At 34.5% G+C, this 57,671-nt stretch carries 53 protein-coding genes, 1 pseudogene and 1 riboswitch (2 of these 55 running past the window's edge); of the genes and pseudogenes, 50 read left to right on the forward strand and 4 right to left on the reverse strand.

Going from position 1 to position 57,671, the window contains the following annotated elements:
* Together ACRYLU_RS05420 and ACRYLU_RS05425 are read left to right on the forward strand one after the other, a co-directional pair.
* Positions 1 to 2,496 carry the 3' portion of a phosphatidylglycerol lysyltransferase domain-containing protein gene (locus ACRYLU_RS05420; protein ID WP_098403291.1) on the forward strand. The gene continues 270 nt to the left of window position 1, outside the view, so the window shows 2,496 of its 2,766 coding nt (coding positions 271-2,766); its start codon lies off the left edge, out of view; its stop codon occupies positions 2,494 to 2,496.
* Complete coding sequence (locus tag ACRYLU_RS05425) at positions 2,483 to 3,112, forward strand: DUF998 domain-containing protein (protein ID WP_098403292.1); 630 nt, start codon at positions 2,483 to 2,485, stop codon at positions 3,110 to 3,112. Before ACRYLU_RS05420 ends, ACRYLU_RS05425 begins: the two co-directional genes overlap by 14 nt.
* On the opposite strand, the gene ACRYLU_RS05430 is transcribed toward ACRYLU_RS05425, so the two are convergent.
* The gene (locus tag ACRYLU_RS05430) at positions 3,057 to 3,833 is read right to left on the reverse strand and encodes a rhomboid-like protein (protein ID WP_038601164.1); all 777 of its coding nucleotides are present in this window, start codon (positions 3,831 to 3,833) and stop codon (positions 3,057 to 3,059) included. The genes ACRYLU_RS05425 and ACRYLU_RS05430 overlap by 56 nt on opposite strands.
* Before the next feature lie 153 nt (positions 3,834 to 3,986).
* On the opposite strand from ACRYLU_RS05430, the gene pcrA reads away from it, so the two are divergent.
* From pcrA to ACRYLU_RS05565, 27 genes and pseudogenes are all read left to right on the forward strand, one after another.
* Positions 3,987 to 6,263: a DNA helicase PcrA gene (pcrA, locus tag ACRYLU_RS05435; protein ID WP_445081340.1), complete on the forward strand. Its 2,277-nt coding sequence runs from the start codon at positions 3,987 to 3,989 to the stop codon at positions 6,261 to 6,263.
* Positions 6,264 to 6,281: 18 nt separating this feature from the next.
* Positions 6,282 to 6,749, forward strand: coding sequence for an 8-oxo-dGTP diphosphatase (locus ACRYLU_RS05440; protein ID WP_195362421.1), 468 nt, complete (start codon positions 6,282 to 6,284; stop codon positions 6,747 to 6,749).
* A 46-nt stretch (positions 6,750 to 6,795) separates the two neighbouring features.
* The gene (locus ACRYLU_RS05445; RefSeq protein ID WP_033899458.1) at positions 6,796 to 7,368 is read left to right on the forward strand and encodes a DNA-3-methyladenine glycosylase I; all 573 of its coding nucleotides are present in this window, start codon (positions 6,796 to 6,798) and stop codon (positions 7,366 to 7,368) included.
* A gap of 77 nt (positions 7,369 to 7,445) precedes the next feature.
* A complete protein-coding gene (locus ACRYLU_RS05450) occupies positions 7,446 to 7,904 on the forward strand; it encodes a VOC family protein (protein WP_445081341.1) in 459 nt (152 codons plus the stop codon).
* A 164-nt stretch (positions 7,905 to 8,068) separates the two neighbouring features.
* Positions 8,069 to 9,577 (forward strand): flavocytochrome c, encoded by a 1,509-nt coding sequence (locus ACRYLU_RS05455; protein WP_445081342.1) that lies wholly within the window; start codon positions 8,069 to 8,071, stop codon positions 9,575 to 9,577.
* A 162-nt stretch (positions 9,578 to 9,739) separates the two neighbouring features.
* The gene (locus ACRYLU_RS05460; protein WP_278216146.1) at positions 9,740 to 10,432 is read left to right on the forward strand and encodes a hypothetical protein; all 693 of its coding nucleotides are present in this window, start codon (positions 9,740 to 9,742) and stop codon (positions 10,430 to 10,432) included.
* A gap of 139 nt (positions 10,433 to 10,571) precedes the next feature.
* Complete coding sequence (truB, locus tag ACRYLU_RS05465; protein WP_445081343.1) at positions 10,572 to 11,561, forward strand: tRNA pseudouridine(55) synthase TruB; 990 nt, start codon at positions 10,572 to 10,574, stop codon at positions 11,559 to 11,561.
* A 30-nt stretch (positions 11,562 to 11,591) separates the two neighbouring features.
* A complete protein-coding gene (locus ACRYLU_RS05470; RefSeq protein WP_058205649.1) occupies positions 11,592 to 12,494 on the forward strand; it encodes a bifunctional riboflavin kinase/FAD synthetase in 903 nt (300 codons plus the stop codon).
* 97 nt (positions 12,495 to 12,591) lie between these two features.
* A complete protein-coding gene (locus ACRYLU_RS05475) occupies positions 12,592 to 13,563 on the forward strand; it encodes an L-lactate dehydrogenase (RefSeq protein ID WP_278216143.1) in 972 nt (323 codons plus the stop codon).
* Between the two features lie 158 nt (positions 13,564 to 13,721).
* On the forward strand, positions 13,722 to 14,783 hold the full coding sequence (locus ACRYLU_RS05480; RefSeq protein ID WP_058205650.1) for a DUF871 domain-containing protein: 1,062 nt from the start codon (positions 13,722 to 13,724) through the stop codon (positions 14,781 to 14,783).
* Positions 14,776 to 15,669 (forward strand): N-acetylmuramic acid 6-phosphate etherase, encoded by an 894-nt coding sequence (gene murQ, locus ACRYLU_RS05485; protein WP_038601138.1) that lies wholly within the window; start codon positions 14,776 to 14,778, stop codon positions 15,667 to 15,669. The genes ACRYLU_RS05480 and murQ overlap by 8 nt, the downstream gene beginning before the upstream one ends.
* A 34-nt stretch (positions 15,670 to 15,703) precedes the next feature.
* Positions 15,704 to 17,656 carry a glucose PTS transporter subunit IIA gene (locus tag ACRYLU_RS05490; RefSeq protein ID WP_445081344.1) on the forward strand — a complete coding sequence of 651 codons (1,953 nt, stop codon included), beginning with the start codon at positions 15,704 to 15,706 and terminating at the stop codon, positions 17,654 to 17,656.
* Positions 17,657 to 17,717: 61 nt separating this feature from the next.
* Positions 17,718 to 18,569, forward strand: coding sequence for a MurR/RpiR family transcriptional regulator (locus tag ACRYLU_RS05495; protein ID WP_195927940.1), 852 nt, complete (start codon positions 17,718 to 17,720; stop codon positions 18,567 to 18,569).
* Between the two features lie 130 nt (positions 18,570 to 18,699).
* A complete protein-coding gene (tpiA, locus tag ACRYLU_RS05500) occupies positions 18,700 to 19,458 on the forward strand; it encodes a triose-phosphate isomerase (RefSeq protein ID WP_029343862.1) in 759 nt (252 codons plus the stop codon).
* A 219-nt stretch (positions 19,459 to 19,677) separates the two neighbouring features.
* The gene (locus ACRYLU_RS05505; protein WP_445081345.1) at positions 19,678 to 20,649 is read left to right on the forward strand and encodes a choloylglycine hydrolase family protein; all 972 of its coding nucleotides are present in this window, start codon (positions 19,678 to 19,680) and stop codon (positions 20,647 to 20,649) included.
* Between the two features lie 48 nt (positions 20,650 to 20,697).
* Entirely contained in the window at positions 20,698 to 21,270 is a 573-nt protein-coding gene (locus tag ACRYLU_RS05510; protein ID WP_038601124.1) for a hypothetical protein, read from the forward strand.
* Positions 21,271 to 21,516: 246 nt separating this feature from the next.
* On the forward strand, positions 21,517 to 22,836 hold the full coding sequence (locus ACRYLU_RS05515; protein ID WP_445081346.1) for a DUF3440 domain-containing protein: 1,320 nt from the start codon (positions 21,517 to 21,519) through the stop codon (positions 22,834 to 22,836).
* A pseudogene (locus tag ACRYLU_RS05520) lies at positions 22,818 to 23,342 on the forward strand (IbrB-like domain-containing protein); the annotation flags it as partial. The gene ACRYLU_RS05515 and the pseudogene ACRYLU_RS05520, both read left to right, overlap by 19 nt.
* Positions 23,343 to 23,524: 182 nt before the next feature.
* Positions 23,525 to 24,664 carry a radical SAM family heme chaperone HemW gene (gene hemW, locus ACRYLU_RS05525; protein ID WP_098403301.1) on the forward strand — a complete coding sequence of 380 codons (1,140 nt, stop codon included), beginning with the start codon at positions 23,525 to 23,527 and terminating at the stop codon, positions 24,662 to 24,664.
* Between the two features lie 58 nt (positions 24,665 to 24,722).
* Positions 24,723 to 25,523, forward strand: coding sequence for a glycoside hydrolase family 25 protein (locus ACRYLU_RS05530; protein ID WP_240733661.1), 801 nt, complete (start codon positions 24,723 to 24,725; stop codon positions 25,521 to 25,523).
* 106 nt (positions 25,524 to 25,629) lie between these two features.
* Complete coding sequence (locus ACRYLU_RS05535; protein WP_021721810.1) at positions 25,630 to 26,070, forward strand: deoxycytidylate deaminase; 441 nt, start codon at positions 25,630 to 25,632, stop codon at positions 26,068 to 26,070.
* 96 nt (positions 26,071 to 26,166) lie between these two features.
* On the forward strand, positions 26,167 to 26,895 hold the full coding sequence (locus ACRYLU_RS05540) for an acyl-[acyl-carrier-protein] thioesterase (RefSeq protein ID WP_038601104.1): 729 nt from the start codon (positions 26,167 to 26,169) through the stop codon (positions 26,893 to 26,895).
* Positions 26,896 to 26,944: 49 nt separating this feature from the next.
* Complete coding sequence (locus ACRYLU_RS05545; protein WP_012897745.1) at positions 26,945 to 27,718, forward strand: TIGR01457 family HAD-type hydrolase; 774 nt, start codon at positions 26,945 to 26,947, stop codon at positions 27,716 to 27,718.
* Between the two features lie 52 nt (positions 27,719 to 27,770).
* Positions 27,771 to 28,388: a TIGR01906 family membrane protein gene (locus ACRYLU_RS05550; RefSeq protein ID WP_098403304.1), complete on the forward strand. Its 618-nt coding sequence runs from the start codon at positions 27,771 to 27,773 to the stop codon at positions 28,386 to 28,388.
* A 257-nt stretch (positions 28,389 to 28,645) separates the two neighbouring features.
* On the forward strand, positions 28,646 to 29,635 hold the full coding sequence (gene guaC, locus ACRYLU_RS05555) for a GMP reductase (RefSeq protein ID WP_445081347.1): 990 nt from the start codon (positions 28,646 to 28,648) through the stop codon (positions 29,633 to 29,635).
* A 62-nt stretch (positions 29,636 to 29,697) separates the two neighbouring features.
* Positions 29,698 to 29,795: riboswitch (purine riboswitch) on the forward strand.
* Positions 29,796 to 29,905: 110 nt separating this feature from the next.
* Positions 29,906 to 30,499: a xanthine phosphoribosyltransferase gene (locus ACRYLU_RS05560; protein WP_029343871.1), complete on the forward strand. Its 594-nt coding sequence runs from the start codon at positions 29,906 to 29,908 to the stop codon at positions 30,497 to 30,499.
* A gap of 48 nt (positions 30,500 to 30,547) precedes the next feature.
* Positions 30,548 to 31,852: a nucleobase:cation symporter-2 family protein gene (locus ACRYLU_RS05565; protein WP_003132095.1), complete on the forward strand. Its 1,305-nt coding sequence runs from the start codon at positions 30,548 to 30,550 to the stop codon at positions 31,850 to 31,852.
* Positions 31,853 to 31,880: 28 nt separating this feature from the next.
* On the opposite strand, the gene ACRYLU_RS05570 is transcribed toward ACRYLU_RS05565, so the two are convergent.
* Both ACRYLU_RS05570 and ACRYLU_RS05575 read right to left on the reverse strand, forming a co-directional pair.
* Positions 31,881 to 32,294 carry a hypothetical protein gene (locus ACRYLU_RS05570; RefSeq protein WP_038601095.1) on the reverse strand — a complete coding sequence of 138 codons (414 nt, stop codon included), beginning with the start codon at positions 32,292 to 32,294 and terminating at the stop codon, positions 31,881 to 31,883.
* Between the two features lie 119 nt (positions 32,295 to 32,413).
* Positions 32,414 to 32,923 (reverse strand): tRNA (cytidine(34)-2'-O)-methyltransferase, encoded by a 510-nt coding sequence (locus ACRYLU_RS05575; RefSeq protein WP_038601092.1) that lies wholly within the window; start codon positions 32,921 to 32,923, stop codon positions 32,414 to 32,416.
* Between the two features lie 397 nt (positions 32,924 to 33,320).
* Between ACRYLU_RS05575 and ACRYLU_RS05580 the strand changes: the two genes are divergently transcribed.
* From ACRYLU_RS05580 to ACRYLU_RS05670, 19 genes are all read left to right on the forward strand, one after another.
* The gene (locus ACRYLU_RS05580) at positions 33,321 to 33,827 is read left to right on the forward strand and encodes a dihydrofolate reductase (protein WP_038601089.1); all 507 of its coding nucleotides are present in this window, start codon (positions 33,321 to 33,323) and stop codon (positions 33,825 to 33,827) included.
* Between the two features lie 243 nt (positions 33,828 to 34,070).
* Entirely contained in the window at positions 34,071 to 35,306 is a 1,236-nt protein-coding gene (clpX, locus tag ACRYLU_RS05585) for an ATP-dependent Clp protease ATP-binding subunit ClpX (protein WP_012897750.1), read from the forward strand.
* Positions 35,303 to 35,890, forward strand: a complete 588-nt coding sequence (yihA, locus tag ACRYLU_RS05590; RefSeq protein ID WP_010905788.1) for a ribosome biogenesis GTP-binding protein YihA/YsxC — start codon at positions 35,303 to 35,305, stop codon at positions 35,888 to 35,890. The genes clpX and yihA overlap by 4 nt, the downstream gene beginning before the upstream one ends.
* 53 nt (positions 35,891 to 35,943) lie before the next feature.
* Complete coding sequence (gene folB / locus ACRYLU_RS05595) at positions 35,944 to 36,294, forward strand: dihydroneopterin aldolase (protein WP_098393867.1); 351 nt, start codon at positions 35,944 to 35,946, stop codon at positions 36,292 to 36,294.
* 79 nt (positions 36,295 to 36,373) lie between these two features.
* Complete coding sequence (gene folE, locus ACRYLU_RS05600) at positions 36,374 to 37,423, forward strand: GTP cyclohydrolase I FolE (RefSeq protein WP_058205659.1); 1,050 nt, start codon at positions 36,374 to 36,376, stop codon at positions 37,421 to 37,423.
* Positions 37,420 to 38,493 carry a dihydropteroate synthase gene (gene folP, locus ACRYLU_RS05605; RefSeq protein ID WP_445081348.1) on the forward strand — a complete coding sequence of 358 codons (1,074 nt, stop codon included), beginning with the start codon at positions 37,420 to 37,422 and terminating at the stop codon, positions 38,491 to 38,493. The genes folE and folP overlap by 4 nt, the downstream gene beginning before the upstream one ends.
* Positions 38,494 to 38,495: 2 nt before the next feature.
* Complete coding sequence (locus ACRYLU_RS05610; RefSeq protein ID WP_098393864.1) at positions 38,496 to 38,993, forward strand: NUDIX domain-containing protein; 498 nt, start codon at positions 38,496 to 38,498, stop codon at positions 38,991 to 38,993.
* A gap of 18 nt (positions 38,994 to 39,011) precedes the next feature.
* A complete protein-coding gene (locus tag ACRYLU_RS05615) occupies positions 39,012 to 40,295 on the forward strand; it encodes a bifunctional folylpolyglutamate synthase/dihydrofolate synthase (RefSeq protein ID WP_445081349.1) in 1,284 nt (427 codons plus the stop codon).
* Positions 40,296 to 40,421: 126 nt separating this feature from the next.
* Entirely contained in the window at positions 40,422 to 41,063 is a 642-nt protein-coding gene (locus ACRYLU_RS05620) for a deoxynucleoside kinase (protein WP_032398530.1), read from the forward strand.
* A 177-nt stretch (positions 41,064 to 41,240) separates the two neighbouring features.
* Positions 41,241 to 42,527 (forward strand): homoserine dehydrogenase, encoded by a 1,287-nt coding sequence (locus ACRYLU_RS05625; RefSeq protein WP_445081350.1) that lies wholly within the window; start codon positions 41,241 to 41,243, stop codon positions 42,525 to 42,527.
* Between the two features lie 4 nt (positions 42,528 to 42,531).
* Positions 42,532 to 43,422, forward strand: coding sequence for a homoserine kinase (thrB, locus tag ACRYLU_RS05630; protein WP_445081351.1), 891 nt, complete (start codon positions 42,532 to 42,534; stop codon positions 43,420 to 43,422).
* Between the two features lie 253 nt (positions 43,423 to 43,675).
* On the forward strand, positions 43,676 to 44,275 hold the full coding sequence (niaX, locus tag ACRYLU_RS05635) for a niacin ECF transporter S component NiaX (protein ID WP_003132120.1): 600 nt from the start codon (positions 43,676 to 43,678) through the stop codon (positions 44,273 to 44,275).
* Positions 44,276 to 44,317: 42 nt separating this feature from the next.
* Positions 44,318 to 45,217, forward strand: coding sequence for a UDP-N-acetylmuramate dehydrogenase (gene murB / locus ACRYLU_RS05640; protein WP_058205665.1), 900 nt, complete (start codon positions 44,318 to 44,320; stop codon positions 45,215 to 45,217).
* Between the two features lie 651 nt (positions 45,218 to 45,868).
* Positions 45,869 to 47,155, forward strand: a complete 1,287-nt coding sequence (locus tag ACRYLU_RS05645) for an ABC transporter ATP-binding protein (RefSeq protein WP_003132123.1) — start codon at positions 45,869 to 45,871, stop codon at positions 47,153 to 47,155.
* Positions 47,152 to 47,940 (forward strand): ABC transporter permease, encoded by a 789-nt coding sequence (locus tag ACRYLU_RS05650; RefSeq protein ID WP_029343879.1) that lies wholly within the window; start codon positions 47,152 to 47,154, stop codon positions 47,938 to 47,940. The genes ACRYLU_RS05645 and ACRYLU_RS05650 overlap by 4 nt, the downstream gene beginning before the upstream one ends.
* 1 nt (position 47,941) lies before the next feature.
* Complete coding sequence (locus tag ACRYLU_RS05655; protein ID WP_029343880.1) at positions 47,942 to 48,742, forward strand: ABC transporter permease; 801 nt, start codon at positions 47,942 to 47,944, stop codon at positions 48,740 to 48,742.
* A gap of 47 nt (positions 48,743 to 48,789) precedes the next feature.
* Positions 48,790 to 49,857 carry an ABC transporter substrate-binding protein gene (locus ACRYLU_RS05660; protein WP_038601051.1) on the forward strand — a complete coding sequence of 356 codons (1,068 nt, stop codon included), beginning with the start codon at positions 48,790 to 48,792 and terminating at the stop codon, positions 49,855 to 49,857.
* 657 nt (positions 49,858 to 50,514) lie between these two features.
* Positions 50,515 to 51,963 (forward strand): cardiolipin synthase, encoded by a 1,449-nt coding sequence (cls, locus tag ACRYLU_RS05665; protein ID WP_445081352.1) that lies wholly within the window; start codon positions 50,515 to 50,517, stop codon positions 51,961 to 51,963.
* Positions 51,964 to 52,475: 512 nt separating this feature from the next.
* A complete protein-coding gene (locus tag ACRYLU_RS05670; protein WP_081043228.1) occupies positions 52,476 to 54,983 on the forward strand; it encodes an HAD-IC family P-type ATPase in 2,508 nt (835 codons plus the stop codon).
* Between the two features lie 61 nt (positions 54,984 to 55,044).
* Here ACRYLU_RS05670 and ACRYLU_RS05675 read toward each other — a convergent pair whose 3' ends face one another.
* Complete coding sequence (locus ACRYLU_RS05675) at positions 55,045 to 55,740, reverse strand: N-acetylmannosamine-6-phosphate 2-epimerase (protein ID WP_445081353.1); 696 nt, start codon at positions 55,738 to 55,740, stop codon at positions 55,045 to 55,047.
* Positions 55,741 to 55,941: 201 nt separating this feature from the next.
* Between ACRYLU_RS05675 and ACRYLU_RS05680 the strand changes: the two genes are divergently transcribed.
* Both ACRYLU_RS05680 and rlmD read left to right on the forward strand, forming a co-directional pair.
* Positions 55,942 to 56,187 carry a hypothetical protein gene (locus ACRYLU_RS05680; RefSeq protein WP_058223541.1) on the forward strand — a complete coding sequence of 82 codons (246 nt, stop codon included), beginning with the start codon at positions 55,942 to 55,944 and terminating at the stop codon, positions 56,185 to 56,187.
* Positions 56,188 to 56,393: 206 nt separating this feature from the next.
* Positions 56,394 to 57,671, forward strand: the 5' portion of a protein-coding gene (gene rlmD / locus ACRYLU_RS05685) for a 23S rRNA (uracil(1939)-C(5))-methyltransferase RlmD (protein ID WP_445081376.1). Its footprint extends 93 nt past the window's final position; the window shows 1,278 of its 1,371 coding nt (coding positions 1-1,278); its start codon is at positions 56,394 to 56,396; the stop codon falls past the right edge of the window.

Here is a 57,671-nt window from a genome sequence, read left to right on the forward strand (position 1 = left end):
CGGAGAAGATTGGCCCTTTGGATAGAAATTATCTATTTCCAATTAGCTTTTGTTGCATTTGGTCTTATTTTCTTATTGGCCTATTTCTTTGGACTTGTGACCAAAGAAGCACTTGATATGTCACAATTTTCTATCTTCTCACTGTTATTTGTTATTCTGGGGGTAGTTGTTTCTCTTGCGACAGCGATATTAATGATTCTATCTCGTAATGCTTTTCCAACAAAAATTGTGAATGGTACTTGGTGGAAAGGTATAATTATTGCAGCTGTAGGATTTGTCTGCTCTATCATTGGTGGAGTGATCGTTTCATTTTTAACTTTCCATGGTTCTGTATCTTTAGCTCAAAGAATTGCTTACGTTTTTAGAGAATCTGTCAGTGATTTCCGTTATCTTCTTCCTTTTGGTCAGGAAATTTTCCCATATAGTTCAGGGAATAATATTTGGGTAAGTAGTACAATTTCAGTCATTATGCTTCTTGGTTTTATTAGTGCATTTCTCAGTTTTACGCGCTCTACTCAAAAAGAACTTTCGGCAAATGCGAAACAAGAACTAGCAATCCGTCAGCTAATTCTAGATTATGGTGATAATGACTCGCTTGCTTACTTTGCGACTCGCAGAGATAAAAAAGCTATCTTTTCTAAAAATAAAAAAGCTGCCATCACTTATCATCTTTTTGGAGATGTTTTGTTAGCCAGCGGCGACCCAATCGGAGATGAAAAATCATGGAAAAGTGCGGGAGAAGCATTTCTCAACCTTGCACGAGCACAGGGCTGGACACCAGGCGTTATCGGCTCCTCTGAAGCAGGAGCAAAAATGTATGCTCAATTAGGGCTGAACGCAACTGTATTCGGGGATGAAGCGGTCGTTATCGTTCGTGACTTTTCTATTGAAAATCCAGCCATGCATGATGTGGCACAAGTTATGCGTCGTGCAAAAAGAGAAAACTATCAAGTCAAGATTCGTCGCCAGGCTGAAATTCCTACTCCAGAACTTAGTAATTTAACCAAATTAACAGAACAATGGCGAAATGGTGATGAACGTGGTTATTCAATGGCTTCAAGTCGATTTGGTGATCCAACAGACCAACAATTAATGATTGTAACAGCATCCGATGCTGCTGGAAAAGTTCAAGGAATTTTATCCTTCGTTCCAGTGGGGTCAGATAAACTGTCACTTGATACGATGAGACGTTCCCCTGAGGCAATGAATGGAGCTGTCACTTTCATGATTAGTAGTTTGATAGAAGCAGCTAAAGAAAAAGAGATAAGTGAAATTAGTTTAAATTTCGCGGCAGCACGGCAATTCTTCATTAACGGAGAAACATTGCAAGCCAATGCCTTAGATAAAGCGGCACGAACAGTAATGAAATTCTTTTCGCGTTGGTACCAATTGGAATCACTTTATCGTTCAAATGATATTTACTTGCCAGAATGGCGAACGCGTTATATTTGTTATGATAATGGCGGTTCTCTTACTTCAGTTCTTTTTGCAATTGGCCAAGCTGAAGGATTTGTTCCGACGAATATCTTTTCTAAAATCAAAAGTTTCTTTTCACGAGATTATGACCCTAGAACAGAAAATGGCTGGTGGAAAAAATCAGATTTCATCAAAAAGGTTCATCGGCTTGAAGAAAATAAACGATTGGAATTATTGAATGAAACTGGTCATGATGACAGTTATCTAAAAAAATTAAATGATCTTAGAGAAAATGGCATTCCGCCATTTAGTCTTCCCGATAGCGAAACAGAATCAGTAGAAACTCTTAGAAATAAATTTGAATCAGTTGACGAATTTGATGAAAAAGAATATAGCATTCATGGGAAATTAATTAGTTTGCGTGGCCGAGGCGCAATGCAATTTGCAGATTTGGTAGATAATCAAGCAAAAATTCAATTGGTTATAAAACGTGACACTCTTAATGAATATGCTGAATTAGAAAATCGTTTAGAAAATTTTGCAATATGGAAAAAAGATGTGACCGTTGGTGATAGAGTATTGGTTAAAGGAAATCTGATGCGCACGCAAACAGGTGAATTGAGTTTACGGGTTAACTCATGGAAAATGCTTTCAAAAACCCTAAGAGAACTGACAGATATCGAAAAAATAGACCATACAAAATTTATTGAACGGACAGAATATTTATCAAGAATTAGAAGAGATTTGCTATCAAACAGATTTGTTGAAGTAGATAAGCAGGATTATTTGGCATTGGCTGCGGGATATGATAAGGTATTTTCTATTCAGAATTCAAAAGTAACAGTTTTATGGGCTTATCAATCAATTGAATCCTTAAAGAACCTTCTTAGTAATCTACTTGAAGATGAAATTCTAATGGATTTATCAGAAGTTTTTCCAGACCCTGAAGCTAATGAAGATGCTTTGCCAGAGTTAAAAAGAGCGCTCAGTTATGGTTTGCCTGCTTTTGCAATGGCAGAGTTCTATTTACCAACTGAAGCAGCTGATTTAGGAGTAGATTCAGAAAATGAAAAAAAGTAATTACTTAATCATTATTGCTATTTGTGCTGCCTTATTGTACAATGCTTGGATTCTTGCATTTTGGTTAAATCCAACAGTAGTTAACTCAAGTCTATTGAGTGGACTTTCTGCACTTAATCAACCTTATCATCAATTATTCACCTTAACAGATATTCTTTTCGCTTGTTTTTCTTTGATACTTGCGTGGGGACTTTTTAAACAAAATGAAAGAGAAGACAAACGTCTTCTCATAATTTTTCTTTCAATTGCGGGATTTGGTGCAGCAACAGGCTTAGCTACACTTTTTCCTTATGCTGATATTGCTCACAGTGAGGGAATTCCCAATCCCCTTAAAGCACCTGAACTCTTTTTACATGACGGATTGAGCGTTTTAGCCTTATTATTTATTCTTACAGGAGTGATTTTTTCACTTTCAGTTTATCGAAATAAATTTGTTTTGCTTTTGGTCATTGCTTTTGTAATTACAACTTTACTTTCTTTCATTGCGGGTGCAATCCCTCAGTTAGTAGGCCCTCTGGGTCAGCAGATTAATGGGGTACTTGCTGGTGTATGGTTAGTCTTTATTTGTTGGAGAGTTCTGAACGGCACTTCAAAAGAAGTTCGTAAGGAGAACTGACCGTACGCACAGGTGATAATTTAAGGAGTAATCTAGCAGAGATAAAGCCAAAGATAGTTGCGAATAAATGTCCTGTGTCCCAAATGCTGTGATCAATAAATAAAGGAAGTAAAATGAAAAGACCAATGGCTACTAAACCAATATAGTGTAGCCATTTTTTCATCAAGAGAATAGCAGCAGCACATCCAGCAACCATAATATATGAAACACCAACATCAGTTGCCATTGCTAAAGAACTGGGAGCACGTCCGCTATTTATTGCCCAAAGTTCAAGAAAAATAGTAGTGAGACTGGCTAAAATATGACCGGATAATGTAATGACAATCATTCTTGGTGAACCATATTTTCGTTCTGCCCAAGCAATAATCGTCCAAAAAATGGCTACATAAATGAGGAGACCTGCTCCATTATCCGCAACCCAAAAAGCACTATCAAAAAAAGTAGAAATTGGCTTATCAGATACCCGAGCTATACTTGTTGAAGAATGATTCGTTAAAATATTAATCAGGTGTTCTGGTGCAGTTCTTTGAACTAGTGTAAAAGCGCAAAAAATGGCGGTATAGGTAAATGTTGCAGGTGCTGACTGAAGCCATTTTGAAAGAAAATGAGTATAGACAGATAATTTTCGAACCTCATCATGAATTTTAGGAGAAAAATGGGCTAAAAACTTAAAAAAATACCAAAGACAGCATAAAATTAGTACAGTTGATAAAAAAATCATTTAATTTTTTCCTTTTCCTTTTATTATATCATTAATGTTTTATGAGTGGGGGCTATTTTGATACTTTATAAGCACGGTTAAGAAAAAAGGAAACTCGCATTAAGTGATTTACTTATGATATAATTAATAATGATTTGCAGCTAGGAGAATAAAATGAATCCACTATTACAAGGAATGAACGAAAAACAAGCAGAAGCGGTCCAAACTACGGAAGGGCCTTTATTGATTATGGCAGGAGCTGGTTCGGGTAAGACTCGTGTCTTAACTCATCGAATTGCTTACTTAATTGATGAAAAAATGGTTAATCCTTGGAATATTTTAGCGATTACCTTTACAAATAAAGCGGCAAAAGAAATGCGGGAGCGTGCTTTATCACTTACTCCAAGAGCACAAGATACATTAATTGCGACCTTTCACTCAATGTGTGTAAGAATTTTGAGACGTGATGCCGACCATATTGGTTATAATCGTAATTTTACAATTATAGATCCAGGGGACCAAAAATCGTTGATGAAACGAATTTTGAAAGAAGCTAATTTAGATCCAAAAAAATGGGAACCCAAAGGGCTTTTAAATGCGATTTCAAATGCTAAAAATGATTTATTAGATGAATCAGCTTATGAAGCTCAAACAAGCGCTAGACATCCATATGAAATGGTTGTTGCGCGTGTTTATAAGATTTACCAAAAAGAATTACGAAAAGCAGAATCAATGGATTTTGATGATTTAATCATGCAGACGTTGCGCCTTTTTGATGAAAATCCGGATGTCCTTTCTTACTATCAAGGAAAATTTCAATATATTCATGTTGATGAGTATCAAGATACCAACCATGCACAATATCAGTTGGTTAAACTTTTAGCCAGTCGTTTTCAAAATATCTGTGTCGTTGGGGATGCTGACCAATCAATCTATGGTTGGCGCGGAGCAGATATGCAAAATATCTTAGACTTTGAAAAGGATTATCCAAAAGCTAAAGTTGTTTTGCTTGAAGAAAATTACCGCTCAACAAAAACAATTCTTGATGCGGCAAACAATGTCATAAAAAATAATTTAAAACGTCGACCAAAAGAACTCTGGACGCAAAATGATGCTGGAGATAAGATTGTTTATTTCCGCGCTGGAAATGAACAAGAAGAAGCAAATAAGGTTTCTGAAATTATCACATCAGGCATTCGTTCCGGACGTTCTTACGCTGACTATGCTGTGCTTTATCGGACTAATGCTCAGTCTCGGACAATTGAAGATTCTTTTGTTAAATCTAATATTCCCTATACAATGGTTGCGGGAACTAAATTCTACTCACGTAAGGAAATTCGAGATGTTATTGCTTATTTAAATGTAGTAGCAAATCCAGCAGATAATATGAGTTTTGAACGAATTGTTAATGAACCTAAACGAGGAGTCGGTCCGGGGGCATTAGAAAAATTACGTCGTTTTGCTGACAGTCGTGGACTTTCTTTAGCAGATTCAAGTTTTGATATTATGTTATCCGATATTCGTGGAAAAGCGGCTGGTGAGATTTATAATTTGGCAATGGTCTTTGATTTGTTGAGAACCCATAGTGAAAGTTCAACAATCACAGAATTAGTTGAAGAAATGTTAGAGCGTACTGGCTATGTCAAAGCTTTGCAAATGATGCCAAGTATCGAAAATCAAGCACGAATTGAAAATATTGAAGAATTCTTGTCAGTAACTAAAGGGTTTGATGAAAAATCAGAAATTCCTCTAGATGAAGAAACGGGAGAGCCAATTATTGAAACTGGTTTAGATAAGTTGAGCCGTTTCCTTAACGAAGTTAGTTTGCTTTCTGAAACAGATGCTTATGAGGAAGAATCTGACCAAGTAACAATGATGACCCTGCATGCAGCAAAAGGTTTGGAATTTCCAATCGTTTTCTTAATTGGAATGGAAGAAAACATTTTTCCTTTATCACGGGTAAATGAAGATATTGATGAGTTGGAAGAAGAACGTCGTTTGGCTTATGTTGGAATTACACGAGCAGAAGAAACGCTCTACTTAATGAATGCCAATCAACGTGTGCTTTATGGTAAAACGAATTATAATCGTCCCAGCCGTTTTATTTCGGAAATTGCTGATGAATTACTAGAATATGCTGGGATTGCTCGTAAAGCAAATTCAAGCTTCAATGCTTCTTATAAATCTGGTGGTTTTGCCAGTGGGATTTCGATGTCAGATGCGCTTCATCAAAGAAAAGCAGTCATTAATCCAACTGTAGCTCAAGCGACGATTAATAATTCTGAAACAGAAGATTGGCAAATTGGCGATACAGCGATTCACCGTAAATGGGGCGAAGGTATGGTATTAGGAATTTCTGGTTCTGGTAAAAATATGGAACTCAAGATTAATTTCCCAGAAGTTGGAATGAAACGTTTATTAGCAGCAATGGCTCCAATTGAGAAAAAATAGAAAAAGTAGTGAAAAACAATGACTTATCATGAGTTAGAACAAGTTGAATTGACAAATATGTGTGCCATTATTGACGAAAAAAACCATAAAGTTCTTGTTCAAGAGCGGAAAAAATCATGGACTGGAATTGCTTTTCCCGGAGGACATTTGGAAAAAGGTGAAGCTCTTATTCCGTCAACAATAAGAGAGATTAAGGAAGAAACCGGTCTTAATATCACAAATTTAAAACTTTGTGGAGTTAAGGATTGGTTTGAACCTAAGAAGAACAGAAGATATATGGTTTTTCTTTATTCAACAACAGAATTCTCTGGTCAATTGATTAATGAAACGGATGAAGGGAAAGTTTTCTGGCAAGATATTAATCAATTAGCAAATTTGAATCTTGCAAGTAGTTTTCTTGAAATGGCAGACATGATGCTTCACTCAACTTACTCAGAATTTGTTTATGAGATTGATGGAGAGCATTGGGAAAAGAAATTTTATTGATTTTGCATAATAACTATTATGTAAAGTGATTGGATTGAGGTAGGAAATGACTGAATTAAGAAGATGTAATTGGTGTTTGTCAACTGATAAAATGATTCATTATCATGATACTTATTGGGGAGTCCCTTTACATAATGATCAGGAACTTTTTGCAAAATTGGTCCTTGATTTAAATCAAGCAGGTCTTTCTTGGGCAACAATATTAAATAAACAAGAAAATTTTTATGAAGCTTTTGATAATTTTGAAATTGAAAAAGTAGCAGTATATGACGAGAATAAAGAACAAGAACTTTTACAAAATGCGGGAATTATCAGAAATAAATTAAAGGTTAAAGCTGCGATTGTTAATGCTCAAAAAGTTTTAGAAATTCAAAAAGAATTTGGCTCCTTTAATAAGTACATCTGGTCATTTACTGACGGAAAAGTTTTACAGCATCAAGTTAATGATGAGTCAGAAATTCCAGCAACAAATGAACTTTCTGACAAAATGAGTAAAGATATGAAGAAACGTGGTTTTAAATTTACAGGTTCAACGGTTATCTATGCTTTCTTGCAAGCTGTAGGAGTGATTAATGACCACGCAGATTATTGTTATAGACAAGCAGAATTAATGGATTGAAGCGCTTTCTTGTGGTAAACTGGTTATAATATTAAAGTTGTAATTACTATAAAATTTTATCAGAAAAGGAGCTTACTATGGCTAATATTCACCCTTATCTTGCTTTTAATAATACGAAGGAAGCATTGGATTATTATAAAGATGTTCTTGGAGCGACAAATATTTCACGACTGCCTCTGGCTGAAGAACAAGCTGAACAATTTGGAGTTCCAATCGAGAAGGCTTCCGATTTAACAATGCATTCTCAATTTGACATTCTAGGTTCAACCATTATGGCTGCGGACAATTTTATGAAAGTTGATCCTCTTGTTTATGATTCCATTTCAATTTTAATTGATTTAGATTCGGAAGACGGACAAGCGGTCTCACAAGCAGATGCTTTTTGGAACAAGGCTGTTGAATCGGGGGCAGTCACTGTTAATTTACCTTTTGAAAATCAATTCTGGGGTGGAAAAATGGGTGATTTTACTGACAAGTACGGAGTGCGTTGGATGCTACATGCTCAGCCTTATTCTAAGTTACAATCGAACTCATAAATCTTTATAAGTAAAAATGGAAAGTACTGACGATTCTGTCAGTACTTTTTGTGATTTATTCTGAAAATATTTTTAATGACAGCTAAAAATTTTATAGATATTTGGAAAGTTGCTATAAATTTGTTATAATAACTATGTGAATTTTAACACAAAAGGAGTAATTTATGAAAATTTGGACTAAACTAGGCTTGCTAACGCTTGTGGGCCTCTCTTTGACTTCTTGTGGGAGTAATACAAAGAATACAAAAGGACAATCAAGTTCGTCTCAGAAAGTTGAAACCTCGGCTGGTGCAAGTAAATCAAACATCTATGCTGACCCTTCTACTTTAAGTGATAAATACGATGTGATTATTGTTGGTTCTGGTGGAGCTGGAATGACTGCTGCAATTGAAGCAAAAGATGCTGGAATGAATCCAGTCATTTTAGAAAAAATGCCAATCGCTGGCGGAAATACTTCAAAAGCCTCAGCTGGTTTGAACGCATCAGAAACATCAGTTGAAAAAGCACAAGGTGTCGCTGATTCAAATGATAAATTTTATGAAGAAACGCTCAAAGGTGGCGGCGGTACGAATGACAAGGCACTCCTTCGTTATTTTGTTGACCACTCGGCTGGTGCTGTTGATTGGTTAAATACAAATGGAATTGTTTTAGATAATTTAACTACGACAGGGGGAATGTCAGTTTCAAGAACTCACCGACCACATGATGGTTCAGCAGTTGGTGGTTATTTGGTAAAAGGTCTTGAAGAAAATATAACCAAACGAAATATTCCCTTATTTATAAACAGTGATATTACCAAAATTACTGAAAAAGATGGTAAAGTATCTGGAGTTAAAGTTAAGATTGAGGGAGAAACTAAAGATATTTCTTCTAAAGCAGTCGTTGTTACAACAGGTGGATTCGGTGCCAATAAGAAAATGATTGCAAAATATCGTCCTGACCTTAAAGATTATGTGACAACAAATGCCGCTGGTTCAACTGGTGACGGAATTACTATGATTTCAGAACTTGGTGGGCAATTAGTTGACATGGATAAAATTCAAATTCATCCAACTGTATTCCAAAAAACAGGTTATCTTGTTTCAGAATCAATTCGTGGTGAAGGGGCGATTCTTGTAAATCAAAAAGGAAAACGTTTCTTTAACGAAATGGATACTCGTGATAAAGTTTCTGCTGCTGAACTTAAACAACCAGGAAAATATTCTTATGTTATTTTTGGAGAAGGAACTAAAGATAAAGTAAAAGCGGTTGAACAGTATATGTCTAAAGATATGGTCGTTGAAGCTGACAGTATCAAAGGACTTGCTGACAAGCTCGATATTAATGAAAAAACATTGACTTCAACAATTGATGGTTGGAACAAAGCTGTATCAACTAAAAAAGATGAAGACTTTGGTCGTACAACAGGAATGACTACTGAAATATCAGGTAAGTATTATGCCATTAAAGTGGCTCCAGGAATTCACCATACAATGGCTGGGGTAAAAATTAATACAAATACTCAAGTCTTGAAAAAAGATGGTAGTCCAATTCAAGGATTATATGCTGCTGGAGAAGTTACAGGTGGCCTCCATGGTGGTAACCGCATTGGTGGTAACGCTGTTGCTGATATTGTTATCTTTGGACGACAAGCTGGAACTCAATCTGCGGCCTATGCTAAAACAATCGATTAATTATATAAATGACTAATCAGAAAAGTTACTGACGGAGTATTTGTCAGTAACTTTTTGTATTATTAAGATTGATTAAAGGTAAATTCTTTGAAATAGATAAGAAATTTAAGTATAATTTAATTATAAAAAAAGTATTTTTCAAGCTTATTAAGGAGGCTTTTTATGGCAAAACATTCAAAACCGAGTTCAAAAAACAGCAAAAAAGTCATTGCAATTGCCAGTTTGTCAGTCATTTTAGTAGTTGCTCTCGGAATCATTGCTTATCAAGTTTTTTATCCTCATAAAACTTCTGATAAGTCAGCCTCTTTTGCGCAAACAAGCTCGACAAAAGTAAGTAAGAGTACAAGTAGTAAGTTACAAAGCGCTAGTACAACGAGTGATTCAACTCAAGAATCAACTTCCGCTTCAAGTAGTTCAAAAACTTCAGCGTCTTCAAGTGCTGACTCTCCAAAAAGTTGGTCAGCTCTAACTGGAAAGCAGCAAGATGCGGTTTATGCTCAATGGGTTAATAATGCTCAAGGTAAATTTGATGTTTATACTGGAGAATCTTACTTAACTTATCTTGTTAATGTAGGTTCAAATGGTGTATCAACATATTCTGATCCTGTCAATGTTATCCAAAATACAGCACGTATTCAACAAAATGCTGATGGAACCTATTATTTACAAGTTCCTGATCCAACCCAGACAGGTTTAAGAATGGCACAGGATCCATGGCCAATGGTTAAATGGCAAACTAAAGAAACACTGACAGGTGCGCAACTTATAGCTAAATATGGTTCTGACGCTTCGCTCAATAGTGGTAGTACACAAATCAAATCAATAAATGCCACAAAAGTTCCAACAGGAAATTAGGTATAATAAAAGATTGACTTTGGTCAGTCTTTTTTAGTCAGAGAAATTATTGACATTCTGTCAGTAATTTTTTTATGGAAAGGACCAATCATAAAGACTGTAAGTGATTTTTTAGTCAAAAAATGCTATAATTTTCAGGATGAATGAAAATTTAAATGGCATTTTAAATGTCTATAAAGAAGCGGGTTGGACATCTTTTGATGTTGTTTCCAAACTTCGTGGTATTTTAAAAACAAAAAAAATTGGACATGGTGGAACTTTAGACCCTTCTGTGACAGGCGTTTTACCAGTGGCCGTTGGAAAATCGACGCGGTTATTAGAATACATGGAAGCGGCAGGTAAAATTTACGAAGGTGAAGTTACGATTGGTTTTTCAACGGAAACCGAAGATGCTGACGGGGAAGTTGTCAGTAAAACGCCAGTGGAACGAGAGCTGACAGAGTCTGAAATTGACTCAGTAATGAAAAATTTTATTGGAAAAATAAAGCAAATTCCTCCAATGTATTCAGCCGTAAAAATTAACGGAAAAAAATTGTATGAATATGCCAGAGCTGGTCAGACAGTTGACCGTCCGGCAAGAGAGATTACAATCAAATCATTTGTCAGAACAAGTCCCGTGATGACTGATGAAGCGGCAGGTTTGGTAAGATTTTCTTTCAAAGTTGAGTGCAGCAAAGGAACCTATGTCCGAACATTAGCAGTAGATTTAGCAAAGCAACTTGGTTATGCAGGACATATGTCAAAATTGCAAAGAACAGCAAGTAATGGACTGATGATTAAAGATGCCGTCAAACTCTCAGAAATTGAAGCAGCAATGGAGGCAGGAGTGCTTTCTAGCTTAATGTACCCAGCAGAATATGCTGTCAGTGATTTGCCAAGAGTAATTTTGACTGCTGACCAGTTTGAAATGGCACGAGTTGGAAAAAAATTTGCTGAGGATGATTGGGTTACAGATGAAACTACTGACAGCCCTGTCAGTAAGTCTAATAAAAGTGAATTTTTACTGACAGACTTGTCAGAACTGACAAGAGATAAATTTGCAGCCTTTTATGATGATAAATTAGTTGCTGTTTACATGAAACATCCAGAAAAAGCAGGAATTTGGAAACCAAATAAAGTATTGGTTTAATTCTTAGCAATATGAGCCAAAGTGAGAAAAATGGAAATATTAGAATTTAATGATGAACTAAAATTTGATGAAGAACTTATCCTTGTCCTCGGTTATTTTGATGGATTACACCGAGGACATCAAAGTCTTTTTACAGAAGCTAAAAAAATTGCGGCGGTATTGAATTTAAAAATAGCTGTTTTTACCTTTCCGGAAAAACCAACATTAACCTTCAACAAATTTGAGCCTGAAATGCTTTTGAAATTAACTTCAGATGAAAAACGAGCAGAGCTTTTTGCTGAAAATGGAGTAGATTACCTTGTATTTAAAGATTTCACTTCTAATTTTGCTCATCAAACTTCAACTGAATTCGCAAAAAGTGTCGTCAAAAGATTTAATCCCAAAGTGGTGATTACAGGATTTGATTATACGACAGGTTCTGATATGAAAAATCTTGAATCAACGGAAGACTACCGTGTGGTCATCATGCCGGAAAAAGCGGATGAACATGGAAAAATTTCATCGACACGGATTAGAAAAGCAGTTGAAGAAGGTGATATTGCACAAGCAAATGAACTTTTAGGTTATTCTTATGAAACAAGTGGCCTTGTTGTTCATGGTTTTGCTCGCGGAAGACAATTGGGCTATCCAACAGCAAATCTAGTAATTAAAGATTACGTTCATTTGCCAGCTGTTGGAGTTTATACCTGTGATGTCATTTTTGCTGGAGAACGTCATCGTGGCTTTGCTTCAATTGGATATAATGATACTTTTAACGGGACTGAAAAAACAGTTGAAGTTCATATTTTTGATTTTAATGGAGATATTTATGGTGAAAAATTGACTGTTTTATGGCTAGATAAAATTCGCGATATGATTAAATTTGATGGGATAGATCAGTTAATTAAACAAATGAAAGAAGATGAGCAAATTGCTCGTGATTTCAAAGCGTAAATAGACTGTAAGTAAATTAGGAAAAGAGATTTGGAAGGGGAGTAGAAAAACAACGCGAGTCAAAATGACATTCGCTGTTTTTTTATGATGAAAAGAGATGAAAATTAATAACAAAAAAGTTGTAATTGTTGGAGCTGGAGCCGTAGGGAGTACTTATGCTCATAATTTAGTGGTTGATGATTTAGCAGACGAAATTGCAATAATAAATACCAACAAAAGTAAAGCTTCAGCCAACAGTTTGGACTTGCTTCATGCGCTTCCTTATTTAAATGCAGCTCCTAAAAATATTTATGCTGCTGATTATTCAGATGTTTCTGATGCAGATATTGTTGTTTTGTCTGCCAATGCTCCGTCAGCAACTTTCGGAAAAAATCCAGATCGCCTACAGTTATTAGAAAATAATGTCGAAATGATTCGTGATATAACTCGTAAAACAATGGATGCAGGTTTTGATGGTATTTTCTTGGTCGCATCAAATCCAGTTGATGTCCTTGCCCAAGTTGTTGCAGAAGTATCTGGCTTGCCTAAACATCGTGTGATAGGAACAGGAACGCTTTTAGAAACTAGTCGGATGCGCCAAATCGTTGCTGAAAAACTCCAAATTAATCCTAAAAGTATTCATGGATATGTTTTAGCTGAGCATGGGAAATCAAGTTTTGCCGCTTGGTCAAATGCGACAGTCGGTGCGATTCCATTAACAACGTGGCTCAAAAAATATCCTAATCCAGAGTTTCCAACCTTCGATGAAATTGACCAAGAAATTCGTGAAGTAGGTTTGGATATCTTTATGCAAAAGGGAAATACCTCTTACGGAATCGCTGCTTCATTAGCTCGTTTGACAAGAGCAATTTTTAGAAATGAAAGCGTGATTCTACCAGTTTCTGCCTATTTGACAGGAGAGTATGGCCAGTCCGATTTATATACAGGAAGTCCTGCAATCATTGATAGAACAGGTGTTCGAGCGGTCCTAGAGTTAGAATTATCTCAAGAAGAGCAAGAAAAATTTAAAGCTTCAACGGTTCTTCTTAAAGAGAATTTTGATTCAATTAAAGAAAAATGTACTTTGTAAATATAATAAAAAGAATAAATTCCTTTATTCTTTTTATTATACAAAACAATGAAATAATATTTCAAAATAAAAAAAGATTAAATTAATACTTGAAACAATAATTCTTTTAGGTTATAATGAATACGTTATCAGGAAATAATATTTCGGAAGGATAAAAAATGTACGGTTTTTCAATTTTTATGAATAGGGACTTAAATGAAAAGGACTATTTATATATTGACAAGATGACTAATCATGGTTTTAAAGGGATTTTCACATCGATGCATATTCCCGAGGATGAAGCAAGTCTATATAAAAAAAGACTAAGAGACTTAGGAACGGCTGCTAAAAAGAATCATTTGAAACTTATGGTTGATATTTCAGGTCAAGCTTTAGAAAAAGCTGGATTTTCTATTGATAGAGTAGAAGAACTTCAAGAACTTGGAGTAACTGGTCTCAGAATGGATTATCATATCAGCAATGAGACAATTGCGAAAGTCAGTCAAAAAATGACAGTCAGTCTAAATGCCAGTACGATTAGGCAAGAAGATATTGACGAGTTAAAAGAATACAAGGCAAACTTTAACCAGCTTGAAGCCTGGCACAACTATTACCCAAGACCAGAAACAGGTCTTTCTCGGGAGAGCTTTCTTAGAAAAAATGAATTTTTGAAAAGAAATTCATTTAAAGTTATGGCCTTTATTCCGGGAGACGATTCTCTACGTCATCCTTTATATGAAGGATTACCAACCCTTGAAGCGCACCGCTATCAATATCCACTCTCTTCCTTACTTGATATGGAGTCTATAAATATAGATCATATTTATGTTGGGGATGGAGGCTTAAAAGAAAGAACAGCTTGGCAGATTAACCAATATCTTCAAGAGAGGGAACTTGTATTGCAAGCAACCCAAGTAACTAATGATTTTGCTAAAGTCCTCGGTGAGCATGAAAATAGACACGATGATGCTAGAGATGTCGTCCGCAGCGCTCAGGCCCGCTTCAATGAAATTTCTGAAATAAATCCAGAAAATACAATTGAGAGAAAAAAAGGCTCGATTACTATTGATAATTGTGAATATGGTCGTTATATGGGCGAAATTCAAATTACTAAAAGGAATTTGCCAGCAGATAAAAAAGTAAATGTTGTGGGAAATATTATTAAAGAAGATTTAGAACTTATTTCTTTTATTGGCCCAGGACAAAAATTTAAAATAGAAAAAGAGAAAAATAATGATTGATTTATCAACACTAACAACAGAACGACGAAATAACGAAACTTTTAACCTTGACCAAATGACTGTCGCAGAAGCGCTTGTTAAAATGAATAATGAAGATAAAAAAGTTGCTTTTGCAGTTGAAGATGCACTTCCAAGTATTGAACCAGTTATTTCATCAGCGATTGAAGCTTTTAACAAAGGGGGGCGTTTGATTTATATGGGTGCTGGAACAAGTGGTCGTTTAGGTGTGCTTGATGCCGCTGAATGTGTTCCAACCTTTGGCGTACCAGCTACACAAGTAATTGGTCTAATTGCTGGTGGTGACAAAGCAATGACGGTTGCTGTCGAAGGGGCTGAGGATAGTCTTGAACTTGGAAGACAAGATTTGATTGATTTGAATTTGAATGAGAACGATCTTGTTTTAGGAATCGCTGCTAGTGGTCGGACTCCTTATGTAATTGGAGCTTTAGATTACGCTAAAGAAATTGGTGCTAAAACGGCAAGTCTTTCTTGTAATCTTAATGCTGAAATTTCAAAACATGCTGAATTTCCAATTGAAGTTGATTGTGGACCAGAATTTTTAACAGGCTCAACAAGATTAAAATCGGGAACAGCTCAAAAATTAATTTTGAATATGATTTCAACAATTTCAATGATTGGGATTGGTAAAGTTTATAATAACTTGATGGTCGATGTTAAACCAACAAATGAAAAATTAGTTGAGCGTAGTAAACGCATCATTATGCAAGCGACAGATTGTAGTTATGAAGAAGCCGAAGAAAAATTCATTGAAGCCAATCAAGATGTTAAACTTGCAATTGTCATGTTATTAACTAATTGTGCAGCAGAAGAAGGAAAAACCAAGCTTGTTAGAGCAAATGGTTTTGTGAAAAATACTCTGAATTAAGAATTTACCTTTTAAGGTGGGAGAAGGAGCAAAAATGGCAGAAGAAAAAATAGCTCGTATTGCACGAGAGATTTATGAAAATGTTGGTGGAACACAAAATGTAAAAAAATTGATTCATTGCATGACTCGTGTTCGGATGACCATTATTGATGATTCAAAAGTTAACTTAGCTGGTTTAAAGGCAATTGATGGAGTGATGGGTGTCGTTGAAGATGAAACACTACAAGTTGTCATCGGACCTGGAACTGTAAATAAAGTTGCTCAAGCAATGGTTGAGACAGTTGGGGTAAGGTTAGGAGAAACTTTCCCAAGTGCTGAAGGTAAATCAATTGATGATTTAATGGCAAAAACAAAATCGGAAGCTAAAGAAAAGTATAATAAGCCTTCAAAATTTAAAGCGGTTCTTAATACGATTTCTAAAATATTCGTTCCATTGATTCCTGCTTTTGTTGGTGCCGGTTTGATTGGTGGGCTGGCCTCTGTTTTAGGTAACTTAGTCACTGCTGGTACCTTAGATGCCGCAACGTGGACCCAGTTTATTACCGTCTTAAAAATTATTCAATCTGGAATTTTTTCTTACTTAGCCATCTATGTCGGAATTAATTCAGCTCAAGAATTTGGAGCGACACCTTCGCTTGGTGGTGTTATTGGTGCGGTTTCCTTGCTCACAGGAATGAACCCAGAAGCACCATTAAAAAATATCTTTAATGGAAGTGCACTTTCGGCAGGACAAGGCGGGATTATTGGCGTAATTTTCGCTGTTTGGTTACTATCGATTTTAGAAAAACAACTACGTAAATTTATTCCTGACTCAATTGATATTATTGTGACACCAACCATTGGTTTATTGGTCATTGGTTTTGCGGAGATTTTTGCCATTATGCCGGTAGCGGGAGTTATTTCTTCAAGTTTAGTCGGGGCAATTAACTTTATTCTTCAAGTTGGTGGTGGTTTCTCTGGCTTTGTTTTGGGTGTACTTTTCCTACCAATGGTTATGTTTGGTTTACATCAAATTTTAACCCCTATTCATTTAGAAATGATTGCTAAAACGGGTTCAACACAATTATTACCAATCCTTGCAATGGCTGGAGCTGGTCAAGTTGGTGCTGCGATTGCGCTTTGGCTTCGTTTGAGAAAAGATAAAGAATTTGTCGAACTTGTTAAAGGTGCTCTTCCAGTAGGGATTTTAGGAATTGGAGAACCTTTAATTTATGGGATTACCCTACCACTTGGTCGTCCATTCATCACTGCCTGTATTGGTGGTGGGATCGGTGGTGCAATCATTGGTTCATTAGGTCAAGCTGGAGCTATTGCTATTGGTCCTTCAGGACTTGCTCTCCTTCCACTTATTGCTAATGGCAAATGGTGGGTTTATCTTCTTGGACTATTGGGTGCTTATATTGGTGGTTTTATTGCTACTTATCTTTTCGGTATTCCTAAAGATGCAAAAGAAAAAGCAGATAATTACGGAAAATCAGTCCAAATGGAAACTATTCAACCTACTTTACGTGTTGTGACAACTCCAGAATTTTCTAGTTCAACAATCGCATCACCACTTGAGGGGAATGTGAAAGAACTTTCTACAATTGAGGATGAAGTTTTCTCAAGCGGAATGTTGGGTAAAGGAGTAGCCATTGAACCAGATAATGGAGATGTCGTTTCGCCCGTCAATGGACTTGTTACTACAGTTTTCCCAACTAAGCACGCGATTGGTTTGACTAGTGATGACGGTGTTGAAATTCTTATTCATATTGGAATGGATACTGTTGGCTTAAATGGTGAAGCTTTTGAAAGTTTCGTTAAGCAAAATGACCGTGTCAAAAAAGGAGATTTACTGGTAAGAGCAGATCTTTCAAAAATAAAAGCAGCAGGTTTATCTATAATTACACCTGTGGTTATCACAAATTCAGATACTTATCGAGAAATTGTTATCAGCCATGATGGAAAAATAAGTAAAGGTCAAGAGATTATAACAGTAAAAGCATAAAAGTTAGAGGTTGGTTTATACCAACCTCTTTGTTATAATTAAAGAAGAACGGAGAGGTTAAATGGATACTTTACTTATCATTAGGCAAAATTATTCTAGCTTTACGACAGTTGAGAAAAAAATAGCTGACTATATTTTTGAAGTCGGAGAGAAAATGCTAGAAAAAAGTGCGCAAGAAGTGGCTGGAGAAATTGGTAGCTCCTCTGCAGCTTTAGTAAGATTTTCCAGAAAGTTAGGTTATGATGGATTCTCCCAGTTTAAACAAAAATTGAGTGCCTCATATGCTGCTCATGTAGACGATGAAGAATACTACAAGGAAGTAAATGATTCAGAAACGCCTACTTCAATCAAGAATAAACTCAAAGTCCGGGTAAATCACATGGTAGAAACGACAAACTCTGCTCTATTGGATGATGAAATTATGGAAGCTGTGTCTTCAATTGATGATGCTGAGAATATCTTTGTTTTTGGAATTGGAGCATCTTCAATGGTTGCTCAGGATATTTTTCAAAAGTTTAGTCGAATTGGCAAGCAAGTTATCTTTATTCAAGATGCCCATTTATTTGTTTCCTCTCTTTCTGTTTCTAATAAAAAAACAATCTTCATTGGAATTTCAATGAAGGGGGAAACAAAAGAAGTTCTGGAACTTGCAAGCGTGGTGAAAAATATGAAAATCCCCATTATTGCAATTACTTCTCGGGAAAATTCAAGCTTAGGACAAATGGCTGATTGTATTCTTCATTCTGTTTCTGGTGAAGATTATCAAATGAGGACTGCTGCAACAATGAGTTTGATGGCGCAACTTTATGTTGTTGACATTCTTTTTTATATGTATGTTTCAGAGCATTTTACAGAAAGTTATGACAAGTTGGAAAAAACACGTGATGCTATAAAATTATTGGAAAAAAAGTGACAGGATTGAAATTTATTAATGATGAGTTGATTTCTGCAATTTTTTTCACAATGTGATAAAATAGACCATGTAAAAGATGGACTGAAGTCCAAAATTTAAGAGGCTTAAACGCCCTATAAGGAGAATTAGAATGTCACGTAAACCAATTATCGCTGGTAACTGGAAAATGAACAAAACTTTGTCAGAAGCGCAAGCTTTTGTTGAAGCTGTAAAAAATAACTTGCCTTCATCTGATAAAGTTGAATCAGTTATCGGTGCACCTGCACTTTTCCTCGCTCCTATGGCTTACCTTCGTCAAGGTTCAGAATTGAAACTTGCTGCTGAAAATAGCTACTTTGAAAATGCTGGAGCCTTCACTGGTGAAAATAGTCCAGCTGCTATCGTTGATTTAGGTGTTGAATACATCATTATCGGTCACAGCGAACGTCGTGAATATTTCCACGAAACTGACGAAGACATCAACAAAAAAGCAAAAGCAATCTTCGCTGCTGGAGCAACTCCAATCCTTTGTTGTGGTGAAACTTTGGAAACTTTTGAAGCTGGAAAAACAGCTGAATGGGTTTCAGGTCAAATCGAAGCTGGTCTTGCTGGCTTGAGTGCTGAACAAGTTTCAAACTTGGTTATTGCTTATGAACCAATCTGGGCAATCGGAACTGGTAAAACTGCAACAAACGAAATCGCTGACGAAACTTGTGGTGTTGTCCGTTCAACAGTTGAAAAACTTTACGGAAAAGAAGTTTCAGAAGCTGTACGTATCCAATACGGTGGTTCAGTTAAACCTGAAACAATCGAAGGATTGATGGCTAAAGAAAACATCGATGGTGCCCTCGTTGGTGGAGCTTCACTTGAAGCTGATAGCTTCCTTGCATTGCTTGAAATGTACAAATAATTTTATAATTATGGGTTGAATGAAAGTACTGACAATTGCGTCATAGGATAACCGTTGCGAGTTCACTTGCTTACGGATATGCTAGCAGTTTCTGTCAGTACTTTTTTTGTACATTTTTTAGTTTCTGTCATAGGATTGAAGTTTACAGATCTGCTAGTATCTCTATCAGTAAAACTTTTGATAAAATAAGGAGATGACAAATTAATTAAGGGGAGAAAAATGTGTACCAGTTTTCAACTAAAGTCAAGTGATGGTGGATTAGTCTTTGCTAGAACAATGGATTGGCATACTTTTAATGCTACTGCCCTTGTTCTACCAAGAAATTATGAATGGACAAGCGTTTATAACAATCAAAAAATGATTAATCCATATGCTATCCTTGGCGTCGGAAATAGCGAAATGAGATTACATGCTGATATTTCAGATGGTGTAAATGAATATGGCTTGGCGGCGCAAAAACTAACTTTTTCAAATCAGTCAGACTACGCTAAAGAAGCCGAGAAGGGAAAAGTTCAACTTGCGGCTTTTGAGTTTTTGCTTTGGTTGTTGGGGAATTGCCGTTCAATTGAAGAAGTTCGTCAGAATATTGATAATGTACAGTTGATGACTGATGAAAATGCAATCTATAAATTTGGGCGTAATGATTTACATTTTTCTGCGACAGATCCAAGCGGCCAAATGATTAATATTGAACCGCATGGTGGACGATTGGTCATTTCAGATAATCCAATTGGTGTGGTTACAAATGCTCCTAAATTTGAGAAAGAAGTTGAGAAATTAAGGACTTATATGGATATCAATTTACTGACAGAAAGTGAAAATACTTCTGTCAGTAAAAATGAGGACAATCATTCATCATCAGGAAATCTGTCAGTAAAAAATGATAATCCTAACCAAATTTCGACAGGAAGTTTCAATGGGAAACCAGTTTTTCCTGGAGGATTCACACCAACAGCTCGATTTATTCGAGCAGCTATTTACAAAGAAAGAGCGGTGTATCCTAAAGATGAACAGCAAAATATTGTTGAGGCATGGCATATTTTAAATGGTGTCACAGTTCCAAAGTCTGAAGGCCGCTCAGGGACTTACACTGTTTATCGCAGTGCTGTGGAAGTGAACAGTCGCAGACTTTACATACAAACGTATGATGATTTAAGTATACAAGTCTATCGTTTCCCAGATGAATTATAATCTTAAGATTTTGTTATAATGAAAACAAAATTATTTTAGGAGAATTTAATGCATCTCATCGTTATTTTAGGCGCACTTATTTCAATATCTTTTACAACTACTTATCTTATCGCTAGTCTGCGTGGTCGAGTTAAACCGAATAGAATTACTTGGTTAATTTGGGGAATTGCTCCATTGATTAGTACAGCAGCATCCTTATCAACTGGTGTTTCTTGGGCAAGTTTACCCGTATTTATGGCTGGCTTTGGGCCAATTTTAGTTTTTATTGTTTCATCATTTAACAAAGCAGCTTATTGGAGAATTGAAAGATTTGATTATATTTGTGGCCTTGTTTCTATTTTGGCCTTAGTAGCTTGGTATTTGACTAAAAATCCTAATGTTGCAATATCTCTTGCGATATTATCAGATGCTTTAGCCGCATTACCTACCATGTTAAAAGGTTGGAAGTATCCCGAAACAGAAAATGGTTTCTTGTTTTTAGGTAGTCTTTTTTCTGCATCAACAAGTTTTACAGAGATTCATCATTGGAATTTCGCAGAAGTTGCTTTTCCAATTTATCTCATCTTGCTTAGTTTAACAATGTTATTCCTTATTGAAGGAAGAAGAAAATACTTGAAATAGAAAAAAGTACTTGTTCAAGTACTTTTTTCTAATTTAAGCCTTAAGATAAGGTGCGATGCTAATGTAAAATTGCAAAATAAAGTAATTTATAATAAAATATAAAAATATAAACGTATTTTATATTTAATTTTTGTATTTTAAAATAATAAATATGGTTTCAATTGGAAGACCTAAACTTTAATAGGATTTAAAAGTTTTAAGTTCAATGAGTGAAATGTTAAAAAAGTTATGCGAAAGGTAACGAATGTGAGGAAATATCAAAAGGAAAATGTTTACGAAGCTTTCAATAAACGACTAGATTATATTTGTAATTATTTCGACCACTTAATTGTCTCCTTTTCTGGCGGGAAAGATTCTGGATTGATGCTAGAACTTGTTCATCGTTATTATGAAGAAAATAAACTTGCTGACAGTGAAATAGCAGTTTCTGTTTATTATCTTGACTATGAGGGGAATTATCAAGAAACCAAAGACTATATAGAACGGTCAATGGGGAAATATCCTGATTTTGATTATTATCATATTTGTATGCCTGTCTCTGCTTCTTGTGGAATATCGATGTCACAATCGACTTGGCTTCCTTGGGACCCTGAACATCCCGAACTCTGGTTGAATTCAGTTCCAGAAGGAGCAATTCATCTTGAAAATCACAATTTTCCTTTTTTTGAAATAGGAATGTCTGATTATGATTTTCAAAGCAAATTCTGTCAGTGGCTTCATCAAGAAAAGAAAGCAGAAAGAACAGCAGTTCTTGTCGGAATTAGAGCTCAAGAAAGTTTAAATCGCTTTAATGCTGTGACACGTGATGAAACTTTTTCAAGATTTGGAACTACAAATTACAGTCATCGAATTTTTCATAATGTTTTCAATTTTTATCCGATGTATGATTGGTTGTTTGAGGATGTCTGGGTAGCAAATGCTAAATTTGGTTTTGATTATAATCATTTATATGATTTATATTTTCAAGCAGGAGTACCCTTTAAAAGTATGAGAGTTGCCAATCCTTTTCATCAATGTGGCGTCTCATCTTTGAAATTATATCAAGCATTGGAGCCTGAAACTTGGGGAAAATTGATTGGTCGTGTTAATGGTGCCAACTTTGCAGCTCTTTATGGTGGAACAATTGCTCTTGGTTATCGAGGGGTTAGCCTGCCTAAAGGACATACTTGGGAGAGTTACGTTAATTTTCTACTTAAAACTTTACCAGAGGATATTCGAGAAGTTTATTTAAAAAAATTCCAGAGTTCTATGACTTATTGGACAAAAAACGGGGGAGCTTTGCCTCAGAAAGTTGTCAGTGAACTAGAAGAAACAAATTTGCAATTTGAAAATTTAGGTACTCCAAAAAATAATCGAAATTACAAACAGGAATATGAATTAGTTCGTTTCAAAAAATATCCTGATGATGTACCAATTAAGAATTTCAGATTAGTTCCCTCTTATAAAAGAATGTGTATCACCATTTTAAAAAATGATACTTCCTGTCAATATATGGGATTTGGTCAAACGAAAGATGAATTGCAAAAGAAGAAGGAGGCAATGAAAAAATGGGAGAGCTTTTTGTAAGTCCAGCTTATCAGGTGAGAAGGGTTTCAATTGAAAAGATTAGAGCAAATTCGTATAATCCTAACAAAACTGCGCCAACTGAATTTAAACTTTTAGAACGGTCGATATTAGAAGATGGTTATACCATGCCAATTGTCTGTTATTATGACAAAGAAAATGATACTTATGAGATTGTAGATGGTTTTCACCGCTATCTTGTAATGAAAAATTCTGAAACGATTGCGCAAAGAGAAGGAAACTGTTTACCTGTTTCTGTGATTGATCGTCCTTTAGAAGATAGAATAGCCAGTACTATTCGCCATAATCGTGCCAGAGGGACTCATTCAGTAGAATTAATGACAGAAATTGTTCAACAATTGGTTGAAGCAGGTTTAAGCGATCGGTGGATTATGACAAATATAGGAATGGATAAAGAAGAATTACTAAGGCTCAAACAATTAAGTGGCCTTGCCTCTTTGTTTAAAGGAGGAGATTTTTCACGGTCTTGGGAATGGGAAAAAGAAGACAAGAATGTAGTTAAAGCTACCCTCTTTTTTATCTATATTTTCCGTTTTGTAAAGTCAATTGCTATCCATAGGTGTGTTATAATAGGTCAAGTATTTGTGATTTTTATTGGTAAGATTAATTTTAGGGTTAATCCTCTCACTATCTTTCATTAAATAGGAAAAATTTTTGAAGGGATTTATAAATGTTGCAAAAACCTAATTCGGCTTATTTTCACATTCCTTTTTGTTCTCATATTTGTTATTATTGTGATTTTGCTAAAGTACTGATGACAGGACAGCCGATTGATGCTTATATTGAATCGCTCATAGAAGAATTTCAAAGTTTTGAGATAGAAAAATTAAGAACAATCTATATTGGTGGTGGAACGCCAAGTGTTTTGTCAGCCCAACAACTTGAACGTTTACTGACAGCAATTGCTGAACAGTTAGATTTAGAAGTTTTGGAAGAATTTACTGTTGAAGCAAATCCAGGGGATTTATCAGATGAGGTCATTAAAGTTTTGGCTGATTCAGCAGTCAATCGAATTTCATTAGGTGTCCAAACTTTTAATGATGTTTTGCTCAAAAAAATCGGGCGGACACATACAGAAGTTCAAGTCTATGATTCAGTTGAAAGACTGAAAAAAGCTGGATTTGAAAATATTACGATTGATTTAATCTATGCTTTACCCGGGCAAACGATGGAGATGGTTAAGTCAGATGTTGAAAAATTTTTAGAATTAAAACTACCACATGTGGCTTTATATAGTCTTATTTTAGAGGACCATACAGTTTTTATGAATCGACAACGTCGTGGTCTTTTACGCCTGCCAAGTGAAGATAAAAATGCGGACATGTATGAATATATCATGGATATTTTAGCTAAAAATGGTTATAATCACTATGAAGTTTCAAATTTTGGCTTACCAGGATTTGAGAGCAAACATAATATAACTTATTGGGATAATGAGGAATATTATGGAATTGGTGCTGGAGCGTCAGGATATTTAGCAGGGATTCGTTATAAAAATCTTGGCCCAGTTCATCATTACCTTACAGCTGCTCCAACTGAAAAAAGGGTAAACGAAGAAGTTTTAAGTAAAAAATCTCAAATAGAAGAAGAAATGTTCTTAGGTCTTCGGAAAAAATCGGGAGTTTTGGTTGAGAAATTTGAAAATAAATTCAAGTGTTCATTTGAAAAATTATACGGTGAACAAATCACAGAACTTATCAATCAAAAATTATTATATGACGATAGACAAAGAATTCATATGACAGACAAAGGTTTTGAGTTGGGGAATAATGTCTTTGAGAAATTTTTACTCGATGATATTAATTTTTAATGCTATAGCGATGAATTTTTGTGAAAGTTATGTTACAATATAATTAATGAAACCTAAAATGAGACGTAAACTTAAAAAAATGGGAGCTTTTATCTTTATAGCATCCATGATTGCAATGATCGCCTTACTTGGTTTAGTACGAATTCGACCGGTAGAACCTCCTAAAAAATCAGCAACTGAAAAAATTGTTGTAAATCATATTTTGGATGAGAAGGTTTTGGATTTGAACAAACCAGTTGTTGACCTTTCGGGTTGGCAACGTCCAGAAGATATTGATTACAACACCTTAAGTCAGCATGTGATTGGTGCGGTTATTCGTGTCAATGGTTCTTATGGTCATGCTGATAATTCAGCAAGCAAGGATGGAGAAGATACTGCCTATAAACAGCACATTAAAGCTTTCCAAGAGCGGGGAATCCCGACGGCGGTTTATGCTTTTGTGACTGGAGAAAACACTTCTGAAATGAAGAAGCAAGCAAGAGACTTTTATCGTCGAGCAAGCCCTTATAAGCCGACCTATTATTGGCTTGATGTCGAGGTAACCAATATGAAAAATATGAACGAAGGGATCGAGGCTTTTCGTTCTGAATTAGAGAAACAAGGAGCTAAAAACATTGGTATCTATGCTCAAGATTGGTTTTTGCGAGATAATCAAATAAAAGTTGATAAATTTAAAGCGATTTGGATTGCTGCCTACGGACGAAATACAGGTTCTTGGGATGCTTCACCAGAAACGACTTTAAGTTATAAAATGCAACAATTTACTGACCAAGGAACTTTACCAGGTTACTCGGGAAATGTTGATTTGAATATGGTTAACAATCAAACCAACTATAATGAATTGTTTAAAAATCAATAATAAAAAAACTTTCAAGTTAATTTATGATTCTCTTGGAAGTTTTTTTATTAAGCCTGAAATAAATAAATTTGCTATAATAAATCAAAAAGCAATTAAGGAGTTCATGATGTCAGAGAAATTTACAAGACCAAGTAAAGATGAATATTTTAAAGAAATTGTCCAAGTGGTTGCAAAACGCTCAACTTGTAACCATGCTCAAGTAGGAGCTTTATTGGTCAGTCCAAATGGTCAACTTCTCTCTACGGGATATAATGGGGCGGTTTCAGGGATGCCACATTGTACAGATATTGGTTGTACTGAAGATAAATATGGACACTGTGTAGCAACGGTTCATGCAGAACAAAATGCGATTGCTCAAGCTGCTAAACATGGTGTTTCACCAGAAGGAGCGATTTTATATACAACTTTATTTCCTTGCCTTGCCTGCCTGAAATTAGTTGTTGCTGCTGGTGTGAAAGAAATTAAATACATTGATGAGTATCATGCTAAAGATCCTTATGAAGAATTATTGATTGATACTTTAGAAATCGCTTGTGAAAAAATTTAATTAGCTTTGAGAACTTTAAAAACTCTGGCTAATAGATGAGCAATTTATGAAAATTGCTCTTTTTTTTGCTAAAATAGAAGGCGAGGTTATCATAAAATGGGTATAAAATATCAACAAAATTATCAAGTTCCTTTCTATGAAAGTGATGCTTTTAAAAAAATGCGAATTTCAAGCCTTTTAGCTGTGGCTTTACAGATTTCTGGTGAGCAATCAACGGCACTTGGACGCTCAGATGTCTGGGTATTTGAGAGATATGGCCTCTTTTGGGCAGTTATTGAATATGAATTAACGATTCATCGTTTACCAGAATTTAATGAAAAAATAACAATTGAAACTGAAGCGACTAGTTATAATAAATTCTTTTGTTATCGTAATTTCTCATTTTTAGATGAAAATGGAAAAGTTTTAGTTGAAATTCGTTCAACTTGGGTTTTGATGGATAAGGCAACGAGAAAAATTGACCGTGTATTGGATGAAATTGTTGATCCTTATGAATCTGAAAAAGTATCAAAAATTTCACGTCCTCATAAATTCCGTAAAATTGACGAATTTAGTGATGCTCAAAAAATTGTTTATCCTGTCCGTTTTTCAGCGTTAGATATGAATGGACATGTTAATAATGCGAAATATTATGATTGGGCAGCTGATATGGTGGATTTTGAATTCCGTAAAAGTCATCAACCCAAACATGTATTTATAAAATATAATCATGAAGTCCTTTATGGTGAAGAAATTAATGCTTTAATGTCTTGGGAAGACGAAGTGAGTCATCACAATTTTAATGACGGAAGTACTCAAATTGAAATTCACTGGGGAAAAATTTAATGGCAGCTCTGTCAGTAAATTTTAGTGATAAAAAATAGAAGAGAATAAAATGACAAATAAAAAATATGGTGGTTACTTAATTGACCTTGACGGGACAATTTACTTGGGAAATAAGCGTATTCCTGCAGGCGAGAACTTCATTCATCGCCTACAAGAGGCCAAAATACCTTATCTTTTGGTCACAAATAACACAACAAAAACACCGCGCGTGGTACAACGCCGTTTGAGTCAACAATTTAATATTGATACTCCTTTGGAAACAATTTATACTGCAAGTCTTGCTACTGTTGATTATATGAATGATTTAGGCTTAGAAAAAACAGTTTATATCATTGGAGAAGATGGTCTTAAAGAAGCAATTTATGAGGCAGGTTACAAAAAAGATCGTGAGAATCCCGCTTATGTTGTGGTCGCTTTAGATACTGATTTAACTTATGAAATGCTTGTCCTGGCTACTCTCGCAATTCATAAGGGAGCTAAATTTATCGGAACAAATCCAGATTTGAATTTGCCAAACGAACGTGGTTTGACTCCTGGAGCTGGAGCGCTGATAAAAATGCTTGAAGCAGCAACACGAGTTGAAGCAACCATTATTGGTAAGCCAGAAGCTATTATAGCCAATAAAGCGGTCGAAAAATTAGGGCTTCCTAAATCTGATTTATTAATGGTTGGCGATAATTATCTGACAGATATTCATACGGGCATTAATAACGGAATTGATAGCTTGCTTGTCACAACTGGATTTACAAGAGCTGAAGAAGTACCAAATCTTCCAGTTCCTCCGACTTATGTTGTAGCTAGTTTAGATGAGTGGGAAGTTTGAAAATATTACTGATAGGTCTGTCAGTAAATTTTAGAATACTTTGGGAGCGCCTATGAGAGATAAAGTCATTTTTGGATTTAGTATTTTATGGATTATTGCCTTGTCAGTAACTTTAACTATTTTTTTGGCGGTTCCCTTATTTTTTGGTGAAATTTTTTGGTATCAATTAACCGATTTAGTTCAAATGACTGCCGGTAAAATAGGGCATAATTTTTTAATTCTGATGAATTATTTAATTAATCCTTTGGAAACGAAACTATCTATGCCTGATTTTCCTTCGTCAGCAAGTGGTCTTCACCATTTCGCAGAAGTGAAAAATTTGTTTATGCTTGTTTTCTTTCTGACAATCATTTTGATTCCTTTCATTATTCGATTTATGAAAGAAAATCTTTCGCTTGTTTTCCATAATGCGCTTAGAGTTGTTATGCTATTTCCTTTAGCAATTGGAGTTATTGCTTGGCTAATTGGCTTTGACCAATTTTTTGTAGCTTTTCATGAAGTACTTTTTCGGGATAATAGTTGGCTCTTTGACCCAGCGACTGACCCGATTATTAGCGTTTTGCCTGAGCAATTTTTCATGCATAGCTTTTTAATCTTTTTACTCATCTATGAATTAATCTTTTTTGTCATTTATAGACGTGGAACTTTATTTTTAAAGAAAAAATACTGACAGAATGGTCGGTGTTTTTTATTGTTTGTTATTTCCGAATGATATAATGTGTTTTTTGAATAAATAGAAGTAAATAACTAAAAAAACCGTTTAATTGAGATAAAATGAATAAGGAAGGTTGAGCAGACAGAGATTTTATAATCGTTCAACTAGTGAAACCCGAAGGGTTTGGTCGGTCTTTTCTGTAAATCAAATCATAAATGAGTTCACAGGCTAGAAATTTATAAAAGCCTACTCATTCTCAAGGAGAAATTGCAATGAATAATCTAAACTCAGTATTTGACTACGAAGACATCCAACTTATCCCGAATAAATGTGTCATTAACAGCCGTTCGGAAGCAGACACAAGCGTAAAACTGGGAAATTTTACATTCAAGCTCCCTGTTGTTCCAGCGAATATGCAAACCATTATTGATGATAAGATTGCTGAAATGCTTGCAAAAGAAGGTTATTTTTATATCATGCACCGTTTTGAAGCAGAAAATAGAGCGGCATTTATTAAAAAAATGCACCAACAAGGCCTGATTGCCTCAATTTCTGTTGGTGTTAAAGCAGATGAACATGCTTTTATTCGTGAAATTTCAGCAGACGCACTCATTCCCGAATTTATTACAATTGATATTGCTCATGGACATGCAGATTCTGTTATTAAAACGATTCAATTGATTAAACGTCTGATGCCACAAACTTTTGTTATTGCTGGAAATGTTGGAACGCCAGAAGCTGTCCGTGAATTGGAAAACGCTGGAGCAGATGCGACTAAAGTCGGCATTGGTCCAGGGAAAGTATGTATCACAAAAGTTAAAACTGGATTTGGTACAGGTGGTTGGCAACTTGCAGCGGTAAAATGGTGTGCTAAAGCAGCAAGTAAACCAGTTATTGCTGACGGCGGAATTCGTACCCATGGCGATATCGCAAAATCAATTCGTATGGGAGCAACAATGGTAATGGTCGGTTCACTTTTTGCTGCACACGAAGAATCACCAGGACAAACTGTTGAACGTGACGGACAACTTTTCAAAGAATATTTTGGTTCGGCTTCAGAATATCAAAAAGGTGAACACAAAAATGTCGAAGGAAAGAAAATTCTCCTTCCTCACAAAGGCTCACTTAAAGATACATTGAAAGAAATGGAAGAAGATCTTCAAAGTTCAATTTCTTATGCTGGCGGTAGTGATTTGTCTGCGCTGACAAAAGTTGATTATGTTGTTGTTAAAAACTCAATTTGGAATGGTGATGCGATTTAGTAAGCATTTTCTTTCCCATTGTTCGGGAATACCAAAACTTATGCTTGAAAAACTTTAGCATTTAGTCTATAATAGAACAATCTTATTTATACCTAGAATATGGCTGGGCGTTTCTACATCGTACCGTAAATGCGAGACAATAAGGAAATTCGATTTTTCAGTAAATTTAATTTCTTTTTTGCGTATTTGAAACGTCTTGTTATTTTTATAACGAGACGTTTTTCTCACCTGTGGGCACAGATGAGAAAAAATTTTTTTAAGGAGAGAATAATGAAGTTATTAGAAGACCGCATTCATACAGACGGTCAAGTATTAGGACAAGACATTCTTAAAGTTGACCGCTTTTTGACACACCAAGTGGATTATCAATTGATGAAGGAAATCGGGAAACGTTTTGCACAAGTTTATGCAAATTCAGGAGTTACAAAAGTCGTAACCATTGAAGCAAGTGGGATTGCCCCTGCTTTATATGCTGCTGAATCACTCAACGTTCCAATGATTTTTGCTAAAAAAGCAAAAAATGTAACCATGAATGATGATTTATTGATTACAGAAGTTTATTCTTTCACTAAAAAATTAACTTCAACTGTCCAAATTTCAAGCAAACTCATTGAAGAAGGCGATAAAGTCTTGATTATTGATGACTTTTTAGCTAATGGTCAAGCAGCACTTGGTTTGGTTCATTTAATGGAACAAGCTAAAGCAGAAGTTGTCGGTTTAGGAATGGTGATTGAAAAATCTTTCCAAGATGGCCGTCAAAAACTTCTTGACCAAGGAATGAAACTTACCAGTCTTGCCCGGATTGAAAAATTTGAAGATGGTAAAGTCATCTTCGCCCCAGCCGATGATAAAGATTTCGACTAAGCTTAAGCAATAAGAAAATAAAAAAAGAAAAATTTAAGGAAAATCAAAATGTCTCAAAAAAATGAACAAAGCCAGGAGCAAAGTAACTCAAAATCTGCTGTTTTAGGATTACAACATCTGCTGGCCATGTATTCAGGTTCAATTCTTGTTCCAATCATGATTGCTGGAGCTTTAAATTACTCAGCGACTCAGTTAACCTATTTAATTTCGGCAGATATTTTCATGTGTGGTTTAGCCACTTTCTTGCAACTTCAACTACGTAAGCACTTCGGGATTGGCTTACCGGTTGTCCTTGGAGTTGCTTTTCAATCTGTTGCTCCATTAATTATTATTGGTCAAAGACATGGCTCTGGAGCAATGTTTGGTTCATTGATGGTTGCAGGGGTTTTCGTTATTTTGGTTTCAGGAATTTTCTCTAAAATCCGAAAACTATTTCCACCAATCGTTACTGGTTCAGTAATTACAACAATTGGTTTAAGCCTTATTCCTGTTGCTATTGGCAATATGGGGAATAATGTTGACAAACCAACAATCCAAAGTTTAATTTTAGCTGTTTCAACTATAGTGATTATTCTTTTAATTAATATCTTTACTACTGGATTTATTCGTTCTATTGCTATTTTAATTGGACTTATTGCTGGAACAATTTTGGCTGCTAGCATGGGCTTAGTTGATTTTTCCGTTGTTTCTCAAGCACCATGGGCACACTTGCCACAACCTTTTTATTTCTCAGCACCTAAATTTTATTTGGCTGATTCATTAATGATGATTATTATTGCTATCGTGTCATTGGTTGAATCAACAGGAGTTTATTTGGCTCTTGCTGATATTACCGGTGAAAATCTTGATGAAAAACGTTTGCGTAATGGTTATCGTGCGGAAGGATTTGCTGTATTTCTTGGTGGTGTTTTCAATACTTTCCCTTACACAGGTTTTTCACAAAACGTTGGTTTAGTACAACTATCAGGGATTAAAACACGTAAACCTATTTATTTCACAGCTGGATTTTTAATTGTATTAGGACTTATTCCAAAATTTGCCGCTGTTGCACAACTTATTCCGACTCCAGTATTGGGTGGAGCGATGTTGATTATGTTTGGTATGGTTGCCACACAAGGAATTAGAATGCTGGCAAAAGTTGAATTTGAAGGAAATCAAAATCTTCTGATTGCTGCGGTTGCTATTGCGATGGGTGTTGGTTTTAATTCAACAAACTTATTTACAGCACTTCCAAGCTTTATTCAACCTTTTGTTTCTAATGGGATTGTGATGAGTACTGTTTCAGCAATTATCCTGAATTTAGTATTTAATCATGGAAAAAAAGATGAATTAGTTACTGACGAAACAAAATAAAATAAAAACCACCGTTGAGGTGGTTTTTTTATTGAATTTTTTCTAATTCTCGCTGAAATTTCTTTTCAGAGTAAATTTCAAAAGAACCATCAGGTGCTACTAGAAGGTACTCTCCAAGTCGTCCAAAGGCTGGGATACGTACTTGATTGACTACAAGATAAACATTATCCGGATAAGCATTACTCAGCTTATTTGGCGAAATATAAAGCCCTAGCCAGTCCAAATGTTTTATTTCTTTAGAAAGGGTATCATGCTCAGCTGGATTTTTTGTAGACATTCCGTCAGCAAGTAATTTTTCTTTGGTCTCCTTATTCATTGCAAATTGACCGGACCATGAGAGCTGTCCTTTCTTAAAAGCCTCTAAGACCCACGATTCGTTTGCGGGTTTAGTCAGGCTGATTTGCCAATATTCAACAATTTCATTGCCTAGTTTAGCCTTCATAAAATGCTCCTTATTCTTGTATTCCCCTCTTATTTGTCTTCATTATAGCACTCGCTAAATAAAAGAACAATAAAAAAACGCCTGTCAGTAACAGGGCGTTTGTCTATTTAGAAATACAATTATTTTAACTTATCTTTTTCATAAGTATGAACGAGTTCTAGTCCACGGAAATCTTGTTGCTTTAAAGCTTCATAGACAATCATACAAGCACAATTTGATAAATTTAATGACCGAACATGTTCGTCATTCATTGGAATACGAATGCATTCATCACGATGTTCATGCATAAATTCTTCAGGTAAGCCAGTATCTTCACGGCCAAACAAGAAGTAGTGATCTTTTTCATCATCGGAGTAATCAACGTCAGAATAAACATGCTCAGCAAATTTACTGACCAAATAGAGTTGTCCTCCGTCATTAATTAAATTCATAAAATCATCTAAATTTTTATGATAGACAATATTTACCTTATCCCAATAGTCTAAACCAGCACGTTTAAGATGCTTATCAGAAATTTCAAAACCAAAGGGTTCAATTAAATGTAAAACGGTATTAGTAGCCGCACAAGTGCGGGCGATATTTCCTGTATTGAAATGAATACGAGGTTCAAAAAGAGCAATATGATTCATGAAATACACTTTCTTAATAACAAAAATTTTACTGACAGCCTTATCAAAAAATCTATGAGTAAAATGTAATTATTTAAGAACATTTTACCATAAGCAGAAGAGCTGTCAGTAAATTAATTAAAGTAAAAAACAAAAAAACTAGACCCCTCGGAGTCAATCTCAGCAAGAAGTCTAGTTGGGGGACTAATTTGCTTTAATCATAACAGGAAAGATTGAAACAAATTAATATAATTGATATCATACCACTTCTTTTGTATTTTGTAAAGAGAAAACTAAATTTTTTTGATAAAAAAAGAAATTATTTTAAAAAATGAGTGACCAATATCAAACTTGTCAAAGCGAAAACAGCAAAAATTTGCTATAATAGTAAAAGTAAAAATCAATGAGAGGGGTTGCTATGATAATTGGAATATGGGCAGAAGATGAAGCAGGTCTTATCGGTGAAGCTGATAAAATGCCTTGGTCTTTACCTGCTGAACAACAACATTTTAAAGAAACAACCATGAATCAAGTGATTTTGATGGGACGAAAAACGTTTGAAGGAATGAATAAACGTGTATTGCCAGGGAGAATAAGTATTATTTTAACTCGCGATGAAACTTATCAATCAGATAATGAAAAAGTGCTCATCATGCACAGCCCTAAGGAAGTTCTAGATTGGTACCATAAGCAAAATAAAGACTTATTTATCACAGGAGGAGCTGAAATTTTAGCCCTTTTTGAATCTGAACTTGAATTGCTCTATCGAACAGTTGTTCATGAAAAATTTAAAGGAGATACTTATTTTCCAAGTACATTTGACTTTGGGAAATTTAAACTAGTCTCTGAAAAACTTCACAATAAAGATGAGCGGAATTCTTATACTTTTACAATTAAAAAATATGAAAAAGTGAAACAACCATGACAAAATCAATTTTTGGGCTTTTCACAGCTCTCCTTTGTTGGATTAGCATTGTCATCGCGATTCAATGCTTTAGAAAAAAACGTTGGGGTCTGGGAGTATTGTTTTTACTCAATGCTTTTACGAACCTCGTAAATACAATTCACGCTTTTTCTGGAACTTTATTTTAAAAAATAGAAAAAGTGCCTTTTAAGTAAGCCAATAATACTTACTTTTTATGTTAGTGAAATCAGGAATAAAATAACTATGTCAAATACACAAAATCCAAATATACATTGTTCTTTCTGCGGAAAGAGTCAAGATGATGTAAAAAAAATGATTGCCGGTTCAGACGTTTATATTTGTAATGAATGTATTGAACTTTCAACTCGAATCTTAGAAGAAGAATTAAGAGAAGAACAAGATTCAGAAATGCTTGAAGTTAAAACACCTAAAGAAATGTTTGATCATTTAAATGAATATGTGATAGGTCAAGAAAAAGCAAAACGTGCACTTGCAGTTGCTGTTTATAATCATTACAAACGAATTAATTTTACAGCAAGTAAAATTGCTGAAGATATTGAACTACAAAAATCAAATATTCTATTAATCGGACCTACTGGTTCTGGTAAGACTTTTCTCGCTCAAACTTTAGCGAAATCACTCAATGTTCCGTTTGCGATTGCAGATGCGACAAGTTTAACTGAAGCTGGTTATGTTGGAGAAGACGTTGAAAATATTCTCTTAAAACTTTTACAAGCGAGTGATTTCAATATTGAACGTGCAGAACGCGGAATTATCTATATCGATGAAATTGATAAAATTGCTAAAAAATCTGAAAATGTATCAATTACTCGTGACGTTTCCGGGGAAGGTGTTCAACAAGCCCTTTTGAAAATTATTGAAGGGACAGTAGCTAGTGTTCCACCACAAGGTGGACGTAAACATCCTAATCAAGAAATGATTCAAATTGATACCAAAAATATCTTATTTATTGTTGGTGGAGCTTTTGACGGGATTGAAGAAATTGTCAAACAACGTTTAGGTGAAAAAATTATTGGTTTTGGTGCCAATAATAAAAAATTAAATGACGATGACTCTTATATGCAAGAAATTATTGCCGAGGACATTCAAAAATTTGGATTAATCCCTGAATTTATTGGTCGTCTACCAATTGTTGCTGCTTTGGAACGTCTGACCGAAGAGGATTTGATTCAAATTTTGACAGAACCTAAAAACGCTTTGATTAAACAATATAAACAACTCCTTTTATTTGATAATGTTGAACTTGAATTTGAAGATGAAGCCCTCATGGCAATTGCTAGAAAAGCAATTGAGCGCAAAACAGGAGCGCGTGGACTTCGTTCAATTATTGAAGAAGTAATGATGGATATCATGTTTGAAGTTCCAAGTCATGAAGAAATTACCAAAGTTATTATTAATGAAGCAGTTGTTGACGGAAAAGCTGAGCCACAAATGATTCGAGAGGCCAAGAAAAAATGACCATAAATACAAATAATCTGACAATAACAATTTCAGCAGCATCAAAAAAACAATATCCAGAAAATGATTGGCCAGAAATTGCCTTAGCTGGGCGTTCAAATGTCGGTAAATCAAGTTTTATTAATACTTTACTTAATCGTAAAAACTTTGCCAGAACTTCTGGTCAACCTGGTAAAACACAGTTGCTCAATTTTTATAATATTGATGATCAACTTCATTTCGTTGACGTACCTGGTTACGGCTACGCTCGTGTTTCTAAAAAGGAACGCGAAAAATGGGGTAAAATGATTGAGGAATATTTGACAACAAGAGAAAATTTAAAAGCAGTTGTCAGCTTAGTTGATATTCGTCATGAACCCTCAGAAGATGATTTGATGATGTATGAGTTTTTGAAATACTACCATATTCCAGTGATTTTAGTTGCGACCAAAGCCGATAAAGTTCCACGTGGTAAGTGGAATAAACATGAATCAATTATCAAAAAAGCAATGAAATTTGATAGTACAGATGATTTTATTATCTTTTCTTCTACTGATAAGACAGGATTTGAAGAAGCTTGGGAAGCGATTTTAAGATATCTCTGAAAATAGTGCTATGAAGAGATTCATAGCCTTTTCTACACTTAAAAAGAGGAAATATGTACAAAATAAAACTTAATAATATAAAATTTAGGGCACATATTGGTGTTCTGCCAGAAGAAAAAGTTCTCGGACAAAATCTCGAAATTGATTTAATTGTGGAAACAAATTTTGATTTTTCAGGAAAAGACGAATTAGATGAAACTTTGTCTTATGTTGATTTCTATGAGGCAACAAAAGCAGTTGTAGAATTTTCAAAAGCTGATTTAATTGAACATGTTGCCTTTGAAATTATTCAAGCAGTAAAGGCTACTTCAGAGCGTATATCAACGGTTGAAGTCCATCTTAGAAAATTAGCCGTACCGATTGAAGGAATTTTTGATTCAGCTGAAATTGAGATGAGAGGCTAAAGCTGGTTTTTAAGATAAATATTTTAAAGAGATAGAAAAGAAACAAAATCATAAAAGATTATGTTTAAATGGAGGACTTATGCAAACAACTTATTTAAGCATGGGAAGTAATATTGGTGACCGTCAGTATTATTTACATGAAGCCATTCGTTTATTGGGAAAACACCCTAAAATTATGATTGAAAAAGTATCAAATTTTTATGAAAGTACTCCAGTCGGCGGCGTCAAACAAGATGATTTTACTAATTTGGCATTAAAGGTGGCAACGCTACTTGAACCTTTGGAATTATTATCTTTTATTCATGAAGTTGAGCTATCTTTGAACCGTGAGCGGAAAATTCATTGGGGGCCAAGAACAATCGATATTGATATTATTTTCTATGGTGACTTAGAAATGCAAGATGAAAACTTGGTTATTCCACATAAAGAAGCTTTTAATCGTCTTTTTGTCTTGAAACCTATTTTTGAATTGATTGATAAAGACTTTAAATATTATGCGTCAATAGAAAAAGCAATAGCCGAACTTTCAGTAAGTGAACAAGAGCTCCATGTGATAAAAGAAGAAAAAACACCAAGAAATCGTATTGAAGATGCCGTTAAAGAGATTCTCTTTGCAGTAGGTGAAAATCCAAATCGAGAAGGATTACTTGAAACTCCAGCGAGAGTAGCTAAAATGTATGAAGAAATTCTTTCATCACAACGCTTAAGCAAGTTTAATGAGTATAAACTTTTTGAAATTGATTCTTCTAAAACGGATTCAATTGTGTTGATTAAAGATATTCCTTTTTATTCAATGTGTGAGCATCATATGTTACCATTTTTCGGGAAAGCACATGTTGCCTATATCCCAGCTGATGGAAAAATTATTGGCTTGTCAAAAATTCCCCGTTTAGTTGATTATGTTTCGCGCAAACTCTCGGTTCAAGAAAATATCACTCATGATATTGGAGATATTTTGACTGATATTTTGAATCCTAAAGGAGTGGCAGTTCTTGTTGAAGGACGTCATATGTGCGTTGAAATGCGTGGAGTAAAAAAAGTAAATTCTATTACTAAAACTTCTTATTTTTTAGGTGAATTTAAAGAAAATAACGAAAAAAGAATGGAATTTTTAGAAAGTCTTTTATGAAAATCTTAGAACTTAATCAAGAATCTTTTTCTCTTAAAAATATTATCCTAAAATTTGATGAGTTAAATCAAAATGAATTGATTTCTCTTCAAAAAAAACTTTATCGAAATGGTAGTTTGACAAGACTGACTCCAGACTCCTTGTTAGTAGTTTTAACAATTGATGACTTAGCAAAATTGATTAATCTTTTTGAAAATGATGAAGATAAAAAAATGCTTGAAGTGATTTATAAACGTCATCAAATCATTTGGTCAGGTAAAAATTTCAATTTTGATTTATCTAGAAAGTCAATTGTCTATTCAATCGTCAATGTTACACCAGACTCTTTTTATGATGGAAATCCAGATAATTTAAGCCTCTCTCATATTTTAAAAAGAGTAGAAGCTGATTTAGAAAATGGAGCTTCTGTTCTTGAGTTGGGAGGGAAATCGTCGAAACCAGGATATGACGATATTAGCCCAGAAGAGGAATGGAACAGACTGAAAGAACCTATTCTTGAGTTGAAAAAAAACTTTCCTAAAGCAATTTTTGCTGTCGATACGGATGAAGCTTATGTCATGGAACGAGTTTTAGACGCTGGGGTTGATATTATTAACGATATTGATGGCTTTGATACAGGTGATAAATTAAAAGTGCTAGAAAAGTATCAACCGGCTGTAGTTGCTATGAATAATGGGCGAGCTGGTTTTAGTTATGCTGAGAATGTTTATGAAGAACTTCCATTATTTTTTGAAAATAAAAAAGAAGAGTTACTTCAACTTGGTTTAAAAACTGAACAAATCGTTATTGATCCTGGAGTTGGTTTTTTTAATGGAGATTCAGGTTCAGATAGTCTCGAGCGGGTTAAAACAACTGAAATTTTAAGTAGAATAGGTTTACCTCTTATGATTGCAATCTCCCGTAAGTCATTTATGGGAAAACTCTTCAATGCCCAAGGAGAAGAGCGGCTTTTTTCAAGCCTTATCCTAGAAGCGCAAATGGTTGCTGACGGGGGACGGATTTTGCGTGTTCATGATGTTAAGGAGACCAAACGTTTACTTGATGCAATTGAAATTTATAAGGAATTTTAAAAATGAATGAAGACCTAATTGCTGAAATTCAAGCTTTATCTGCTATTGGAAGTGAAGAAAAATTTTCCGAGATTATTCGATTATTGAAAAATTCGACTTTAGAGCTTCGGGGGAAAAAGAATCCAGATTTACAATTGTCAGCAAGTGCATTAGTTTTTAAAAATCATAAATTATTTTTTATTGAACACCCTTATCAAAAAGAGCTTTTGCTTCCGGCAGGTCATGTTGAACTAGGAGAAAAGCCATTGGAAACTGCAATTCGTGAGTTCCATGAAGAAACAGGTTTTTCAGCGTCAGAATCAGGCAAGTTGGTAGATGTTAACTTGATTAATATTCCTTACAACAAAATTAAGAATGAGAAAGAACATCAACACATTGATTTTCGATTTCTATTGGAACTAAAAGAAAAAGAAGCAGACCTTGCTGAATTGCCTTTTTTCCTTCTTGATAGGACTGAAGCTCCTGATGAATTTAAAAAATATTATCAATACAAAAGATAAAGTAGAAAAGGTCACAAAATGTCTATAGAAGAAGCATTGGAATGGATACATTCACGTTTAAAATTTAATATTCGCCCAGGCCTAAGTCGTGTTTCGGCCCTTTTAGAATTGCTTGGTCATCCAGAAGAGTCTTTGTCAATGATTCACGTTGCTGGAACAAATGGGAAAGGCTCCACAGTCGCTTTCACACGCTCAATCTTTATGCAGGCAGGTCTGAAGGTTGCTTCTTTCACAAGTCCTTTCATCACCACTTTTGGTGAGCGGATGTCGATTAATACACTCCCGATTGCTGATGATAAATTAATTTATTATGTAGAAATGATCCAGCCTCTTGTTGCTGAACTTGATAAAGATGCTGAACTGACTGGAATTACCGAATTTGAAATTATCACGGCAATGGCTTTTAAATATTTCGCTGATGAGCAGGTTGATTTAGCGGTTATTGAAGTTGGTTTAGGTGGACTTCTTGATTCAACAAATGTGATTAAACCTGTTGTTTCTGGAATCACAACAATCGGTTTAGATCATATTGATATTCTTGGTTCGACGATTGAAGAAATTGCAGCTCAAAAGGCTGGAATTATTAAACCAGGAATTCCAGTAGTTGTTGGAAATATTGAGTTAAAAGCACTTCGGGTTATATGGGAAGTGGCTCGAAAAAATACAGCGCGTGTTTATCAATTTCCATATGATTATCGTACGGAAGTGGAAGAACACGAACATTTCAATTTCTTTTCTGGTCAAGAAGCAATATTGGATATTGAAAAATCTTTAGTTGGCTTACATCAAATAGAAAATGCTGGTATGGCTATTGAACTTTCTCTGGTTTATGCAAGTAAGGTTGGGATTGAATTAACTGAGGATGCGATTCGCTCTGGAATTCGTGAGGCTTTTTGGCCCGCTCGTATGGAAAAATTAGGTGAAAAACCACTCATTTTACTGGATGGTGCTCATAATGTTCATGCGATGAATCGTTTGCTTGAAAACCTTAGCTCTGAGTTTCCAGATAAAAAGATTACAATCATTTTTTCAGCTATTACTACAAAAGATATTAGTCAAATGATAAAAATGCTTCAAACTGTGAAAAATTCACATTTGATTTTGACAACTTTTGATTATCCAAAAGCTTTGAATTTGGGAGATTTTCAAAACTTGGAAGAAGAAGGGGTTGAATTGGCTCCAAGTTGGGAATTAGCTTTAGTTCGTGCGCAAAAAAATTTAGCTGAAGATGATTTGTTATTAGTTACAGGCTCTCTCTATTTCTCATCTCAAGTTCGTGAGTTTTTGAAAAAAGAGAAGTAATAACTAAAATAATTTTTTAGTTTTTAAAATTAATAAATAGTTGTAAATTTAAAAAATTCGGCTATAATAAAATAGATTTATAAATTCATTTCTTTCTTTTGAAGAAATGACGAGGAGGAAAAGACAATTTTGATCGTATTAGCAGGTACAATTGGTGCAGGGAAGTCGAGTCTAGCAAAGGCTTTAGGAGAACATTTGAAAACGGATGTTTTTTATGAAGCGGTGGACAATAATCCTGTTCTTGATCTTTATTATCAAGATCCTCAAAAGTATGCTTTCTTGCTACAAATCTATTTTTTGAATAAACGTTTTGAATCAATTAAAATGGCTTATCGTCAGGATAATAACGTGCTTGACCGTTCGATTTTTGAGGATGAACTTTTCCTAACTTTGAACTATAAAAATGGAAATGTAACCAAAACTGAATTGGAAATTTATCAAGATTTATTAGCAAATATGTTAGAAGAACTTGATGGAATGCCTAAAAAACGTCCGGATTTATTGGTTTATATTGATGTGTCATTTGAAACAATGCTTTCAAGAATTGCACAACGTGGACGTTCATTTGAACAAATTGAAAATCAAGAAGGACTAAAAGATTATTATGCTCAAGTGCATGATGAATATCCTGATTGGTATAAAAATTACAACATTTCGCCAAAATTGAGAATCGATGGTGATTCTATTGATTTTGTCAATAATCCTGAACATCTTGATGAAGTTTTGGGACAAATCGACAATGAGTTGAAAAAACTAGATTTGCTTTAAAAAATAGTGAAATTATTATTACTGACAAGGCTGTCAGTAATTTTTATTCTTTTAAATTTACTGAGCTTTCTGTCAGTAAATTTTTTTCGATAAAAATGGTATAATATTAAGAAATTAAGCGAAAGTTATTTTTTGAATTATCTTAAAATTTAATTTTTTGTTTGAAAAGGAGAAGTGATGACAGTAAATATAGCAATATTGGGGTTTGGGACAGTTGGAACTGGGCTTCCAACTTTAATTTCTGAGAATAAAGAAAAATTATCAAAAATTTTAGATGAAGAAATCGTCATTTCAAAAGTTTTGATGAGAGATGAAAAAGCAATTGAAAAAGCTAGAGCACAGGGTTATCAATATGATTTTGTTCTAACTTTAGAAGAAATTTTGGCTGATTCTGAGATTTCAATTGTTGTTGAGTTGATGGGACGGATTGAACCAGCTAAGACCTACATTACTAAAGTGATTAAAGCGGGTAAAAATGTTGTCACAGCTAATAAGGATTTACTAGCTGTTCATGGAACTGAATTGTGTGCTTTGGCAGAGAAACATCATGTTGCTCTTTATTATGAAGCGGCTGTTGCTGGTGGGATTCCAATCTTAAGAACTTTGGCCAATTCGTTTTCATCAGACAAAATCACACATCTTTTAGGAATTCTTAATGGAACAAGTAATTTTATGATGACAAAAATGTCAGAGGAGGCATGGACTTACGACCAATCTTTGGCCAAAGCTCAAGAACTTGGTTATGCTGAATCTGACCCAACAAATGATGTTGACGGAATTGATGCCAGTTATAAATTAGCGATTTTAAGTGAATTTGCTTTTGGAATGACGCTAAGTCCTGATCAAATTTCTAAATCTGGCCTCAGAACGATTCAAAAAACTGACGTTGAGATTGCTCAACAATTTGGCTATGTTTTAAAATTGACAGGTGAAATTAATGAGGTTGAATCAGGAATTTTCGCTGAGGTTAGCCCAACTTTTCTTCCAAAAAGTCATCCATTGGCCAGTGTCAATGGTGTTATGAATGCTGTTTTTATTGAATCGGAGGGAATTGGGGACTCAATGTTCTATGGGGCGGGAGCAGGTCAAAAGCCAACCGCTACGAGTGTTTTAGCTGATATTGTTCGAATTGTTAAACGGGTAAAAGATGGAACAATTGGGAAGTCATTTAATGAATACGCACGTCCAACGAGCTTAGCTAATCCTCATGATATTGTAAATAAATATTATTTTTCCGTTGAAACACCAGATTCAACTGGGCAATTATTGCGCTTGGTGGAGTTATTTACAAGTGAAGATGTCTCTTTTGAACAAGTTTTACAACAAAAAGGTGATGGAAATCGCGCAGTTGTTGTAATTATCAGTCATCAGATTAACCGCGTTCAACTTTTGGCCATTCAAGATAAATTAAAAGAAGAAGTAGATTTTAAATTACTTAATTATTTTAAAGTTTTGGGGGACTAGGAAAATGAAAATTATTGTACCAGCGACATCAGCAAATTTAGGCGCAGGTTTTGATTCAATTGGTATTGCGGTCAACTTGTATTTGACAGTGGAAGTCCTTGAAGAAAGTAATGATTGGAAAATTGACCATGATTTAGGAAATAATATTCCTACTGACGAAAAAAATTTATTACTGACCACGCTGTCAGCAGTTTTGAAAGCTAAAAATTCTAGTCTGTCAGAAAAATATCATTTGAAAATGACTTCGGAAGTTCCTTTAGCAAGAGGTTTGGGTTCATCAAGTTCAGTCATTATTGCTGGGATTGAATTAGCTAATCAACTAGCAAAGCTAAATTTGACTACAGAAGAAAAACTTGAACTTGCTTGTGAAATTGAAGGACACCCTGATAATGTTGCACCAGCACTTTTGGGAAATTTAGTTATAGCAAGTACAGTTGCTGACAAAACGAATTATGTTAGCTCAGGCTTTACTTCATGTAAACTTCTCGCTTTTGTTCCAGACTATGAGTTAAAAACTGTAGAAAGTCGAAAAGTTTTACCTAAGGAGTTGGCTTACAAAGAGGCCGTTGCTGCCAGCTCTATTGCAAATGTACTGACGGCTAGTCTTTTGACAAAAAATTTAAAAGTTGCTGGGCAAATGATAGAGTCTGACCGTTTTCATGAAAATTATCGCGCTTCTTTAGTTCCTGAACTGAAAATTTTGCGAGAAATTGGCCATGAATTTGGTGCTTATGGAACTTATTTATCTGGGGCGGGGCCAACAGTAATGCTGCTTTTACCCGATGATAAACTGGATTTACTGACAGAAAAAATTAATGAGCAAAATTTATCTGGTCAACTTTATTCCTTGGAAGTTGACAGCAATGGATTACAAGTAGAAGAGTCTGTATTATAAATACAGATTTTTTTCTTGATTATTTTACTTATAAAATGATATAATCATTAAAGCAAAAAAGAATGTAAAGTAGTTCACTAACTTTCATTTTATTTGTCAGAACAAGGTTTTTGATTGATCATTTTTTTAAAGTTAAAAGTAATGAATAATTAAATTTCTTTTATTGACAGGAAATGTGATTTAAATGAAAAACCATTATTGCCCTACTGTCCGCTTTTTTAAAGCAAGAGTTTAAAAAGAAAAGGAAACTCAAATGGCTCAAACAAAAAAGGCAAAAGTCAGAAATCTGATTATTGCTGCGATGCTAACTGCACTTGGAATTTTAATTCCAATGATTATGCCGGCTAAAATTATTATTGGTCCTGCATCATTCACGCTTGCCTCACATGTTCCTGTAATGGCTGCCATGTTTTTCAGTCCATTAATGACCGCTTTTGTTGCTCTAGGAACTACCCTAGGATTTATGATTAGTATTCCGGTACCAACTATTTGGTTGCGTGCCCTTATGCATCTCCCTGTAATGACAGTGGGTGCTTATGTCCTAAAGAAACATCCTGAACTTGTTCATCAAAAAGTTAAAATCCAAATTTTTAATTTTATTCTCGGTATTTTTCATGCTGGTTTGGAAACTTTAGTAGTTTATGTTTTTTATTCTTTAGGATTTGCAAATATTGATCAAGCTGCTCTACTTAATCTTCTATTATTGATTGGTTTTGGTGGTCTTGTTCACAGTATGATTGATTTCAATTTAGCGCTTGGTTTGTGCAATGTTTTGAGCAAAGCCTTCCCAATTGATATCTTCGATAAGGCTAAAGGTTTCTTGAATAAAAAGAAAGTTAAAGCCGAAATTTAAGACAAAATTGTCATCTTTAATAGAAAATGATAAAATAAGGATATGATAAAAGAAACTGACCTTGAAAATATCCCAGATTTGCTGGTTAAATTTAATGAACCATTATCAAAATATACTTATACAAAAGTAGGTGGACCAGCAGATATCTTAGCTTTTCCAGCTACAATTGAAGCACTGACAGAATTATTAGTCAAAGCAAAATCAACTGACACAGCAGTTACTGTGCTTGGAAATGCTTCAAATTTGATTGTGCGTGATGGTGGAATTCGTGGCCTTGTGATTTTACTTGAAAAATTAGAATCAGTAAAAGTAGCTGGCTATACGATTGAAGCTCAAGCTGGTGCAAAATTAAAAGAAGTAACACAAGTGGCACAAGCAAATTCACTGACAGGTTTTGAATTTGCCTGCGGAATTCCAGGTTCAATTGGCGGTGCTGTTTTCATGAATGCTGGAGCTTATGGTGGCGAAATTTCTCAAGTTTTGGTAAGTTGCAAAGTTATGGATACTGACGGAAACGTTTCGATTCTGACTGCAAGTGAAATGCAATTTGGCTACCGTCATTCTGTCATTCGTGACAAAAATTTGGTTGTTTTGTCAGCAAAATTTGAACTCCAAGCAGGTGATCCGACTCAAATTCAAAATGAAATGAATCGACTCAATTTCCTGCGTGAAAGTAAGCAACCCTTGGAATATCCAAGTTGTGGTTCAGTTTTCAAACGCCCAGTCGGTCATTTTGCGGGACAATTAATCCAAGAAGCTAATCTACAAGGCGTACGCATTGGCGGTGTTGAAGTTAGCAAAAAACATGCAGGTTTCATGGTTAATGTTGCAAATGGAAATGCGACAGATTATGAAAAACTTATCGCACATGTTATTGATAAAGTGAAAGAAAACTCAGGGGTCACTCTTGAACCTGAAGTTAGAATAATCGGTGAAAAATAAGACAGGATTTTCCTGTCTTTTTCAAATTTCAACTTGATAAATCATCTAATTTAAGCTATAATTAATGATGTTCTGTGCATATACAGAAGATTTGACCGCTCAATTTTACTGACGAATAAGCCGTCAGCAAATTAGACCTTTCTATCTGCCAATTTAATGGTTGAATTCTGGATTTAATTTACTGATAGAAATTTCAGCAAAGCTGAAACTTCCCTTATCCACCGATTCAATGACTTCCTTTGGTCGCATTGAACTGACGAAACTAAAAATTTCTCAAAAATACTTTTCGTCAGTAAAAATAACATCTCGTCAGTAAAATATTGACGATTTGTCAGTAAAAATTGAGCCAAGGCCAGACGGACAGCCGGGTCAAAAGCCGAAATTGGCGACTTTCGTTGCCTTATTGATTAACTCTTTTTAGGAGTTATGGGGAATATAAAAGCCCCACCCAAGAAAAACACGCTTTGGCGCATCAATAAGAGTATTAAAAGTTCTTCTGCTGTATAGACTCTGCACTAGAATTTTCTGTTTGTCCTTTTGGAATCAGAAAACTTAAATTGATGATGAAACCAAGCGTTGGCTTGGTTTTTTATATTACTTACAAGCAATTTTACGGCTTATCACATCTTTATATTCAAAGGAATTAAAAAAATGTCAAAAACAATTATCGAATTTAAAAATGTCAGTAAAACTTATGCTGACACTGATACAACCGTTCTTAAAGATATTTCATTTGAACTAGAAGAAGGGAAATTTTATACTCTTTTAGGCGCGTCAGGTTCAGGTAAATCAACAATTTTAAATATTATTGCGGGGCTTCTTGATGCAACCGATGGTGATGTTATTCTTGATAATAAAAGAATTAATGACTTACCCGCAAATAAACGAAATGTTCATACGATTTTTCAATCCTATGCTCTTTTTCCAAATATGAACGTTTTTGATAACGTCGCTTTCGCTCTTAAAATTAAAGGAGTAGATAAAAAGGAAATTGCCAAGCGTGTCTCTGAAAGTTTAAAACTCGTGCGCTTAGACGGCTTTGAAAAACGTTCAATTACTAAATTATCAGGAGGGCAAAAACAAAGGGTAGCTATTGCCCGTGCCATAATTGATCGCCCTAAAGTTCTCTTACTTGATGAATCTCTTTCAGCACTTGATATGAAACTCAGAAAAGATATGCAATATGAATTAAGAGAGCTACAACAAAGTCTTGGAATTACATTTATCTTTGTTACGCATGACCAAGAAGAAGCGCTAGCAATGTCTGATTGGGTCTTCATCATGAATGAAGGCGAAATTGTGCAATCAGGGACTCCAACTGATATTTATGATGAACCAATTAATCATTTTGTTGCTGATTTTATTGGAGAATCAAACATTCTAAACGGAAGAATGATTGAAGACTACCTCGTTGAATTTAATGGTCAGAAATTTGAAGCTGTCGATGGTGGGATGCGTAAAAATGAACCAATTGAGGTTGTTATTCGCCCTGAAGATATCTGGTTTACACTTCCTGACGAAGGTAAATTCAATGTAAAAGTAGATACTCAACTCTTTCGTGGCGTCCATTATGAAATTGTAGCCTACGATGAATTTAATAACGAATGGCTCATTCATTCAACACATAAAGCCATTGTTGGAGAAACAGTTGGACTCGATTTTGACCCAGAAGCCATTCACATCATGCGTCTTAATGAAACCGAAGAAGAATTTGACGCTCGTATTGAAGAATATGTTGAAGAAGAAGAAACGGTCGGTTTAGCTAATGCTGTCGAAGAAGAAAATGCCGAAGAAGAAGCTGCCATTCAAGAAGCCGTTAAAGAAGCGCTTGAAAACACGATGGAATTGACAGAACTTGCTGAAACAGTGAATGAAATTTTACAAAAGCAAGAGAATGAACCTGAGTCAGAAAATAAAGAAAGTGGGGCCAATAAGTGACCAAAAGAATTTATTCTGTTCCCTATTTTCTCTGGATTATTTTCTTTGTTATCGTCCCTTTGGCCATGCTTTTATGGCAATCATTTTTTGATTTAAATGGTCACTTTACCCTTAACAATTATATCCTCTATTTTTCTAGCGGAACTTACCTCTTAATGACATGGAACTCTATTCTCTACGCACTGATTATTACTGTAGCGACCCTTGTCATCTCCTACCCCGTAGCTTATGTTTTGACCAAACTAAAAATGAAACAATTTTGGCTCATGCTTATTATTTTACCGACTTGGGTTAACTTGTTACTCAAAGCTTATGCCTTTATTGGAATTTTTGGTAAATATGGTTCAGTTAATAACTTTTTACAGTTTTTGGGAATTGGACGGACACAGATTTTATTTACTGACCTAAGTTTTATTTTGGTCGCATCATATATTTCCATTCCCTTTATGGTTTTACCAATTTTTAATGCTTTAAATGATTTAGATGATAATTTGGTAAATGCGAGTGCCGATTTAGGCGCCTCACGTTTCCAAACTTTTACTCAAGTGATTTGGCCACTTTCATTAAACGGTGTTAGAGCTGGAGTGCAGGCTGTCTTTATTCCTAGTTTGTCACTCTTCATGTTGACCCGTTTAATCGGTGGGAATAAAGTCATCACACTCGGTACGGCCGTTGAAGAACACTTCCTAACGACACAAAACTGGGGAATGGGTTCAACCATTGCCGTTGTCTTAGTTGTAGCCATGTTGATTGTCATGAGAATGACGAAAGAAAGGAGAGATTGATTTGCAAAAGAAAAATTCGCTTGGTAAAGTTTACCTCACCTTTGTCCTCATCCTTTTATATGCACCTATTTTTTACCTTATTTTTTACTCATTCAACTCCGGAAGTGATATGAGCAAATTTACAGGTTTCACATTAGATAATTTCAAAACGTTATTTGCTGACAGTCGTCTAATTCTGATTGTTGTTCAAACTTTCTTTCTCGCCTTTTTAAGCTCACTGATTGCTACAGTTATTGGAACAATTGGTGCTTTGAATCTTGTTAAATTCAAGAGAAGACGTCGTGAAACTTTATTGGGTTTAAATAATGTCTTAATGGTTTCCCCAGACGTTGTCATCGGTGCTTCCTTCCTGATTTTATTTACAATTGTTGGAATGAAACTTGGTTTTATGTCTGTTTTACTCAGTCATATTGCCTTCTCTATCCCTATTGTTGTTTTGATGGTAATGCCGCTTTATCAAGAAATGGATAGTTCACTCATTGACGCCGCAAATGATTTAGGGGCAAATTCAAGTCAAATAATGCGTGAAATTACCCTGCCCTATTTAACACCAGGAATTATTGCTGGTTTCTTTATGGCATTTACTTATTCTTTAGATGATTTTGCCGTGACTTTCTTTGTCACAGGAAATGATTTCACAACCCTATCAGTTGAAATCTATTCTAGAGCTCGCGCCGGAATTTCTTTAGAAATTAATGCCCTTTCTACCCTTGTATTTCTCTTTTCAATTCTATTAGTTATAGGCTATTATTATATTATGAGAGATTCAGAAACTGTTGGGAAATCTTCAAATCTGACTTAAAACCATTTTACTGATACTTTGTAGCTCAAAGTATAGAAAGGAGAAACTTGAAAAAATTATTATACTTCTTTGTAGGAATTTTGATTATTACTGCCTCGTTAGGACTGATTACTAATAGAATGAAAGCTGCTGATGGAGTCAAAACTCAAAATAATAGCCTGACCATTTTTAACTGGGGAGAGTATATCGACCCAGACCTGATTAGTAAATTTCAAAAAGAAACAGGTTATAAAGTAAACTATATGACCTTTGATTCCAATGAAGCCATGTATTCAAAAGTCAAACAAGGAGGAACAGCTTATGACCTGATTGTTCCTTCCGATTACATGATTGAAAAAATGGCCAAAGAAAATTTGCTCATTAAGCTAGACCATAGTAAAATTAATGGTTTAAAAGATGATGACCCTAAACTCCTCAATCCGGCTTTTGACCAAGGAAATCACTATTCTGTTCCATACTTTTGGGGAACATTAGGGATTGTTTATAATTCAAAAACAGTAACAAGGCCACCAAAAACGTGGAATGATATCTGGTCACCAACTTACAAAAACTCAATTTTACTGACAGACAGTGTACGTGACGTTATGGCAATGGTCCTTAGTAAACATGGATATTCATTAAATACAACCAACCAAAAAGAGCTAGATATAGCCTATCAAGATCTTCTAAAACTTACGCCAAATGTAAAAGCCATTCTGGGTGATGAAATCATGAATTACATGATTAATAATGAAACACCTTTGGCCGTTGTTTATAGCGGACAAGCAGCAGAGATGACCTCTGAAAATAAAAATTTGAAATACGTTATCCCTGAGCGGACAAATATTTGGTATGACAATTTGGCCATTCCAAAAACAGCTAAAAACGTCAAAGCAGCTTACGCTTTTATTAATTTCATGCAAGAACCCAAAAATGCAGCCCAAAATGCACAGTGGATTGGTTATGCAACTCCAAATTTGAAAGCCAAAGCCCTCTTGCCCAAAGAAATTCGAGATAATAAATCCTTTTATCCAGATGAAGCAACCATCAAAGACGATGAAGCCTACAAAAACCTTAATCCATATTGGACTGGAATTTATAATGATTTATATTTAGAATTTAAGATGAATAAATAAAAAGAATCATAAGAATACTCTCTTATCGTTATTCATTGAATTTAGCTTTATCAGAAGAAGTCACTCAAAATTAAAATAGTTTTCGATAACCGATAGAAATGAACGATTTTTTCAATGCATTTCTGCCGGTATAAAAATTAATATGTTTTAACATTCCTTAGGGAATGTTTTTTGTTTTATAGAAAATTTTATTATCGTCAAATGAGTGACATTGAAGATTGTCATATCATTAATTCAGAGCTAACTCAAGAAGATGAGTAAGCAAATAAAAATGTAACAATTAGTTTAGAAAATGTCATTCAGTTTAATGGTTTGATTGAACCATATATCACATGTGTAAAAGTAAAGTAAACAGAAGAAAATATACGAGATGAATTTTGAAAATTTGATATTGAAAGAAAAGATGTGTATATTGCGGATGGGCTTTCTTTTACTACTGTAAAGAGGTACGAGTCAAAGAAGAGGCCGAGATAGCTTTTTCAGAGTTAGTTTATTATAGTGGTATATATAAGACAAATACATTAATAACTAATGAAATAATAATACTTACAAAAATAACTTTGAACTTTGCTTATATAAAATACGTAAAGTATCCAATGAATTTTGATATAATTAGATAAATAATAATATTTTATGGAGATTATGGAGAAATATTTTATGTCACTTGCGACAATTTATAGTTTGATGGGAACACTAATAACGATTAACACATTGCTTGCCCTTGTGACAATTTTTCGAAAACCTAGGTCTATTGCCAGTATTTTTGCGTGGTCTATGTTCTTGTTCTTTTTACCAGGGATTGGTTTCCTTGGCTATCTTTTTTTAGGAAGAGGGCTTGATCGAACGACAACAAATCGTTTTGAAGAAGAAAATAAATATAATTTGTCTATTCTTGCCCAAAGAGTGCGTGAAAATAATGAAAAATTTGAGCCAAAAGAAATGGCACCCCATGAAAGATTACTGAAAAGATATTTTAATAATATGGAACGTACACCACTTTGTCGTGGGAATAAAGTGAATTTTTATCTGAATGGAGAAGATAAATTTTCAGCCTTGTTTGATGACATAAAGAATGCTAAAGATAATATTCATGTAGAATACTATGCATTCTTTAATGACAAAATTGGAACTGCTTTTCGCGATAATCTAATTGAAAAAGCTAAAGAAGGGGTGGAAGTTAGAGTAGTTTACGATCCATGGGGAGGAAAAACGAGAAAGGATTTCTTTAAACCTTTGGAAGAGGCAGGAGGTAAGGTCACAGCCTTTATCACATCGCGTAATACACTAACCAAAACCCGACTTAACTATCATTTACATCGTAAAATTGTAGTGATAGATGGTCAAATTGGTTGGACTGGCGGTTTTAATGTTGGTGATCAATATATTTATAACAGTAAAAAGTTTGGCTTCTGGCGTGATACACATGGTAGAATTGTTGGTACAGCAGCTTTTGGTCTTCAAGAAACATTTATTCGAGATTGGAATGTTTCAGTCAGAGATCCTAAAGATAAGCTTGAACGAAAAGATTCATATTTTGTGGTACCAGAAGAAGAAGGCAACATTGATATTCAAATCGTCGCTAACGGACCAGAGAGTGATAATAAAACCTTAAGAACAGGTTTTATTAAAATGATTATGGATGCGGAAGATTATATTTGGCTTCAATCGCCTTACTTGATACCTGATGACTCTATGATAACGGCGCTTGTAGCAGCGGCGAATTCTGGTGTTGATGTAAGAATCATGATTCCCAATATGCCAGATCATCCGTTTATCTTTAGAGCAACACAATATTACGCAAACTATCTGCATAAACACGGTGTGAAAATATACAATTATACAAATGGTTTCATACACTCTAAAACCCTTGTAATGGATGGAAAATTAGGCGTATTTGGTACAACTAATCAAGATATTCGCAGTTATGAATTAAATTTTGAGATAAGTGCCTTTTGTTATGATGAAACTATAGCAAAAGAGATGAGCAGGACCTTTGAGGGAGACTTAATAAAATCAAAGCTACTTACAGATGAAGAAATTGCCCAACAATCTATCTGGCTTAAAATCAAGCAGAACTTTTCGAGATTACTTAGTCCGATATTATAAATGGTCATGTATATAGGACATATTAATGATGATTTGACTCCTTTAAAATACATAAGTATTGAAAAATAAAAACCACTTGAAAATTTTAGTGGTTTTTATTTTGGAGTAATTCTTCCTATATTCAACTGAAAGTCAATTTTATACTAACTAAGACCTTGGTTGTCTACTAAAAGTCAAAATGCTTGCTGAACTATACGAGCATTTTTATTAATATCAAACCAGAGAGTTAATCTCTAAAAGACAAATTTGTCAGAAAAACGTCTTTTAATGCTTGCTTTTTCAGCCACTGCATGAGGCGACTATTTTACTTGTTCGATATTAAACAAATAGAACTCTTTTATAATCAACAAATAATTTAAAAACTAAAAAGTTATTAGCTTTCTAATAACTTTTTTGATAAAATAATTTTTCGAATACTTTCAAAAATGTAAGAAAAAAAGGTAAAATTTTAGATATAATAATAATTAAAGAAATTAGTTTAGGAGGAAAAGCAGATATTGAATAAAGTAAACATGACCGAAGGACTGTCAAATGCAGAAGTCGAAGAACAAAAAAGACTTGGAAATTTGAATATCATGACGGTTAAAGTTGGGAATTCAAATAAAGATATTATCATTAAAAACTCAATGACCTTATTTAATTTACTCAATCTAGTACTTGCGGTTGTGTTATTTATCATTGGTTCTTATAAAAATATGCTGTTTATTTTCTCAATTATTTCTAATACCTCAATTGGCATCTATCAAGAAATTAAAGCGAAAAGAATTATTGAAAAACTTTCTTTTCTAAAACAAGATAAAGTAGAAGTGATAAGAGCAGGTGAACAAGTAAGTATTGAAAAAGAAGAACTTGTTTTAAATGATATTATTTGTCTAAAAAAAGGTTTTCAGGTTCCAGTGGATGCGATATGTTTGGAAGAGGGACTAGATGTTGATGAATCCATGATTACCGGAGAATCTGATTTTATTGAAAAACATGTGGGTGATTTTATCTATTCAGGTAGTCTTGTCATGCAAGGTGCTTCAAAAGCACAAGTTCAGGCAGTCGGGAATCATACCTTTATCAGTAAGCTCACAAAAGAAGCTTCAGTTTTAAAAAAATCAAAATCAAAAATACAACAACAAATTGATAAAATTCTAAAAATTATCGCAATAGGAATTATTCCTATTTCAATTCTTGTTTTGCTCAACCAGTTCGTTTTTTCATCATTAAACTTATCAGTGATTCCTCAAAGAAAGATGGCGATTGTTGGAACAGCAACAACGATTACAAGTTTAATTCCTGAAGGATTAGTCTTGCTTACATCAGTTGCTTTGGCCTTAGGTGTCATTAAACTTTCACAAATGGATGTTTTGACTCAAGAATTATCAGCAATTGAAACATTGGCTAGGGTTGACGTTTTATGTTTAGATAAAACGGGAACAATTACCGAAGGACAAATGAATGTTGAAAATGTTCTGTACTATAATGATAAAGCTGAAACAAATGATATCATTTCATATATTATCTCCTTAGATAAAGAACAAAATTCCTCAATGGAGGCTTTGACAAAATATTTTACTAGTGGTCAACAAAATACCTTTGAATTAGTTTCATATCAACCTTTTAGCTCAGAAACCAAATATCAATCTGTAGAAATTAAAAATAAAGGAAACTATATTTTAGGAGCTTTTGATTTAGTAGCAAAAGATGTTACTCCTAAACAAAAAGCTGATATTGAGGAAGCCTTGGAAAAAGGTTATAGAATTCTCGCTCTCTCTCATAATATTTTGGGAGAAAAAAGCCAACTCCTTTGTCTTATTTTCTTAAAAGATAGACCTAAAAAAGAAGCTAAAAAAATATTAGAATACTTTGAAAAACAAGGGACTCAGATTAAAATTATTTCGGGTGACCATCCAAAAACAGTCTCGCTAATTGCAAAAGAGGTCGGTTTAGAAGCGGATTATATTGGTCTATCAGAACTTCCTGAAAGTGAAAAAGAACTACAGGAAGTGGTAGAAGAAAAAACAATATTCGGTCGCATAACTCCAGAAAGAAAACGTGATATCATTGCTGCTTTACAGGAAAATGGTCATACCGTGGGAATGATTGGAGATGGGATTAATGATATCCTTGCCCTTAAAAAATCAGATTGTCCAATTGCCTTAGGGAGCGGTAATGAAGCTACAAAGTCAGTTGCTCAATTTATTCTGTTAAAAAATGATTTCTCTGTTCTTCCAAATATTCTCAAAGAGGGAAGAAAGGTAATTAATAATATTACACGTGTCGCTAGTATGAATCTTTTAAGAGTGATATACATCTTTACCTTAACAGTTCTATTATTAATTACACGTCATCTCTTCCCATTAGAATCAATAAACTTAATGATGATGGGTATCTTTACCGTCGGAATTCCTAGTGCTTTACTTGTGCTAGAAAAAGATGAAAAAAGAAATGAAGATGATATTCTTCAAAAAATTAGAGACAACGCTCTACCTACGGGAGTCATTATTGGGATTGCTATATTTATAATGTTCAGTTTGGCCTATAAATTTCCAATCTATACGACCTTTACTGATGGAAGATTTGTGACTCATTATAAGGAGTTTATCAGTGATGTAACTTTGGTTATTGGTAGTGTTCAACTCTTTTCGCTCTATCTCTTATGCCGTCCGTTAAGCCGCTTTAGAGCTATTGTCATTGTCGGAATGACAGCACTCTTTTATGGAACTTACTTTATTTCACCAGTAACTAAATTTTTAGGAATTGCACCTTTCAAAAGCTTCAGATTTGTTATACCAACAATTATCTGTATCTTAATGATTCTTATGGTTAGAGCTTTATTCTCTAAAAATATAAAAAGAAAAACAAAAAATATTACTATACTCTTTGTAGGTTTAGCCTTAATCAGTGGATTTTCATTTACCAAATTAAGACAGTATAATGCAAAAGCAGCGATTGAAAGACCTCAATATAAGAAGATATTAGTCGATAATTGGGAAAGATCTCAGGTTAATAAAGAAAATGTAAACGAGAGATAAGCATAAAAAAAAGACACCATCCTTTTTGGAGGTGTCTTTTTTTATTCCGATGAATGGGCTGTTATTTTTCACTAATTGCTTTTATAAATCGTGTGGCAATCTCAAAAGGTCTGGTTATTGCTCCCCCGATAACCATGGCATCAACACCAATATCATAAACGCATTTGGCTTGTTCTGGACTATGAATTCTTCCCTCTGCAATGACTGGAATCTTCTCCTCAACTAGTTTTTCAAGTAAGGCAAAATCAGGTTCATCTTGTTTTGGACTTTCATCTGTGTAACCACTAAGCGTTGTACCAACAAAATCTACCCCAGATTCATATGCATTTTTACATTCTTCAAAGGTTGAACAATCTGCCATCAAAAGTTGGTTTGGATATTTTTCTTTGATTGATTTGATAAATTCATTAATAGTTAGGCCATCATAACGTTCTCTAGAGGTACAATCCAAGGCGATGACTTCACAAGAAGTGGCTACTAACTCATCTATTTCTTTCATGGTAGCAGTAATAAAAGGTTTTTGTGGTGGATAATCTCTTTTAATAATACCAATTATTGGTAAATCAACTATTTCCTGAATTTCTTTAATATCTCTTACAGAATTTGCCCTAATTCCAACGGCTCCCGCTTGCGCAGCTGCTTTAGCCATCAAAGGCATGATACCACCTTTTTCAGAATATAAAGCTTCACCAGGTAAAGCCTGACAGGATACAATAATACCATTTTTTACTTTGTCTAAAAATACTTCTTTATTCATTCTACGATTTGCCTCCAATAAAAATTAAAGTGGAGATATTCTCCAACAACGAATATAGCATGCGCTTACATTTTTGTCAAATGACATAAATTTTTAATTGCTTTTTTAAAAATATAGTAAGAAAATGATAAATATTTAAGTTTTTCGGAATCTTATGCTATGATATTTATTGAATAAAAATGAAAAAGGAGTATTTTCTCAATGGCAAAATCAAAAAAGGAAATTGAAAAAATAGTTTTAGAACAGACTAATTTTGTTCCACACAATGAGAAAGGACAAGAAATTTATATTACATTAAAAGCCAAAAAAAATGGTAAAAAAAATTTAAAGCACAATGAAAAATTTGCTAAAAGTGCGGAATTTGATAAATTAGTAAAACTTTTTGGAGAAAATAAAGTGAAACTCATTCATGCAAGTGCTCAACGTAGAATAGAGATTTTGCGTTAATGTAAATTCATAATAAAGACTACACTTTCTTTATTAGATAAATTAGAACTACTTACCTTGTGAGTGGCTTTTTTATTGTCGAAAAATATTTGACTACACTTTTAACTATATTTTAGGTGAAAGAATCCGGGAATTATGGAGTATATTTTTTCAAAAATTTAAATACTCTTCATTTATAGGAACCAAATGATAATATGTGTTATAATATGGACATGACAAATTTCAAGAAAAACGATATATTTGAAGCAGAAGTCCTTGACTTAACACATGAAGGACAAGGGGTTGTTAAAATCGACTCTTTCCCTTTCTTTGTGGATAATGCTTTACCTGGGGAACGTATCAAAATGCATGTGCTTAAGGTTGGGAAATCTTTTGGATTTGGGCGTGTGGATGAATTTATAAGTCAGAGTAAACATCGTGTTACTCAGCTTAACCTTGATTATTTGCGCACCGGAATCGCAGATTTTGGTCATCTATCTTATGATGAACAAGTGAAATTTAAACATAAGCAAGTAGTAGATATTTTGAGAAAAACAGCTGGTAAATCTGATTATCCAGTTTTACCAGTAGTTGAAGCAATTAAAACAATTAATTATCGAAATAAAGCACAAATTCCTGTCCAAATGGTTGACGGGCTTTTAACTACAGGATTTTATCGAAAGAATTCTCATACTTTGATTCCTGTGGAAGATTTTTATATTCAACATCCTGAGATTGATGCTGTGGTTCTTTTTTTGCGCGATGAGTTTCGAAAGATTAACTTACAAGCTTATGATGAGAAAACGAGAAAAGGCTGGTTGCGAAATATCGTTGTCCGTCGAGCATTTCACACGGGTGAAATGATGATTACTTTAGTCGTTACAAGTAAAAAACTTCCAGAAAAAGTTGAACTTGTGATTGATCATTTGGTTGAACGGTTTACAAATATAAAATCTGTTCAATTAAATATTAATTCTGGAACGGGTTCATTTATTTTAGGAAAAGAATTTATTTTATTATATGGCAAAGATTTCATCACAGATTTGATGCTAGATAAAACTTATCAAATTTCAGCCCCTGCCTTTTATCAAGTTAACACACCTCAAGCTGAAAAACTTTATGAAACTGCCTACTACTTTGCGGGTCTAAAACCAGGCGATGTTGTTATTGATGCATACTCTGGAATTGGAACAATTGGAATTAGTATGGCTGATAGAGTTGCAAAAGTCTATGGTATGGAAGTTGTTCCAGCAGCTGTTGAAAATGCTAAACGTAATGCTCAATTAAATAAACTTGAAAATACACATTATGAGGTTGGAACTGCTGAAAAAATCATGCCTAAATGGCTCTCAGAGGGAGTAAAACCCGATGTCATTTTTGTTGATCCACCAAGAAAAGGGTTGGATGAAGGGTTTATTAAAGCAGCAGCAATGATGAATCCTCGACGTATTGTTTATATTTCTTGTAATCCAGCAACTTTTGCTCGTGATGTTGTTCGCTTTGAA

This window comes from Lactococcus sp. KTH0-1S, assembly GCF_052544945.1.

Bases quoted from the DNA above. Each gene is read 5' to 3' on its own strand.
- ACRYLU_RS05425 (WP_098403292.1), top strand. From the start codon at position 2,483: ATGAAAAAAAGTAATTACTTAATCATTATTGCTATTTGTGCTGCCTTA.
- ACRYLU_RS05430 (WP_038601164.1), bottom strand. From the start codon at position 3,833: ATGATTTTTTTATCAACTGTACTAATTTTATGCTGTCTTTGGTATTTT.
- pcrA (WP_445081340.1), top strand. From the start codon at position 3,987: ATGAATCCACTATTACAAGGAATGAACGAAAAACAAGCAGAAGCGGTC.
- ACRYLU_RS05440 (WP_195362421.1), top strand. From the start codon at position 6,282: ATGACTTATCATGAGTTAGAACAAGTTGAATTGACAAATATGTGTGCC.
- ACRYLU_RS05445 (WP_033899458.1), top strand. From the start codon at position 6,796: ATGACTGAATTAAGAAGATGTAATTGGTGTTTGTCAACTGATAAAATG.
- ACRYLU_RS05450 (WP_445081341.1), top strand. From the start codon at position 7,446: ATGGCTAATATTCACCCTTATCTTGCTTTTAATAATACGAAGGAAGCA.
- ACRYLU_RS05455 (WP_445081342.1), top strand. From the start codon at position 8,069: ATGAAAATTTGGACTAAACTAGGCTTGCTAACGCTTGTGGGCCTCTCT.
- ACRYLU_RS05460 (WP_278216146.1), top strand. From the start codon at position 9,740: ATGGCAAAACATTCAAAACCGAGTTCAAAAAACAGCAAAAAAGTCATT.
- truB (WP_445081343.1), top strand. From the start codon at position 10,572: ATGAATGAAAATTTAAATGGCATTTTAAATGTCTATAAAGAAGCGGGT.
- ACRYLU_RS05470 (WP_058205649.1), top strand. From the start codon at position 11,592: ATGGAAATATTAGAATTTAATGATGAACTAAAATTTGATGAAGAACTT.
- ACRYLU_RS05475 (WP_278216143.1), top strand. From the start codon at position 12,592: ATGAAAATTAATAACAAAAAAGTTGTAATTGTTGGAGCTGGAGCCGTA.
- ACRYLU_RS05480 (WP_058205650.1), top strand. From the start codon at position 13,722: ATGTACGGTTTTTCAATTTTTATGAATAGGGACTTAAATGAAAAGGAC.
- murQ (WP_038601138.1), top strand. From the start codon at position 14,776: ATGATTGATTTATCAACACTAACAACAGAACGACGAAATAACGAAACT.
- ACRYLU_RS05490 (WP_445081344.1), top strand. From the start codon at position 15,704: ATGGCAGAAGAAAAAATAGCTCGTATTGCACGAGAGATTTATGAAAAT.
- ACRYLU_RS05495 (WP_195927940.1), top strand. From the start codon at position 17,718: ATGGATACTTTACTTATCATTAGGCAAAATTATTCTAGCTTTACGACA.
- tpiA (WP_029343862.1), top strand. From the start codon at position 18,700: ATGTCACGTAAACCAATTATCGCTGGTAACTGGAAAATGAACAAAACT.
- ACRYLU_RS05505 (WP_445081345.1), top strand. From the start codon at position 19,678: ATGTGTACCAGTTTTCAACTAAAGTCAAGTGATGGTGGATTAGTCTTT.
- ACRYLU_RS05510 (WP_038601124.1), top strand. From the start codon at position 20,698: ATGCATCTCATCGTTATTTTAGGCGCACTTATTTCAATATCTTTTACA.
- hemW (WP_098403301.1), top strand. From the start codon at position 23,525: ATGTTGCAAAAACCTAATTCGGCTTATTTTCACATTCCTTTTTGTTCT.
- ACRYLU_RS05530 (WP_240733661.1), top strand. From the start codon at position 24,723: ATGAGACGTAAACTTAAAAAAATGGGAGCTTTTATCTTTATAGCATCC.
- ACRYLU_RS05535 (WP_021721810.1), top strand. From the start codon at position 25,630: ATGTCAGAGAAATTTACAAGACCAAGTAAAGATGAATATTTTAAAGAA.
- ACRYLU_RS05540 (WP_038601104.1), top strand. From the start codon at position 26,167: ATGGGTATAAAATATCAACAAAATTATCAAGTTCCTTTCTATGAAAGT.
- ACRYLU_RS05545 (WP_012897745.1), top strand. From the start codon at position 26,945: ATGACAAATAAAAAATATGGTGGTTACTTAATTGACCTTGACGGGACA.
- ACRYLU_RS05550 (WP_098403304.1), top strand. From the start codon at position 27,771: ATGAGAGATAAAGTCATTTTTGGATTTAGTATTTTATGGATTATTGCC.
- guaC (WP_445081347.1), top strand. From the start codon at position 28,646: ATGAATAATCTAAACTCAGTATTTGACTACGAAGACATCCAACTTATC.
- ACRYLU_RS05560 (WP_029343871.1), top strand. From the start codon at position 29,906: ATGAAGTTATTAGAAGACCGCATTCATACAGACGGTCAAGTATTAGGA.
- ACRYLU_RS05565 (WP_003132095.1), top strand. From the start codon at position 30,548: ATGTCTCAAAAAAATGAACAAAGCCAGGAGCAAAGTAACTCAAAATCT.
- ACRYLU_RS05570 (WP_038601095.1), bottom strand. From the start codon at position 32,294: ATGAAGGCTAAACTAGGCAATGAAATTGTTGAATATTGGCAAATCAGC.
- ACRYLU_RS05575 (WP_038601092.1), bottom strand. From the start codon at position 32,923: ATGAATCATATTGCTCTTTTTGAACCTCGTATTCATTTCAATACAGGA.
- ACRYLU_RS05580 (WP_038601089.1), top strand. From the start codon at position 33,321: ATGATAATTGGAATATGGGCAGAAGATGAAGCAGGTCTTATCGGTGAA.
- clpX (WP_012897750.1), top strand. From the start codon at position 34,071: ATGTCAAATACACAAAATCCAAATATACATTGTTCTTTCTGCGGAAAG.
- yihA (WP_010905788.1), top strand. From the start codon at position 35,303: ATGACCATAAATACAAATAATCTGACAATAACAATTTCAGCAGCATCA.
- folB (WP_098393867.1), top strand. From the start codon at position 35,944: ATGTACAAAATAAAACTTAATAATATAAAATTTAGGGCACATATTGGT.
- folE (WP_058205659.1), top strand. From the start codon at position 36,374: ATGCAAACAACTTATTTAAGCATGGGAAGTAATATTGGTGACCGTCAG.
- folP (WP_445081348.1), top strand. From the start codon at position 37,420: ATGAAAATCTTAGAACTTAATCAAGAATCTTTTTCTCTTAAAAATATT.
- ACRYLU_RS05610 (WP_098393864.1), top strand. From the start codon at position 38,496: ATGAATGAAGACCTAATTGCTGAAATTCAAGCTTTATCTGCTATTGGA.
- ACRYLU_RS05615 (WP_445081349.1), top strand. From the start codon at position 39,012: ATGTCTATAGAAGAAGCATTGGAATGGATACATTCACGTTTAAAATTT.
- ACRYLU_RS05625 (WP_445081350.1), top strand. From the start codon at position 41,241: ATGACAGTAAATATAGCAATATTGGGGTTTGGGACAGTTGGAACTGGG.
- thrB (WP_445081351.1), top strand. From the start codon at position 42,532: ATGAAAATTATTGTACCAGCGACATCAGCAAATTTAGGCGCAGGTTTT.
- niaX (WP_003132120.1), top strand. From the start codon at position 43,676: ATGGCTCAAACAAAAAAGGCAAAAGTCAGAAATCTGATTATTGCTGCG.
- murB (WP_058205665.1), top strand. From the start codon at position 44,318: ATGATAAAAGAAACTGACCTTGAAAATATCCCAGATTTGCTGGTTAAA.
- ACRYLU_RS05645 (WP_003132123.1), top strand. From the start codon at position 45,869: ATGTCAAAAACAATTATCGAATTTAAAAATGTCAGTAAAACTTATGCT.
- cls (WP_445081352.1), top strand. From the start codon at position 50,515: ATGTCACTTGCGACAATTTATAGTTTGATGGGAACACTAATAACGATT.
- ACRYLU_RS05670 (WP_081043228.1), top strand. From the start codon at position 52,476: ATGACCGAAGGACTGTCAAATGCAGAAGTCGAAGAACAAAAAAGACTT.
- ACRYLU_RS05675 (WP_445081353.1), bottom strand. From the start codon at position 55,740: ATGAATAAAGAAGTATTTTTAGACAAAGTAAAAAATGGTATTATTGTA.
- ACRYLU_RS05680 (WP_058223541.1), top strand. From the start codon at position 55,942: ATGGCAAAATCAAAAAAGGAAATTGAAAAAATAGTTTTAGAACAGACT.